This window comes from Paenisporosarcina sp. OV554 (assembly GCF_003058165.1).
GTDB lineage: Bacteria > Bacillota > Bacilli > Bacillales_A > Planococcaceae > Paenisporosarcina.
On the sequence record NZ_QBUC01000029.1, the window covers coordinates 1 to 40,597 of the forward strand.

Below are 40,597 nucleotides of genomic sequence, written 5' to 3' on the forward strand. Positions count from 1 at the left end.
CGACGTGTGCAGCTGACGAATACTAATCGATCGAGGACTTAACCACAATTTTGAATGGCTTTCAATGGCCCGTTTATCCAGTTTTGAGTGAACAAACACTCAATAAGTCTAGTGATAATGGCAAAGAGGTCACACCCGTTCCCATACCGAACACGGAAGTTAAGCTCTTTAGCGCCGATGGTAGTTGGGGGTCTCCCCCTGCAAGAGTAGGACGTCGCTAGGCAACTAGGAAACCGGTACCGAAAGGTACTGGTTTTTTTGTGTTCATTTTTTCTATTGAGTCGAAGGTGTGTGAGAAAGAGGAGGAACAAAGAGTTCGAGGAACCAAGGGGGCGAGTCTCGGAGCGTATTCCATACGCGAGAAACGAGAAGCCCGCAGGTGACGAAGAAATCTGCCGTTCATCGTCTTTCGTAGCCCGAATACGGAAGTTAAGCTCGTGCGCCGATGGTAGTTGGGGGCTCCCCCTGCAAGAGTAACGCTAGGCGTTTATTTCCTTGGTCATCCACTACGTTAATATCAAATAAATCCTTACTCGCAAGCTCAGGTACAATCGTTTGATAGTTAATAATTGTTGTGCTTCTCCACGTATTACTGATTCCATTTTGAACGTATAGGCACCGTCTTTAGAAGATGTAATAGTATTTGACTCGATTTTTTTCACCGGAATTTGTTGGACTGGCACATTAAATTTCCATTCACCATACTTTCCACCAATGTGAGTGAATGTTAACGGTATAGTTAAGTCTTTTGGCAATTTTTTTTTTGACATTCTAATGAAAATGCAGCAATATCGGAGTCCCCCTTTTTGATCTGCCCTTCACTTGTTCCACCCCACTGCTTATTATCAATTCCATCGAACAAATGATAGGAATAGCCAGCTTCTGATCCTATATCTTGATTGGGATTTACTGATACATCTTATCCATTAGCCTTAAAAGTGAAGCGGTAATGTCACTTAGTGTGTTTTTGTATAGTTTATTAAATCACTCATGGGTGTCAATGCTTATCAGTTTTATTATTATTTCTTGGGGCTGAAAATGAATGGAGACTAGTAGCTTTCATACCTATCGTGTTGATTATGACTACGATAATCTTTTGGAGGATGGGAAGGGGCCATCGTTTAAAAACTCGCTGATGTAGAGCTATTTAGAAGGTTTCAGTAAGTGATTTTTCCGTTTTTCGAGCACTATTATCTAACTCCACATTCATAATTAATAGTCGAATTTCATGTTAATGAAAACTTTTAAAACTATTTTGCAAAAAACTATTGTAATTATTTCATACATTGGTATAATAAATCTTGTCGGTAAATATTAAATATTATGGTTCCGTGGTGTAGCGGTTAACATGCCTGCCTGTCACGCAGGAGATCGCGGGTTCGATTCCCGTCGGGACCGCCATTTTATTTTAAAATTATCAATCCACAAAGAAAGTAACCTTTCTATGTGGGTTTTTTTGTTATATTAATAGAATGTACCAACTTCCTTCAATGTGGGAGCAAGTTGTGTTTTTCTGCAATTAAGTGAATAATTGAGTTGGATTCGATACACTAGAGAAAACATGTGTGAGGTAAATAAAAACATGACATATATTAAACAAGTCACATCGCTTGAAGAAACAGAGCAATTTGGTCAACGTTTAGGAGAACTTGTTCAAGCACAGGATGTTATTACGCTTGAAGGCGATCTGGGAGCAGGGAAGACGACCTTTACAAAAAGTTTTGCAAAAGGATTAGGCGTAGAACGTAATGTGAACAGCCCTACTTTTACGATATTGAAGCAATATGAAGGTAGATTACCTTTCAATCATTTGGACGTGTATCGTCTTGCAGATAGTGAAGAGGATTTAGGTTGGGATGAGCTTTTTTACGGTGACGCAGTGTCTGTCATTGAGTGGGCAAAGTTGATTGAATACGATTTACCAAAAGAGCGATTACAGATCGAAGTATTTTACGAAGATGAATTTGCTCGACGTTTTGAAATTACCCCATTGGGTGAGCGTTATGAGCAATTATGCAAGGAGTTATTTTCATGATTTGGTTAGGGATCGATACGTCGAATGTGCCATTATCAATTGCTGTTGTTAAAGATAATCAACTTTTAGTTGAATGGACAAGCTCGATAAAAGTTACACACTCAGTAGGGGCTATGCCTGCTGTTGAAGAAGCGTTAAAACAAGCAAATATTAATCCGGGTGAAATTGATGTAATTGCAGTGGCTGAAGGCCCAGGTTCGTATACGGGTGTCCGTATAGGTGTCACTATAGCCAAAACTCTAGCATGGACATTAAAGATTCCTCTTGTAGGGGTCTCAAGTCTCCAAACCATAGCCGGGAATGGATTACTTTTCAACGGACTAATTTGTCCCATTATGGATGCTCGTAGAGATAATGTATTTTCAGCAATTTATACGAATGACTTAACAGCTGACTTACCAGATGGTCATTATGCAATAGAGACTATTTTAGAAAAGTTAGCATTGAAACAAGAGAATGTTTTATTTGTGGGGAAAGATGTTTCAATCCACTGGCAAGCGATACAACGAGTTTTAGGTGACCGTGCTATTCGGGCGCCATTTTACCTTGATTTACCCAAAGCTTCTGTGGTGATTGAGCAAGCTATGAAGAAACCACTTCCTTCTATTGAAGAAACACATCATTTTGTACCTGAGTATAAGCGTATTACTGAAGCTGAAACGAATTGGCTTGCAGAACAACAAAAGGTTGGCGAATCGAATGATTGATACAGTCTTTTACCGCAAAATGACGGTTGCTGATGTAGATGGAGTCTTGAAGGTTGAGGAAGAAGCATTTAGTTTACCTTGGACCCGAGATGCATTTGTTCAAGAAATGACAACTAACTTACATGCTTATTATATTGTTGCAGAAAATGACCAAGGGCAGATTGTTGGTTTCTGTGGAATGTGGATGATAATAGATGAAAGCCATATCACGAATGTAGCAGTGGCTGAACAAGTTAAAGGGCAAGGGATTGGTGAAGGTCTTATGCGCGAAGCAATTCGAGTTGCTCGGGAACATGAAGTTGTTCTTATGTCTTTAGAGGTCCGAGTTAGTAATACGATTGCTCAAAATTTATATCGTAAACTAGATTTTAAAAATGGTGGAATTCGAAAAGGTTATTATACAGATAACCAAGAGAATGCACTGGTAATGTGGGTGGAATTTAAATGAGTAAAGATCAAATCATATTAGGTATTGAAACAAGTTGTGATGAGACCGCTGCATCGATTGTTCGGAATGGTTGTGAAATCGTCTCTAACGTTGTAGCATCACAAATTGAAAGTCATAAACGCTTCGGCGGAGTCGTTCCTGAAATTGCTTCTCGTCATCATGTAGAGCAAATGACGATTGTAATTGAAGAAGCAATGAAGCAAGCAAACATGCAACCAAGTGACTTGGACGCAGTTGCTGTTACAGAAGGGCCAGGACTGGTCGGTGCTCTTCTAATTGGTATTAATGCTGCAAAAGCATTTGCTTTCGCCAATCAATTACCTCTTGTTGGGGTACATCATATTGCAGGACATATTTATGCCAATCAGTTAACAGAGCCTATGCAATTTCCATTGCTAGCACTCGTTGTTTCAGGAGGGCATACAGAGATTGTTTTAATGCCAGATCACGGTACGTTTAAGTTAATAGGTGAAACACGTGATGATGCTGCTGGGGAAGCGTATGACAAAGTAGCAAGAGTGTTAAAACTTCCATATCCAGGTGGTCCACACATAGACAGACTTGCACATGAAGGTGTCGAACCCATTGCGTTTCCGCGTATATGGTTAGAGGAAGACTCATATGACTTCAGTTTTAGTGGGTTGAAGTCGTCAGTAATAAATTATATGCACAATGCTGAGCAACGAGGGGAAGAGATTAAGCCTCAAGCTGTTGCAGCAGGTTTCCAAGCAAGTGTGGTAGAAGTGCTAACTGCTAAAACCTTGCGAGCTGCTAAAGAATACAAAGTTAAACAAGTAATTGCTGCTGGTGGTGTCTCTGCTAACAAAGGTTTACGTAAATCATTAGAAGATACCTTTGCAAAAGAAGGAATTCCATTTAACGTTCCGCCCCTGTTTTTATGCACAGATAATGCTGCTATGATTGCGGCAGCTGGTTCAGTAATGTTCGAAAAAGGAATTATTAGTTCGATGTCAATGAACGGAAAACCTGGAATGACATTATTCGACTGGAATTAAGAAGAATCAATTCTCTCATTGAAGAGAATCGATTCTTTTTTAGCAAAAATGAATTGAGATGTCAATAGAGAACATCTGTACTTATGCACAATTTGTGGATAAGATGTGCATAAGTCAGTGGAATTCAATATATAGTGGTAGGTTTCCCATTGAATAATGTGTATAAAAACTTTTTATCCTGTGGATAGTGTGGGTAAGTCTGTTGATAGATTGATATATCAACCTTTTGATTGTGAATAACCTTGTGGAGAGAAAAATGTCGAAAAAAGTACTTGACCCATATATATACTCATTAAATTGTAAGAAAATACCGCATATTTCGACATGCGGTAACTTTTACAATAGTTCTAATTCTTCTTCTAATTCCATCCATTCAGTCATGAGCACTTCTTGATTCTCTTTAAAAGATTCAAGCTCTTTTTGAAGGACCACCAATTGTTCATGGTCTTGAAAGATAGCAGGATCACACAATTTTTCTTCAACAGCATTAATGTGTTCTTCTATCCCGCCTAGTTGACCTTCCAATTCTTCTAAGCGCCGTGTAATTTGACGCTCTCTTTTCTTAGCCTCTTTATCTATGGTTGAAGTGGATTGCTTTGTAGTAGTAGTTCCTACTTCAATAGGTCCCGCTTGTTCAGCTCGAATTTCTTCAAGTTCTTTTTTCTTTTCAACATAGTAATCGTAATCGCCTAAATATTCGAAAGCTCCATCACTTGATAATTCAATGACTTTTGTGGCAATTCTATTGATAAAATAGCGGTCATGCGAAACAAAAAGTATCGTTCCAGGGTAATCAATCAATGCATTTTCAAGTACTTCTTTACTATCTAAATCCAAGTGATTGGTCGGCTCATCTAAAATCAAGGTGTTAGCTTTTAACATCATGAGTTTGGCTAATGCGACCCTAGCTTTTTCACCACCTGATAAGGAAGAAATCGATTTGGTTACATCATCACCACTGAATAAGAAACGGCCAAGCACATTCCGTACATCTTTTTCATTCATTAATGGCCATTCATCCCATAATTCTTTCAGGACAGATCGGTTGCCTGTGAGTTTTGCTTGTTCTTGATCGTAGTAACCGAATTGAACATTTGTCCCGTAATGAATCGATCCGGCAATTGGAGGAATATCTTTTACTACGGTTTTTAGTAAAGTGGATTTTCCCACACCATTTGGACCAACTAAAGCGATTCGATCTTCTCGAAAGACTCGAAGATCAACATCTTGAGAAACAGGCTTTTCGGAGTATCCTACCGTAACTTGTTCTAATTTTAGTACGTCATTACCACTTTGACGTTCAATCGAGAAACCAAAGTTCGCTGATTTTTCATCCCCATTTGGGGAATCCATCCAATCGGTTTTCTCCAACACTTTACGACGAGACTGAGCCATTTTAGTAGTAGAAGCACGAGCTAAGTTACGTTGAACAAAGTCTTCAAGTTTTGCTTTTTCTTCTTGTTGCTTGTCAAATGTCTTCAAGTCGCGTTCATATGTTTTTGCCTTTTCATCCAAGTAAGAACTATAATTTCCGACAAAACGTTTTACTTTATGACGAGACACTTCATAAACAAAATTCACTACTTGATCTAAGAAATACCGGTCGTGAGAAACGATTAAAATCGCACCAGGATAACCTTGAAGATAACGCTCTAACCAGCTTAGTGTGTCGATGTCTAAGTGGTTGGTCGGTTCATCCAAAATGAGTAAATCCGGTTTTGTTAATAATAATTTGGCTAATGCCAAACGCGTTTTTTGACCGCCTGATAAAGATTGAATGGGCTTATCGTATTCTTCTGGGAAGAATTGCATCCCATGTAAGACTGAACGTGTATCGGATTCATATTGGTAGCCACCGGAATCTTTAAACGCAACTTGCTTGGTATCGTAGTCTGACATGATACGCCCATAAGCCTCGGCATCTTCATATACGGTAGGGTCAGCCATTTGCTTTTCCAGTGAACGTAATTCTTTTTCAGCCGATAGATGATGAGCAAAAATGGTCATCATTTCATCCCAAATCGATAAATCGGAATCGATGCCAGCATGTTGCTCCATATAGCCAACTTTTGTACCTTTTGGAATGATGATTTCTCCAGAATCGTACGACATTTCACCAGCAATTATTTTAAGGAGAGTCGATTTCCCAGCACCGTTCCGACCGACTAAAGCTACACGGTCTCTATGGTTTATTTCAAGTTTGACGCCGCTTAATATTTCATCGACGACAAATGTTTTATGTAATTGATTCACTTGTAAGACAATCATTAATTCCACCTCAGTTCTCACTTAGTTTAATGGAAGCGTGTAGCTGGCGCAACGGCAGAACTTTACTTCTTTTATGTACTCATGTAAGATGAAAGCGATTTCGCTTGAATGCAGGAGGAACAAAATGAAACAAGAACCGCTTAAAATTCCACAAGCTACAACCAAAAGATTACCTCTCTATTACCGATTTATCCAAAATTTTTCGAATGCGGGTAAGAAACGTATCTCTTCACAGGAACTAAGTGAAGCCATGAAAATTGATTCAGCTACGATTCGCCGTGATTTTTCGAATTTTGGAGCATTAGGTAAAAAAGGCTATGGCTATGATGTACAACACTTGCTTTCGTTTTTTCGTCAAACACTCGATCAAGATGAAGCAACTAATGTCGCATTAATCGGTGTAGGTAGCTTAGGGACAGCTTTTTTAAAATACAATTTTCACAAAAATCACAACACACGTATTGTAGTAGCATTTGATACGAGTGCTACTGAAGACGGAATGTTGATGAGTGACATCCCGGTTTTTGAACCTAGTAAGTTAGAAGGAAAAATTAAAGAATATGGTATTGAGCTGGTGATTTTAACAGTACCTTCACGAGCTGCTCAAGAAGTGACAGACCGCCAAACAAAAACGGCGGTTAAGGGCATTCTCAATTTTACAACAGTGCGATTAACGGTACCTGATTCAATTCGTGTCCATACAATTGATTTGTCTGTTGAATTACAAACACTGATTTACTTCATAAAACAAGATGAAGAAAGTTCACACATCGTTCATAGTAACAAATAGCAAACGTAGCGTAAGTAAGTTAAAATAAGAATAGACAAGAGGAGGTGCCTACATGCCAACAGGTCCATTAAGTATATTATTGATTGTGGTAGTAGCTTTGCTTGTATTCGGTCCGAAAAAGCTCCCTGAATTAGGACGAGCATTCGGCAGTTCGCTTCGCGAATTCAAAAATGCAACTCGTGGTCTAATCGATGAAGATGAAGATGACGAGAAAAAAAAGACAAAAAAGCTAGACGATGAAGTTAAGTAAGTACGTTAGGGTGTTTTTCTGATGGAAGAAAGAGACATGACTACAGTTGATCATATTATTGAATTAAGAAAACGGCTGATGATAATCGTCGTTTTCTTTGTTGTAGCAGTGGGAATCAGTTTTTTCTTAGCTGGACCCCTGATTGAATTTTTGCAAGTGAGCGAAGAAGCACGGGACTTAACATTAAATGCGTTTAAAATAACCGATCCATTTAAGATATTAATTTCCGTGATGATGGTTCTAGCAATTGTTATGACATCTCCACTAATACTCTACCAAGTATGGGCTTTTATCTCTCCAGGACTTTACAAGAAAGAGAGAACAGCAACACTCAGTTACATCCCGTTCATCTTTTTTCTATTTATTGCTGGAGTTGCATTTTCCTATTATGTCGTATTCCCATTCGTCATACATTTTATGGCGGACTTAGCGACTGATTTGAACATTGAGCAAACGATTGGAATTAATGAATACTTTAGTTTTCTTTTCCAATTAACCATTCCATTTGGTTTTGTTTTTCAAATGCCTGTGGTATTACTTTTCCTAACACGATTAGGAATCATAACACCAATGTTATTAACGAAGTATCGTAAATATATTTACCTTGTGTTAGTAGTGGTAGCCGATATCTTAACACCACCAGATATCATGTCACATGTGCTAGTTACGATTCCGCTTATCTTGCTTTTCGAATTCAGTATCATCGTAGCCAAAATAGGATACCGCAAATATTTAAAAGCAGAAGCTCTTCGACAAATAGAAGAAGCGAAGAGTCAAAACGAAAGCCTTCCACCGGAATAATCGGTAGAAGGCTTTTTTTGTACCTATTGATATTGGAAGTAACTGGCCTGTTGCGAGCGGGAATAAAGCATCCCCGGATGGGAATAAACCAACCACGAAAAGGAATAAATGAATTCCAGTGGGAATAAATCTGAAACCCACAAAAAAACTCCCAATAATTATTTCATCGGGAGAAAATCATATAAATTTATTGTGAATTTGATAAGGTTTCTAAATACTTTTGATAACGTTCTATATTTTCCTTATTTAATTGGACCAATACGACAAATCCGTTCAATAACATATGTGAAATGATTGAAGTCCAAATTCGTTTTGTTTTGTAATATAAAAAGGCGAATATAAATCCTGACACCGCATAGAGTAGTATGTGTGTAAAATCAAAATGGATGATAGCAAAAACTATCGCACTTACTGCCCCTGCAATAAAGAAGTTCGACTTTTGTACAAGCGATCCAAAAATCACACGTCGGAAAATGAGTTCTTCTAAAATGGGAGCAAAAATGGCAATCGATAATATAGCAACTGGAGCAGCGGCCGCTATTCTTACAAAAGTAGCTGTATTATCGGATCCTGGATCAATTCCAAGAGCACTTTCAATAAGTGCTGCAATAGATTGACCTATCAACACCATAAAGAATCCAAGAATTCCCCATCCAATCGATGCTGGGATGGAACTCTTTTTGCCTTTTAAGTTATTTAAGAACGATTTGTCTTTACGAATAATCGCAACACTTATAAGGGTTGCGACGGACATGCTAATGAAAATCCACCAACCACTGGCTAAAAGTTTAGCTTGCGCCTCTCCCATTCCTTCTTGGCTATTTAAAAAGCGGAAGATTAATGGGGCGAACAGAGCACCAGACAGTTGCATGATGACGTATGCGGTAATTAAATAAAATGCAGTTTTATTATTTTTCATAGGTAAATATCCTTTCATCAAAAGAAGTTCTTTCTATATTGTATGGGTTTTCTGGCAACGTCGCAAAGAATACAAAAATATCAGTGTTCTTACTTGCAAAAGTTCAGTCAATTCATTATGATAAGAGTTGTGTTAGCACTCAAGAACAGAGAGTGCTAATAAAATAATTACTACCATTCAAGGAGGTTGTTTTCACTTGTTAAAACCATTAGGCGATCGTATCGTAATTGAATTAGTCGAGTCAGAAGAAAAATCAGCATTTGGTATTGTACTACCAGACTCTGCTAAAGAAAAGCCACAAGAAGGTAAAGTACTTGCTGTTGGAACTGGTCGTGTACTTGAAAACGGCACGCGTGTAGAGTTAGATGTGAAAGAAGGAGACAAAATCATTTTCTCTAAATACGCTGGTACTGAAGTGAAATATGAAGGTAATGAATTCTTAATTTTACGTGAAAACGATATTTTAGCAATTATAGGATAAAAACTTAACTATATTTAAGGAGGATTTACTAAATGGCAAAAGAAATTAAATTTAGCGAAGACGCACGTAGCTCAATGCTTCGTGGTGTAGATAAATTAGCAGATGCTGTAAAAGTAACGCTTGGACCTAAAGGACGTAACGTTGTTCTTGAGAAAAAATTTGGTTCACCACTAATTACAAATGATGGTGTAACGATTGCAAAAGAAATCGAACTAGAAGATGCATTTGAAAACATGGGTGCTAAGCTTGTAGCTGAAGTAGCATCTAAAACAAATGATATCGCTGGTGACGGTACTACAACTGCAACGGTTCTTGCTCAAGCAATGATTCGTGAAGGCTTGAAAAACGTAACAGCTGGTGCGAACCCTGTTGGCATTCGTAAAGGAATCGAAAAAGCGGTTGCAGCAGCAATTACTGGCCTAAAAGAAATCTCTCAAGATATCGAAGGCAAAGAATCTATCGCCCAAGTAGCAAGTATCTCTTCAGGTGATGAAGAAGTAGGACAATTGATTGCTGAAGCAATGGAACGCGTTGGTAACGACGGCGTAATCACAATCGAAGAGTCTAAAGGTTTCACTACTGAACTTGATGTAGTTGAAGGAATGCAGTTCGACCGTGGATATGCATCACCATACATGGTTACTGATTCTGAAAAAATGGAAGCTGTTTTAGAAAATCCATATATCTTAATTACAGATAAAAAAATCACTAGCATTCAAGAAATTCTTCCAGTATTAGAGCAAGTGGTACAACAAGGTAAACCACTTATCCTAATCGCTGAAGACGTTGAAGGCGAAGCTTTAGCTACACTAGTTGTAAATAAATTACGCGGAACATTTAATGCAGTAGCTGTTAAAGCTCCTGGATTTGGCGATCGTCGTAAAGCGATGTTACAAGATATCGCAATTCTTACAGGTGCTGAAGTGATTACTGAAGAGCTTGGTTTAGAATTAAAAACAACAAACATTACACAATTAGGCCGTGCTGCTAAAGTGGTTGTTACAAAAGACAACACAACAATCGTTGAAGGCGCTGGTCAAACAGAAGCAATTACTGGCCGTGTAAGCCAAATTCGCTCTCAATTAGAAGATACAACTTCTGAATTTGATAAAGAAAAATTACAAGAACGTTTAGCAAAACTTTCAGGTGGTGTTGCCGTAATTAAAGTCGGTGCAGCAACTGAAACTGAACTAAAAGAACGTAAACTTCGTATTGAAGATGCTTTGAACTCAACTCGTGCAGCTGTTGAAGAAGGTATCGTTTCTGGTGGTGGTACTGCACTAGTGAACGTTTACAAAAAAGTGGCTGAATTAGCTGACACTGAACAAGGCGACGTTGCAACTGGCGTGAAAATCGTTCTTCGTGCACTTGAAGAGCCAGTTCGTCAAATCGCAAACAACGCAGGTCTTGAAGGTTCAATCATTGTTGACCGCTTGAAACGCGAAGAAATCGGAATCGGTTTCAACGCATCAAACGGCGAATGGGTGAACATGATGGAAGCGGGTATCGTGGATCCAACTAAAGTTACTCGTTCTGCACTTCAAAACGCAGCATCTGTTGCAGCAATGTTCTTAACTACTGAAGCAGTAGTAGCAGAAATTCCAGACAAAAATGCAGGCGGCGGTATGCCTGACATGGGCGGAATGGGCGGCATGATGTAATCAGAACTTCTCTTATCTGAGAAGCTTTGCAGTTCTTTAATAAATTGTAATCCAAAAGACTACTTCTCATGAAAATGGGAGGTAGTCTTTTTTTCTTCTTATAAATTTCGGATTTAAATGATACTGACATGCATTTTCTACTTCTTACTGCGATAGGTTAAGTATTAGGTGAAAACCGAACGTAGTGACAATAGTAATCTTTCTTTTTCTTACAGTAAAAAATTGATATTGGAGGTTAAAGATGCGACTTTTTTACACAGTCCGTTCCGGGGATACGCTGTATCAGATTGCGAGGCGATGGGAGCTGCCGGTTGAGTCTCTAATAGCGGCAAACAATTTGGTAACACCTTTCACGATTTACGTAGGTCAGCAGCTTTCCATTCCTCCTGGTGTAGATGTCATCCGAGTAAAGCCAGGAGCTACAGTTTTTACAATTGCTCAATATTTCGGTGTCCCACAATCCGTTATTATCGATGCAAATAACCTTAATCCCCCATATATCATACAAGCTGGTCAACTATTGAAAGTTCCTCCAGGTATACCTTATTATGTTGTTCAACCCGGGGACACACTATTTCAAATCGCTAAACGATTTAATGTAATCACAAGTGGACTCAGTAATCCTGAGCTAATTCGGGAGGTGAACCAGCTTCCATCGAATACGATATTCCCTGGTTTAAAGTTAATTATTCCTTATGCTTCTCCCGGGGATCGAGGTTTAATTGCCTATACATCTAGCGCAGGGGGAGTTTATGATATCTGGTTATATAATCCTAGGAATGGTGAGAATGTACAATTAACAAACGGTTTAGGAGAATCCTTTTCGATTCCTTTTTGGTCACCGGACAGTAAAAGAATCGCCTTTGTAGGAAAAAATGAAATTCTTTATGTCATCCAACTAACTGAAGGCACAATTACACGTATTGACCAATTTAGTGAAGGATTAGGCGTCTATTTAGATTGGTCACCGGACAGTCAAAAACTGGTGTATGCAAAACAGAATGATATCACTTTGTACAATGTAAACACATATCAAGTCCAGAAAATAAACCAAGCGAGTGCGACTGATGTCCAGTGGTTTCCGAGTGGCATAGAATTACTTTTCCAAGCTGCCGATGCGTCAGGGATGAGCCAGCTTTATCGTATTCAAACTGATGGAACTAATAAACAACAGATTACTCAAAACACTGGAAGTCGTTTTAATGATGTTCGTCTTTCCCCAAATGGATCCCACGTGCTCTATACAACTCCTGGTGCTAGCATCTCCATTATTTACACCTTAGAAATTTCCACGGGTAACCTATTTGAAGTGAAGGGTGGACCGCTTGCTAAAAACTATTTTCCGGTATGGTCTCCTGACTCATCGACAATTGCATACAGTGCCACTGCTTTTGAAGATGTTGGATATTTCAATCAGATAAGAACCACGGGAAGGCGAGGAGAGAACGATGTGACTAGAGCGATTTCAAATTGCTTTGCCACTCCAGTTACATGGTCTCCAGATGGCAGGAAAGTTGCCTATCTTTCGGACTGTAACAATGGAATAGCTAGTGAGATTTGGATGGTGGACTTATTTCATCCTGTTCCGATTCGATTAATAGAAGGAACACTCGTTACGTCTTTGCAATGGTCACCTAGTCCAAGTGTTCCAATGAAAAAAAATTACTCCAGCACTGTCTACAAAGTCCAATTTCAATACCCTTCTGATTGGGTAAGAGTTTCAGACGAAAGATATGAAGGACCAGATGGCTTCTTTCAACTTTCAGCGATTTCCACTGCTGAACCAATTAACGAAATTTGCCACAACGAAGCGTTCCATCAACTATTACCATACGGTGCTGAACCTCGTATCGTTCATGAGCAAATCCAACAACAAGAAGCATGTTCTATTTTGCCTTCAGAGGATCAACCCCCAGAAATGAGAGGTCAAGCCGCTCTAATCGTTAAATATCCAAAACCAATTCAAATTGAGGGAAGTACCTATAATTACTTTATCTTGTGGGTAGACAAGGAACATCTCAAGGAAATAAGTTCTACTCTTGTTTTCTTGTAATGCCCATACAGTTTAAGATTCGAGAAGGTCTGTGCCAGTGTATCGAACTGATGACAGACCTTCCTATTTTTTTCATTATATCTATAGGAGAGGAATGAATTCTATCAAGTGTTAGCTACTAAGTCTCAAGTCTTAGATGGAAACACTTCCTAGGTCCATTTGAATGAATAACAAATAGTCTATACTTTAAGTAACGTGGAAATGATTGTGTGTACAGAAAGGGTAGGACATATGGATGATTATACAAAGAAAGTAGAACAAGAACTGCTAATTTGGAAGAAGAAAATGACAAAACAATCCAATCTTATAAGTCGAGTATCTAAGTCCGCACAGACGAAAATAAATGGTCTACTTCCAGAAAAGTTTCATAATGTAATGACAGAAAGCATCAAAAACATGGTGAAAGCTACGTTAGTAGGCTCAAACATTACGACGAAAAAACGAACTCCAACAGAATTGAGCCTTTCTGAGCGAGACGAACTATTTAGAGAAAAGCTTTCTCTCTTCAGAAAAACGGCAACAATTGAAGGAGCGGGAACAGGAGCTGGTGGTATCCTTTTAGGAATTGCTGATTTTCCTTTGCTATTATCCATTAAAATGAAGTTTCTATTTGAAGCCGCTGCTGTATATGGATTCGATACAAACGATCCCGAAGAACGACGCTTTATTCTGCATATTTTTCTGTTGGCCTTTTCAAGTGAGGAAAAACGAAAAGAAACATTGTTTACTATAGAAAACTGGGAGCAACAAAAAGTATTGATTGCTGATATGGACTGGCGGGAATTTCAACAAGAATATCGGGATTACATTGATTTAGTGAAGATGTTCCAAATGCTGCCCGGTATTGGAGCAGTAGTTGGAGCATTTGCCAATTACAATCTTCTCGACCAATTAGGAGAAAGTGCAATGAATTCATACAGGTTACGTTTAATGCAAGATAAAGAAAAGGGAGCGGACACACGATGATTTTGAAAAACAAACTCTTCATTTCATTAATCCTATTGATAGTGGTGGTAGGTGGCATGACATTCATGTTTAAAACAATGAATGTGATTGCCGAGAGCGACAATAAGACAGTTCAAGAAGATTCCTCATTTAAAAACATTGAAATTACAACAAACAATGCTGATGTGGTCATTGTACCAACCAAAAGCTCAGAAGCAACTGTTGAATATACAGGTGCTAATAAAAAGAAGAAATACATTTTTAATGTAGATGTAAAAGGAGATACACTTTCCGTTCAACTGAAGCAGAAACGTCGATTTTTCTTTTCGTTTGGATTTCATTCGGGAGACTTGAAACTGGCAGTAAGTGTGCCAGAAAAACAATATAAAAACCTCCAAGTAAAGAGTGACAATGGACGTATCAGTGTAGAAAATTTACAGTCCGAAAGAGTTTTGCTTGAGACGGACAATGGCCAGATACATGTAAAGAAAGTGGAAGCCAAAACGGTTAATGTTGAAACCGATAATGGCATGGTTGTTTTGGAGCATGTCAAAGGGGAAATTAAAGGGATTACCGATAATGGGCAAATCTCATTAATAACAAATAGTATTGACTGGCCAATTGATTTATCAACAGATAACGGCAGCATCGAGGTTAAAACTGAATCTGAACCAGAAAATGCAAGGATTGACGCCAAAACGGATAATGGAAAAGTGGCCATCTTTGGTGATAGAGACAAAGATGTGACGTACGGAAAAGGGAAATATCTGATAAAGCTAAGAACAGATAATGGCCCAATAACTGTAACTAAATAAGAAGGGTCATTTAATACCCAAGATTGCCGAGAACACGAAAATCCGCAGGGGTTTTCGTGTTTTTTGTGTCAAATATGTATTCTGTAACGTTTCCTTCAGGATATTCCATAAACTTCCCTTGACTTATCATTGATAATGATTATCATTATTAAAGTAGATAAACAACAAGAAAGAAGGATTAACATGAAAAAAATCGCGACATTCGTATCATTCGTGCTACTTAGCACTTCATTAGTAGGCTGTTCAGAAAAAGAAGAAGCTACAACGACTCAAGCTATAACAGAAACGGTCGATTTACAAAAAGAAGTCGATACATATAAAGAATTTGCGATTGATCAAATGGATCAATTTGTAATAGAGACAGAAAAATTTGTAGAAGCAGTGAAAGCTGGAAATATAGAAGAAGCGAAAGCTATCTATCCGTTAGCTCGCATGTATTTTGAGCGTTCAGAACCAATCGCAGAAAGCTTTGGTGATTTAGATCCACGCATTGATGCACGTCTTGCAGACCTTGAAGAAGAAGGAAAAGGCAAGGAAGATTGGTCTGGATACCATAAAATTGAATACGGCCTTTGGGTGGAAAACACAACAGAAGGTTACGCAGAAACTGCTGACCAACTATTAGCAGATGCAAAAGAATTACGTGCTCGTGTTGAGACAGTGGAAGTAACTCCTGACTTAATGATGACTGGAGCAGTCGATTTGTTGAATGAAGTTTCTACTTCGAAAATCACTGGTGAGGAAGAAATTTATTCACACACAGATTTATATGATTTCAAAGCAAACATTGAAGGTGCGGAAGAGATTTTCCATATCCTAGAGTCGAAAATAAAAGCAAAAGATGAAACTCTTGCGACGAACCTGCAAGCTAAATTCGATGCAGTAAATGAACTATTGGTGAAATACGAAACTGGTGACAATGGTTTTGTTTCATATGAAGAGTTGACTTCGGAGGATACGAAATTGTTATCAGACGCTGTTAACCAGCTAGGCGAACCACTTAGTCAAATGGGCATAATAATGGAGTGAGTAAAATGACATCAAAAGATGAAAAGTGGTTGGAGAAGAAGATTTCAAGACGAGAAATGTTGAAAATTACAGGGGCAAGTGCAGCCGGAGTTGCTGTTCTTGCTTCAGGTATGGGTGGCGTGGCCAAAGCTATAGGCTTTGATATTTTTGAGGATGACACAACAGCTACAAATAAGATCTCATTTTATGGAAAGCATCAGTCAGGTATTATGACGGATGCTCCTTCACATGTATACTTTGCATCGTTGAATGTGCTCGTCCAATCACAACAAGAGTTACAAGAATTGTTTGAAATGTGGACACCACTTGCTGTACGTTTGATGAACGGGGAGCAGTTCGAAGAACTTTCTAAAGGTGGATTTACACCACCTAAAGATACCGGAGAGTCCAAAGGATTGGATGCATCTAATCTAACGTTAACGTTCGGAGTAGGGCCATCTTTATTCGATAACAAGAAGTTAGGTCTCGGTTCGAAACGACCTGCTGAGCTGAAAGCGTTACCACATTTCCCTAAAGATCAAATTGATGAAAAATACGCAGGTGGAGATATATGTATTCAGGCCTGTGCTGATGACCCACAAGTCGCTTTTCATGCAGTTCGAAATTTAGTCCGTGCAGCATCAGGGAAAGTATCATTGAAATGGACGCAAACCGGATTCACTTCGACACCAAAGCATAAAAACAAAAAAGAAACGCCACGAAACTTATTTGCATTTAAAGACGGTACAGTCAACCCAAGCCCCCAAAGTGCTTCTGACATGAAGGAAGTTGTGTGGGTTCAGCCGAATGAATCGAAAAGTTGGATGTCAAATGGAACCTATTTAGTCGTACGGAAAATCCAAATGCATTTAGAGACATGGGATCGAACCTCTCTTCAAGGACAAGAAGCAACTTTTGGCAGACATCGCGATAGTGGTGCACCACTAGGGAGCAAGAAGGAATTTGATGAAGTGGATTTAAATGCAAAAGATGAAAAAGGAAATCCTCACATTCCGGCTGATTCACATATGGCGCTCGCACGAAAAGTGAAGGATCGGATTATGAGAAGAGGATTCTCCTATTCAAGTGGCTTGATTGATGAAACAGGTGCGTATGACGCGGGCTTGTTATTCATTTCATTCCAAAAACATCCTAAACAGTTTATTAACATTCAAAGCGCATTGGGACGTGCTGATATGCTAAACGAATATATTACCCATCGAGGTAGCGGCGTCTTCGCTTGCTTCCCAGGTATACAAAAAGGGAGCTATATCGGTGAGCAACTTTTTAACATACTTTAAGATACTTAGTCTCGTGACTATGTTGCTCGTTGTTCCTTCTCAAAACAACGTCTCTGCTGCACAGTCTTTTGGAACTTTATATATTGCGATTACAGATGCCATTATGAGCACAAAAAATGACGATGATGCAAAAGCTGCTGAAGCAATCGAGGCTTTCCAAACTGCATGGGAGCAATTGAACGTAACCAAGGGGAAAGAAGTAACTAATGTGAATCTTACATTAGAACAAGCGTCAAGTGCTACAACTGACGAGCAACGTTTAGAGGCTCTAACAAAATTGTCAAAAGCGCTTACTGCCTATGAGAAATCAGAAAATCCGGTAGATGAAGAAACAAATCGAGCAGAATTTATGACTGCAATTGAGCCTTCACTAATCGATTTAACAACTGCGATTGAATCTGGTAATAAAGATAACATTGAAGAGGCCTATTCAATATTTCTAAAGAAATGGACGAAAAATGAGCGAGTTGTTCGAGAACAGAATATGGCTGCGTATGGACAAATTGAAACGCAAATGTCATTCATGCGCATTTCATTAGCTGGCGACGAGTTAGAACTCAAGGTTTTAAATGAGCAAACTGAGTCTCTGAATAAAACAATTCGAAACTTTGTCGCAGGGAAAGTGGAGAATAAGGAAGTATCGGGAAACTACTCGCTAACGACGTTGACTGATTTATTAGATGATAGTAAAGCATCTATTGGTAATGAGAAATATGATGAAGCAGCGGATACCTTGAAAGAGTTCATCACGATTTGGCCAGCTGTGGAAGGGGAAGTCCGTACAAAAAATGCAAGCTTGTATACCGATATTGAGTCTGGAATTCCACTGCTAGTTAGTGATTTGTCACGTGATGAAGTGGATGCATCGGTGATCTCCAAGGAAATTGATTCCTTCAAACAGCAAATAAACTTCATTCAACAAGACACGACGTATAGTTTTTGGGATTCAGCTCTGATTTTGTTGCGAGAAGGATTAGAAGCATTACTAATCATCTCAGCACTCATCGCTTTCTTGAAAAAAGCTGGTCAGCAACATATGCAGCGATATATTTATGTTGGGGCGGCATCTGGAATTGGTGTCAGTGTTGTAGCGGCTATTTTAATGACAACGCTATTTCAATCTGGGACAATTGGAACTAGTCGAGAAGTGATAGAGGGATATGTTGGAATTGCTGCAGCAGCTATGATGCTTGGCGTAGGAACCTGGCTACATAGCAAGTCGACAGTGGCTTCTTGGAACCGATATATTTCGAAACAAATGAATCATGCATTGTCGATGCAAAGTGTATGGGCGATGACGTTTTTAAGTTTCCTAACTGTATTCAGAGAAGGAGCAGAAACGATTGTTTTTTATGTCGGGATTGCACCGAAAATGTCTTTCTTCGAATTTGGTTTAGGTATTGCTATAGCACTAGCTATTTTAGTAATTGTTGCGTTGGTGTTTACTAAGACTAGTAAGAAAATCCCGTTACACTTGTTCTTCGCAGTTGCAACGGGACTAATTTATATACTAGCTTTTAAAATCATAGGTGCGAGTTTGCACACTTTGCAATTGACTAATATTATTCCAACTCATATTGTATATGATTTACCGGTGATCAGTTTGATTGGTTTTTATCCTTCTATAGAAACGATGATAGGGCAAGTTGTTTTGTTAGTAATAATTATTGGAACTGTTATGTATAAAAAATTCTCAGGATCTTTTAAAGAAGCTGAGATTTGATAAGAGTGATATGAAAAGAGTCAAACCTGAGAAGCACATAAGGTTTGACTCTTTTTATTCTAGGGTAAAAAGTAGATGTTCTTTGGAAAAAGATTGATGAATGAATATAGGATTGATTGAAATACTATGAGAAATCGCTTATGGTGACTGTATATACTTTTTAAAAAGATTTGAAAGGGGAATGTGAAATGGAAAAAGTAGAAGTGGGTAATATATTTGTATTGTTGGATGAGAATGGCGAGGAACAAGAAATTGAGGTTCTGGGGACGTTAACTATCGATGAAGTTGAATACGCTGCAGTAGGATTTGCTGAAGAAACTCAAGATGAATCGAAAGATGATATCGATGTTTTCTTTTTAAGAGTGGAAGACGGCGAGGAATTATCTATGATCGAAACTGATGAAGAATTTGATAAGATTTCTGCAGCGTTTAGAGAAGCTCAAGAAGCTCAAGAGCATGAAGAAGAATAAATAGACGATAGGTAAAAGAATAAGAACTTCATCAAGAATTTTGTTTCCTTTTTAACAAAATGACCATCAATTTGATGGTCATTTTTATTTGATCTAGATGGATCTCCATCCTATTACTTGCATTCATCAATGAAGTTTTGTATTGATTTAAGTCCTCTTCTTCCCCGTGTAAACAGCAAATGTCATCCCAACTAACACAACAATAATGGCTAAAGCAATAATCCTCAATTATCACTAAAATCCCATATTTCTAAGCATTTTCCACGTTGTTTAGAATAGAATTCACCATATGAAGGGGTGAATTTTCGAATCCAGATAGGATTTGCATGGCGTGAATCTTAGGAAATAGTTCTTTCTGAATTTCTTTTGCATTCATTCCTTTCTGGTGAAGTTTCTTTACTTGTCCTTGAATATCTTCTAGGTATTGAAGCTTTGATGCTAAGTGTTCTTTCCCGTTAACTAAAACACCTGCATGTGAACAGTATAAAGTAGAAAAATCATAGTCAAAGACTTTTCGAATTGATTTCACCATTACTGGAACAGATTCAAAAGAAAACATACTTTTGGGCCGAGAGACTACAAATAAGTCACCTCCGAACAACCATCCTTTTTCTTTGTTGAAGAGAACGATATGATCATGTGCATGTCCTGGAGTATGTATCACTTCAAAATTATGATTTTCAGTTTCGATAATTTGTGGAATAGGTTCTGGCTGAAACGGTGTATTATTCCCCCAAAAAACTCTGCGATAAAAGGGGATATTTGATGGTTGTTGGCAATCCGAAACTCCTGTTTCATGAATATAAATGGGTTTGTTCAGATGATCAGCTATCCATGAGCTCATGCCAGTATGGTCTTCATGATGATGTGTAAGTACAATTTGTGAAATGGGTAGGCTTTGAAAAATCGGAATCAGGTTTTTTTTTGCACGACTAGGTCCCGTGTCAATAAGTAACCCATCTACGAAGTATAGGTGAACATTTATGTTTATCCCCGAAAATGAAACTGTTACCTTTACGCAATGGATATCTTCATGTTGAAACTCTTGTATCATGATTATCACAACCTTCTTGCTCTATTCGTTCTCCTATAGATTACCATCATTCGCAAGTGATATAATCTGTATTTTTAAAATATAACATATAACATGGAGTGAACCGAAACGTATGAGTGTTCCATTATTAGGGTATGCAAAGTGTATACTCAAAATAATTATGGAAGGAAGTGAATCGAGCATGATGTGTTCTTAAAAATTGGTCTACTTGTTGTAGGTGCTGTTGTAATAGGAAAAGTGCTGTTCAAAAAAGTTCATCACTTGATTACCCGTTTTCGTTTTTCTTATGCCATTAGAAAGTATATGTTTTTAAAGCAAAACTTCGAACTTGGAGATTTGTTTTCATCCATTCAACTTGGGTTTCTATCCATTCATTGTTGGTTTCCATCCATTCGTGTCACTTATTCATCCATTCGCTTGGAGAAGGACACCATTCCTCCTGAGAAAGACACTCCAATAGCTAGAGTCGAAGGTTCCTCTAGAAGAAGCTGCTCGTTTATCTTTTGCCTTCGTAGGTAGAATGATTTTTCGTACATGTCTCTATGTATCACACCTAATAAATTTCGTTATCTTGCTTTTATATATCTATAATCTATCTACAGCTTATGTGAAGCGGTTATACTTATTGTTGAGATGAGGTGATTCCATGATAAGTGAAGATCAATCATTTACCAAAATATCAGACGAACAATGGCAAGCAATTACGCATAATGACTCGTCATACGATACCTTATTTATTTATGCAGTTAAGTCTACGGGCATCTTTTGTAGACCTTCTTGTAAATCGAGACATCCTAATAAAGTGAATGTCTTAATTTTCAAGAATGCCGAGCAAGCATTAACACAGGGATTCAGGCCATGTAAGCGATGCAAACCTGAGGGATTACATCTTCCTGATCTAGACTGGGTTGTGCAAATTGCCGACTATATAGACGACCATTATTCACAACCGTTGACGCTCGAAGTACTTGCGGATATGTGTCATGGAAGTCCCTATCATTTACAACGTACATTTAAGCGAATAAAGAACATGACACCTGTTGAATATATTCAGATGGTGAGAATTGCACATGCGAAAGTCCAATTGAATACGTCTGATAAAACTATTGGTGAAGTAGGTATACTAGTAGGGCTGCCGAATACACCTTACTTCATTACACTTTTTAAGAAAAAAACAGGTTATACACCCTTACAATACAGAAAAGAATATACATATAAATCACTCGTGGAGGTATCAGACGATGGAACAAAGTAACGATAGTTTCATTTATTGGACACGACTTATACATGAGCAATGGAATATGTATATCGCTGCTACAGCTCAAGGCCTTTGTTATGTAGGATCGCAAAATAAGGGAATGGAGGAACTTCAAAACTGGGCGACAAAGCGTCTTCCGAGTCACGAATTGATTGAAAACGCTATGAAAGTGCAATCTTATACGAATGGGATAATCGATTATCTGACGGGTAAAAGTAAGAATTTTTCTGAACCGGTCGACCTCCATGGTACACCATTCCAAAAGGACGTATGGAAAGCATTACAAGAAATACCTTACGGACAAACCGTATCGTACACAGATATCGCAGTACGTTTACAAAAACCTGGATCCGTCCGTGCTGTTGGCACTGCAATCGGAGCAAATCCAGTGTTAATTACAGTACCCTGTCATCGTGTCCTTGCGAAGAGTGGTGCATTGGCGGGCTATCGTGGGGGATTAGAGATGAAAGAACAACTCCTAGCTTTGGAAATCGGTAATTTTAACAAATAGAGTGAAAATCAAAATTTTTTCCATAAAAAAACCAGCCTTAAATGGGCTGGTTAATCAATTCAAATGGTATCAATATACTTTTTATATACATATGGGGAAGTCATTAATGATAGAAGGGCACCGTAGTTTAGGTTGAATGTAACTTCATCCCCAACTTTTAAATTATTTTCTTTTGCATCAATTACTGTGTGGTCGCTACTCGAACCAATAATCTCAATATCCAATGTTGGCTGTAGACCTGCTACTAGGACATCTTGATTTCCTACTCCAAGAATAGCTCGAGTCATTTGTCCACGATCTTCAAAATGAGGAAAAATGCCGAAAGCATTTTGACCTATTTCACCATAAGGTACAGATGGTTTTACTTTTAATTCAATTACTTCAGTAACAAAAGTGAAGGCATCCGTATATAATTCCGGAATTGCTACACGGTCTAAGGTTTCACGTCCTAAATAAATGGATTCACCCAACCGTAAGTTGTTCACTCTACCAACATCATTCGTGGTCATAAACCAATTATAATTGGCAGAGTTTCCTCCAGATATATAACAAAGAGCAAGAGAAAACTTCGTTTCAATTTCGCTTGCCAGTATAGATAAATCCTTCATTTTTTGTTCGTTTGGTTTAACTCCCCCAAAACATGCAAAGTTTACACCAATGCCCACAATATTTATTCCACCGAGGTTTAAAACTTTTTGAATAAAAGCATCAAGGTTTTCAGGAAGTATGCCTTCTCTTAAATCGCCCATTTCAATCATCAGAATAACTTTATGCACAGTGTTCTTTCTTAAAGCTACTTCAGATAATTTTTGAATGACAGCAAGCTCGGTATTAATACTAATATCCGCATGTGTAATAACTGCTTCTACTTCACTTAAAGCAGGGGATCTTAATAAAACAAAGTTCGCTTTAATCCCTGCATCTCGCATTTTCTGTAGGTTTAACAATTTGGAATCTGCGAGCATTTGAATACCGTGATCTAGTAAAACCGTTGCAATTTGAGGTGCACCGCAAACAGTTTTGGTCACGCCCATAAGACTAATGTGTTTTGAACCATATAGTTCGACTAACTTTGCCGTATTATGGGCGATTTTTGCCAGATTGATTTCAATCCTTGGTGTTACTAGATGAATCAATTGGCAACTACTATTTTCTCTTTACTTTTCAAGGCTGGGTAAGCTTCAAAAATACTATCAATCAACTTGTCGCACCCAAATTTAAGTGCATCTGTCGTTGGAAGTTGAAGATCTTTTTCATATTCTGAAATGGTTTTAACAAGTTCTGCATCCGTCATGTTTTCATGATTGATTGTAATCGCAATCACTTTAGATTTCGAGAAGTTTTCAATGAGTTCAATTTCACTTTGTACGGTAGGCATTTTCATATAACTAAAATCACCTAAATGTTCGCGTTTAGGAGCATGTTGAATAATCACTGCACTAGGCCTTGACCCTCTTATAATTCCACAAGAACTTATATACGCAGGATGGCTTAAAGCTCCTTGACCTTCAACGATAATGATATCGGGATTGTCATTTTCATAAGCCTTCATAACTTGGTTTTCAATTTCACCCGTCATAAACTGAGATGGAATAGCATCAATGGCAACGCCATATTTGGCACCTTGAATTAACCCTGTTTGTCCAGTTGCGATAAAAGCGACATTTAATCCGCGTTCAAGTAAAGCGTCTTCGAGTAGAACTGCCGTTGTTCTCTTACCTATGGCACCATCCGTGCCAAGTACGGCTATCACGGGTGTAGTGATGTTTAATATACGTCCAGAAAAAAGATGCATATCCTTTTTCAGAGCAGGCTTTCTCACATCATGAATTGTGACATTATTCTTTAATGCATGCTGTACAAATTCTGTGTCATTCGTAAAGAATTCATGAAGAGGGTTCACGATATTCATCCCATGTTCCATTGCTTTAAAAAGAAGTCTTCTTTCATCTTCTTTCAAGAAAGCCTCAGAAGGTGCTATTCCATAGATGAATTGATTCGGAACAATCTTTAGTTTTTCCAGTGCTTGATCAAGGTCTTTGAAGATAGGGATGCCATTTTTCTCTCCCACTAAATGCTCACCCGCGTCTAGTCCAACCTTCGTGCTATCTATAACTCCGAGAATTTCAAACTTCCGTGAACTTCTAACCAGTCCATTAGCTGTCTTTCCATCCATCGTTCCAAAATTACTTTCACAATATACGATTGCCGTTTCTTTTATCATGTGTTTTCCTCCCAAAATCTATTTAAACTACCGTATCTTTGAGTAAAAGAGATTTTACATTTTGGTCAAGGAAAAAAACTTGTCCCATATAGAAAACAACTATAAGTCTAGCAAATGTAAATTATTTTCAGAATATCCAAAAAATTATTACGTATTACAAGTATAACATAGTTACCATATAAGACTTCATGCAGAGGGATTGGTATGAAAATGAGAGTTAATAAAAAGATACATTCAATTAATCTATTATCTGACTTCCTTGATTATGCATGTAAATGAAAGGTCTCTTGAATTTTGAAACATCTGCTCTAGACTTTGTACGAAAAATTATATAAAGTGTCCGTACATACTAAAAAATGAGAGTAAGTTGAGGAGTTATTACATATGAAGTTAGTTTCGTGGAATGTGAATGGCATAAGAGCGTGTGTACAAAAAGGCTTTTTAGATTATTTTCAACAAGTGGATGCAGATATTTTTTGTCTGCAAGAGACAAAGTTACAAGCGGGGCAAATTGAATTGCTTTTAGAAGGTTACGAACAGTATTGGAATTATGCGGAAAAGAAAGGCTACTCTGGAACGGCAGTTTTTACAAAACAAAAACCGATTTCCATAAAGTATGGAGTAGGGGATGCGAATGAAGAGGCGGAGGGGAGAATTCTGACACTAGAATTCGAACAATTCTATTTAGTCAATGTCTATACCCCAAACGCGAAACGAGATTTAACTAGACTTCCATATCGATTGGAATGGGAAGATGAATTACGTAACTATTTGAAAAAACTAGATGAAGTAAAGCCCGTTATTATGTGTGGTGATTTAAATGTGGCTCATGAAGAAATTGATTTGAAAAATGCTAAGTCTAATAAGGGTAACTCTGGATTTACAGCAGAGGAGCGGAGCAAGATGACCACATTACTTGATGAAGGATTTATTGATACGTTTCGCTATTTTTATCCGCAGCAAGAGGGCGCATATACATGGTGGTCCTACATGAGTAAGGTCAGAGAACGTAATATCGGATGGAGAATCGACTATTTCATCGCATCTAATCAGTTAGAAAAATGTTTGAAAGATGCTTATATACATCCACAAATACTTGGAAGTGACCATTGCCCAATCATTTTAGAACTAGAAGCTAATTAATAAATATCTTTGATTTAGTTATTTAAAAGATTAATTCTCATTTTTAGCATACAGTCTAGTGAAAACGACAGAAAAGTACATAAATTGGAATAAGCCCATTGTTAATTTACAGTGGGCTTATTTTCGTTTGGAAAATAGTCGGACATATCATTTTTGTTAGTGAAGTAGTTATGTTAAACTGGAAGTAAGGAAGTAAGGAAGTAAGGAAGTAAGGAATAATCGGATGGGAGGAAATGAAAATTGGAATTAGCCAAGTTGACCTCAAAAGGACAAATTACCATTCCGAAACATATACGTCAGGTTTTAGATGTGCAAGAAGGAGATCGGATAGCATTTATCGAAGAAGATGGTCTAGTCATTATGACAAAAGCAAATTTACAACAGCTGCATGATTTACAAAATATTTTAAGCGACGACAAATTTAAATCAATAATCCATAATGCAAAATTGCATTCGGAAATTAAGGAATAAGAGGGGGAGAAGAGATGAATATTCGTGAAAGAGACCTTCCAGGTATCGGACGAAAATTTGAAACGATTACGAACAATAAGGACAAGGTGGTAATTATTATTCATGATGATGGACGTCGCGAAATGTATCATTATGATGACGATGATTACGAGGAAAGTATTTCAAATGTGACCTTTAATGATTCAGAAGCAAGACAAATTGCAGGTATTCTAGGTGGAATGGTCTATAAACCGAAAGAACTTGAAACAATTGAGCTAGCATTTGATGACCTTATGATTGAATGGTATAAAGTTGAATCGGGTGCATCCATTTTAGGAAAATCAATTGGGGAAATAGATATCCGTAGCAATTACAGCATAAATGTCATTGCAATTATGAAAAAAAATAAGGAAAAACTATTAAATCCTGGCCCAGAGGCGTTCCTTGAAGCAGGGGATATGGTGATTATCTCTGGTGAACGAAAAAATGTGAAAAAAGCCATTAAAGATCTTTTTTCAACTGGAGGTGGGTAATGAATGGATCACTTGATATTTGAGGTTGGTACTGCACTAATTCTTGTTGCGCTTGCAGCAATACTAGCAAATAAACTGAACTTTTCTATCATTCCCTTTCTAATAATATTGGGAATGGTAGTTGGTCCCCACGCACCGACAATCGGAATAATTGATTTGAAATTTATCGAAAGTACTCCTTTTATTGAATTTTTAGGTCGCATCGGAGTTTTATTTCTTTTGTTTTACTTGGGTCTTGAATTTTCAATCGGTAAGCTGATTCGATCTGGTAAATCCATTGTCACCGGAGGCTCCATTTACATTTTAATTAACTTCACCCTCGGACTCCTCTTTGCATTTATTATGGGATTTCCACTAAAAGAAATTTTGATTATCGCTGGAATTATTACCATTTCCTCTAGTGCCATCGTGGCAAAAGTATTAGTTGACCTGCGAAGAACAGGTAATGCTGAAACCGAGTTGATTCTAGGTATTATTATGTTTGAAGACATCTTTTTAGCGGTCTACTTATCGGTAATATCAGGATTGATTTTAGGAGATTCAACATCACTTATTGGATCAGTTACCTCAGTATTAATTGCATTTGGCTATATGCTTCTCTTCTTTATCATCGCTAGAAAGGCAACGCCGTTCTTAAATAAAATACTCAATATCGCCTCTAATGAAATTTTCATCATTGTTATTTTTTCATCATTATTTTTTATAGCTGGTTTTTCAGAAACCATTCATGTAGCCGAAGCAATAGGTGCTTTATTATTAGGACTGGTTTTCTCAGAGACGAATCAGGGTGAAAGAATCGAACATTTAGTTGTCCCATTTAGAGATTTTTTCGGTGCAATCTTCTTCTTTAGTTTCGGATTAAGTATTGACCCACTTGCCTTAGGAGGCGCAGTCTGGCTTGCATTAGGTGCAGTAGCAATCACGATAATCGGGAATTTTGTTGCAGGTATGATTGCTGGACGAAAAGCAGGTTTGTCACATAAAGCTTCTTCAAATATAGGATTAACAATTGTATCCCGTGGTGAATTTTCCATTATTATGGCCAATTTAGGAATGGCCGGCGGACTAATGACAATCCTTCAACCATTTTCGGCTCTCTATGTACTAATACTTGCGATTTTAGGACCAATACTAACTAAAGAGTCAGGGAAAATTTATAAGCAGCTCAATAAAGTATTTAAATGGAAAATCCCGGAAAAAGTTGAAAGCTTAAAATAAATAAAAAGAACCTGCCACCAAAAGGGAGCAGACGTACTAAACTATTAATAAATGCATACGCGTATTCTACTCAAATATAAATGTTTACTCAATCCGAGTTATGACAATTTTATTCGTGTATAAAGTGGAACCGATATAGCCAGCTAAGTAGGCAATAAGCAAAACGAAGATCGATGCAAAATCTACGGTGAAATTCATACTATATAATTCACTGAGGGCAATGAAAAGAGCGCCACAGACACCACCTATGTGGCGAGAGGAATTAATGGAATAGCGAATGGCAACTAGACCGCCAATAATTGCGATAATGAAGAAATTGATTTTTATTAATAAATCAAAAGACATTGTAGGAAGTAACTTCACTTCAATAAAAAGTAAGAACTGCAGAATGATAAATTGAGCAAGTAATGAGATTAATATTACTGGTAGCCATTTAAATCTTTTTCCTTTCAATGTGAACCCTCCTTGTTAGCGGATTATATGCTTAGAGAGTGGGCAATAGAATAACGAATAGTCTTATACAATGGATGTATGTCGCGCCAGGTTGACGGAGTGACGTGCCAGGTTGACGAAGTGTCGCTCCAGGTTGTACAAAATGTCTAGCCAGCCTGTCTTTCACTTATTATTAGAAGTAAATCATAGTGGTTATGGAATCCATCGCAATACTAGCGATTTATTGTTTGATAAGCTAAGGAGTTGGTGTTTGATGCTCCAGGTAGACGAAGTGACTCGGCAGGTTGTACAAAATGATACATTTTCCTATATAAATCATCAGACTGATGAATTGCTGCTGCATGTTGACGCAAGAGCACTGAATATATAATTAGTAGTCGCCGCATGTGTTTTTTTCATTAAAAGGACAGAAATTTCCCAGTAGTCGTCGAGTTTCGAGTATAATAGAGAAAAGCAAAACTAATCAACACTTGGTTTAAAGGAGGATTTAAAATGACTGAACACAATGAAACTAACGAACAAGAAGCTCCAAAGAAAAAAATGACTTTAAAAGAAGCCATGCAAAAACAGTTAGAAGCGAAGAAGAACCTATCGTCTGATAACAACGTAAAAGGAAACTCAGGACAATCTGGGAAAAAAATGCAAAGCCAACAAACAAAAAAAGTGAGCAATTTACGCAGAAAAATGGGAACATAAATATCATAGCGCAAACCAATTTCTAAATTGGTTTGCGTTTTTGTTAGGAATGATAACAAAACGGGTAAATGGTGTATACTAATGACAATTATGAACGTGGAAGAAGGGTTTTTGATGACGTCTAAATATGCAGATGATGGACTGGCATTACATACAGATCTATATCAAATTAATATGGCTGAAACCTATTGGGCTGATGGGATACATAATCGTAAAGCGGTATTTGAATTGTTTTTCCGCAAATTACCTTTCGGCAACGGCTACGCGATTTTTGCAGGTCTTGAGCGTGTACTAGATTTCCTTCGTGATTTCCGTTTTTCTGAAAGTGATTTAGCTTATTTACAAGAGGAGCTTGATTATAAGGAAGATTTCATCAGTTATTTGCGTGAGCTCCGCTTTACAGGGGATGTCTATTCAATGGTTGAAGGGGAACTAGTTTTCGCCAACGAGCCGATTATTCGCATTGAAGCTCCACTTGTAGAAGCACAGCTTATTGAAACAGCACTTTTAAATATCGTTAATTATCAAACGTTAATTGCAACAAAAGCCAGTCGTATTAAACAAATCGTGAAAACAGATACCGTTATGGAATTTGGCTCGCGTCGTGCGCAAGAAATGGACGCGGCAATCTGGGGATCACGTGCTTCTATTATAGGTGGGATTGAAGCAACTAGTAATGTACGAGCAGGCAAGAAATTCGGTATTCCTGTTGCTGGCACACATGCCCATTCACTCGTTCAAGCATATAAAAGTGAATACGAAGCTTTTCATGCATATGCACAACGTCATAAAAACTGTGTATTCCTTGTCGATACATACAATACCTTAAAAATTGGTGTTCCTACGGCTATTCAAGTGGCAAAAGAACTTGGAGATAAAATCAATTTCGTCGGAATTCGTTTAGACAGTGGAGACATTGCGTTCCTTTCAAAAGAGGCACGACGTATGTTAGATGAAGCTGGTTTTCTAGATGCGAAAATTGTGGTGTCAAATGATTTAGATGAATATACAATTTTAAACTTAAAAGCCCAAGGTGCAAAAGTGGACATGTGGGGAATTGGTACAAAACTGATTACTGCATACGACCAGCCAGCTCTTGGTGCTGTCTATAAAATAGTTTCGATAGAAGACGAAAAAGGTGTAATGGAAGATACCATTAAAATCTCTTCTACATCTGAAAAAGTAACAACACCAGGTCAGAAAAAATTATATCGTATTATAGACCTTGAAAACGGCAAAGCAGAAGGCGATTATATTACCATGTCCGATGAAAATCCGACTAATGAAAAACGTTTAAAAATGTTCCACCCAGTGCACACATTTGTATCTAAATTTGTGACGAATTTTGAAGCAAAAGAGCTGCATACGAAAGTAATTGAAAATGGACAAGTTATTTATGAGAATCCAACATTGTTCGAAATGCGAGATTATGCAACTTCTAACTTGGAGTTATTATGGGATGAATACAAACGTTCCTTAAACCCGGAAGAATATCCTGTGGATTTAAGTCAAAAATGTTGGGATAACAAAATGCGTAATATCCAAGAAGTACAAGAAATGGTGGATCGCATGCATTACGCTTAAGGAGGCACTATGATGACAAACTTACAACAGACCATAATAGAAGAATTGAAAGTTAAACCATCGATTGACCCTCAAGAAGAAATTCGCATATCGATTGATTTTATAAAGCACTATATACTCAAACATCCTTTCTTAAAAGGGTTGGTTCTTGGAATATCAGGCGGACAAGATTCCACACTCACTGGTAAGCTCGCACAAATGGCAGTGGATGAATTGAATGATGAAGCGGGTAAACAAACTTATTCTTTCTTTGCTGTCCGATTACCATATGGAATACAGTTTGATGAAGATGATTGCCAAGACGCATTGGATTTTATTCAACCTACTAAAATTTATACGGTGAATATTAAAGGTGCTGTCGATGCAAGCAAAAGAGCTCTTGATGAATCTGGTATCATTCTTTCTGATTTTGCTAAAGGTAACGAGAAAGCAAGAGAAAGAATGAAAGTCCAATATTCAATTGCGTCTATGCATAATGCTGTTGTTCTTGGAACAGATCATGCAGCTGAAGCCATTACTGGTTTTTATACGAAGTATGGTGACGGTGGAGCTGACTTGGTTCCTATTTTTCGATTAAATAAGCGACAAGGAAAACAACTATTAAAAGTTCTTGGAAGCCCGAAACATTTATATACTAAGATTCCTACTGCAGATTTAGAAGAAGATCGTCCTGCGCTACCGGATGAAATTGCGCTTGGTGTTAAATATGATCATATTGATGATTATTTAGAAGGCAAAGATATTCCAAGCGAGCCTCGAGAAAAAATTGAGAATCATTATTTACGCTCACAACATAAGCGACACTTACCGATTACAGTCTTTGACCAATTCTGGAAATAAAATCAAACACACGTAGCTTCTGCTATGTGTGTTTTTTGTATCCTAATAAGTTGTGGAAACGGGATATTTTAGGTAGACTAGTGCTATAATGTGTTAATTTTCTAATAAATATAATAACTTAGCGGGACTAATGGGGGAGTAGAGAGATGAACAACCAGAAGAAGATACATGCCATCATAGATAATATTGAAAAAGTTATGATAGGGAAACGAAATATAGCAGAGTTAAGTGTAGTTGCGTTGATAGCCCAGGGGCATGTCTTACTCGAAGATGTTCCAGGAGTTGGGAAAACGATGATGGTACGTGCATTAGCAAAATCAGTTAGTGCTCAATTCAAACGAATTCAATTCACCCCTGATTTACTACCGTCAGATGTAATCGGTGTATCCATCTATAATCCAAAAGATATGGAATTTCATTTCAGACCGGGTCCGATTATGGGGAATATTGTATTGGCAGATGAAATCAATCGTACTTCCCCTAAAACACAATCGGCACTACTTGAAGGAATGGAAGAGGCGACGGTCACAATCGATGGAGAGACAATGAAAATTCCAAAGCCGTTTTTTGTTATGGCTACGCAAAACCCGATTGAGTATGAAGGTACCTATCCACTGCCTGAAGCCCAATTAGATCGTTTTTTACTTAAACTTCGAATGGGATATCCAACACATACAGAAGAAATTGAAGTATTAAAACGTGCTGAAAAATCGGCACCAATTGAAGAATTAACTTCTGTTATCACCCTCGACGACTTGATTCTATTGCAGAACGAAGTGAAGGACATTTTAGTCGATGATACCATTAAAAACTATATTGTTGATTTGGCGAACCGCACTAGAAAAGATTCTTATGTTTACCTTGGTGTGAGTCCTCGTGGATCTCTCGCATTAATGAAAGCTTCACAAGCTTATGCGATGTTAAAGGGACGCGACTTTGTAACGCCGGATGATATTCAATATTTAGCACCGTTTGTATTTAGTCATCGCATGATTTTACGTTCAGAAGCTCGATATGATGGCATTACACCAGAAGAAGTTGTTGAACGGATTTTAGCAAAAACAAATGTCCCGATTAAGAGGCTTATTAAACAATGAAGGGAATAAAATTATCGTGGGGACTAGGATGGCGTCTTCTGTTCGTCATCTTTCTATTAATCTTTTCGTTTTCCTTTGCTATGTTTCAAGGGGGCTTTGTAAGCTGGTTTATTTTTTATACATTATTGCCTTTTGCGGTATATTCCTTCGTGTTTTTCTTTATTCCTATATCAAAAATACAAGCCGAACGTTATATTCAAGCCGCACAAATACGAAAAGGCGGAAAGCTTATTGTCACAGTAAAATTAAAAAGAACTTCTCGTTTTCCTATGCTCTATTTAGTGATTAAAGAACTGACTCAAAGTCCTCAACTTATTCGTCATGCAGAAAGCCAATTGAAAACGGTTAAAATATTCGGGATACGACAAACGATCGAATGGACGTATGAAATCGATCATATGCCCCGTGGTGAACATACGTTTGATGGAGTAGAAATTACTGTAAGTGACTTTTTTGGGTGGGTTAAAAAATCGGTTGTCCTTCCACTAAAACAGACAGTCATTGTGTATCCGAACGTGACAGACATGATTTATATGCCGATTGAAACTCGTTACGATCAAGGAGCGGCTGCCTCTCCATTCGCGATAGTAAAAGATACGACTATGGCGACAGGTATTCGAGACTACCAACCGGGAGACCGAGTATCGTGGATTCATTGGAAGTCATTTGCCCGTACACAAACGTTACGAACAAAAGAGTTTGAAGATAGACAGTCTCAAGATTTATTTATCTTAATAGATCGGAAAGCTTCAGATAATTTTGAAGAACAAATTGAATTGACGGCATCGGTGTTGCATGCTGTTGTTCGAAATCAAGCAAGTGCTGCATTTTTGTCTTTAGGAGCTACCCGATTTTATTTCCCGGCAATTCAAGGTGAAGATCAATTGCAACGAACCATGTTTCACTTGGCCAAAGTGGAAGCTGATTTGAAGAAGCCAATCGAGCAAATACTTCCTAAAGACCAGGCAATGTCAAAAGCTACATCGGTGTTACTCATCACTGGAGATTTGACTGCAGGACTAATTGAGGCAATTCCGAGAGCTGCTAAAAACTTACGTCAATGTACAGTCTTTATCGTTGTTAAGAAAGGCAAGAAATTATCGAGACAGGAACTAACTATGCATCAGTTAGCTCGATCTAGAGGAATGATTCTTCACGTGCTTTCTCAAGATCATTTCGCAAACGCCTTTACAGAGGTGGGACGCTCATGAAAAATAACTTTCAAAACAAATGGGTAAAAGCCGTATTCTATATTCTCGTGTTCTTCCTGCTACGTGAATGGTTATTACCGGTCTTGGAATTAACCGATACTAACTATCTATCTATTTTCTTAGCTTTTATCGTGCTATGTCTTGTGTTTAGTTTTTTCTCCGTCCCATGGTGGTTATCAGGACCAGGTAAACTTTTATATATTGGTTGGATCCTCGTATATATTTACACGAATGAAGTATTCTTTACAGGAGAAGCCATTTCGTTTCTGTACAATGATTTCATTACCAATACAAGTGCACTAATCAACCGAGATTGGCCAGCCGTTACGGATAGTTTTAGGACCGTACTATTTTTCTCGCTATTATGGATGACAGCTTATTTAATTCATCATTGGATAAATGTCCGTAAGAATATTTTCTTGTTTTTCTTTATGACCGTAGTATTTATTGCAGCTCTTGATACATTTAGTCCGTATGCAGGCGATGGATCGATTCTTCGCGTTATGATTTTAGGATTATTATTATCTGGCTTATTAAAAGTAATAAAAATCCTCGATCAAAATCGTCTATCTGTGTCTAGTGAAAAATATGGGTCTCTTGTTATTCCCCTCATTATTATAGTGGCAATTAGTGGCTCAATCGGATATTTCCTTCCAAAAGCAAATCCTGTATGGGATGATCCAGTTCCTTTTATTCAATCATTTGCTGAAGGAGCGGGTTCAGGATTAAGTGGAGCTGGAGGTATCCGAAAGATTGGTTACGGTGAAGATGATTCAGTATTAGGGGGAGGATTCCAATCGGATTCTACCTTAGTATTTGAAGCTGTTGTGAAAACAGGTCAGTACTGGAAAATCGAAACGAAAGATACTTACACGTCAAAAGGTTGGGAACAATCTGTTGCTTCAAATGAAATTCGAAACTATACCGCAGGTGACATTATTGATACGGGTATTCCAACAGGCCCTGTGGAAGATCAAGATATGGCACAGTATACATTTGAATTACCATATCCATTCTTGATGTATCCTTATGGTTCAGTTGTAGCGAATGCTCAAGAAGGAACAAGTTTCTCTGTTTCTACTAATACGCAAAAAATTGAAACATACCAGCAAAACGGCAATGCGGTGGAATTAAATGAATATGAAATCGGTTTTAGTGAACCCACATACAGCTTAACTGCTTTGCGTGAAACATCTGAAGACTCATTAGGTGAATTAGGAGCAGAGTTTGATCGGTACTTACAGCTTCCAGAGACATTACCTGAGCGTGTACGAGAATTAGCACAATCGATTACAGAGAAAGAAACCAATTTGTACGATAAAGCTAAAGCCATTGAACGTTATTTTCCTAGAAATGGTTTCGTGTACGATCAAACTAATGTGAGTGTTCCAACAGAAGACCAAGATTATGTAGATCAATTCTTATTTGATACAAAACGTGGTTATTGCGATAACTTCTCAACATCCATGGTAGTCATGCTTCGTTCTTTAGATATCCCAGCTCGTTGGGTAAAAGGATTTGCTGAAGGAGAACAAATGCAAAATGACAATGGTGATCGAGTGTACCAAGTAACAAACAATAATGCACATTCATGGGTTGAAGCCTACTTACCTGGCATCGGTTGGATGCCATTTGAACCAACTATTGGATTTAGTGGTGCTGGAAATATTGATTATGATATTGAACAAGATTCTACAGAACCTCCTGAAGAGCAAGTCGTACCAAAGCAACCGTCTAAACCAGTGAAACCGAATGCTGCAGATAACAAATCTATTTCAGAACGCTTAACAGAAACCATGGAAAGTTTTATGGACTGGATTTCTGATAATCGAGGACGCATTATTCTATGGAGTTTAATCGCAATAGCATTCGGAATTGTAATGTTCCGTATAAGAAATAAATGGATGCCCAAACTATTAGTGCCATATTATCGCTTACGTAAAGACAATTGGCATTCTTTTGAATCAAGCTACCACCGTTTATTAAAACAACTTTCTTTGTATGGTATTTCACGCAATGAAGGACAGACGCTTCAATCGTATGCAAACTATGTAGATGGATTCTTTGGTTCAAAGGATATGAAGACGTTAACCAATGCATATGAAAAAGGCTTTTACGGCAAAAAAATCGAGTCACAAGAATGGTTGAAACTGAGAGAAAGTTGGGAAAATTTAATCAATCGTACAAGCGGTTGATTTTACAGCAAACTACATGTAGAATTGAGAAAAATTACACAGACCGGTTTGCCCTTATATATGTCCGATAATACGGTTCGGATGTCTCTACCAAGTTGCCGAAAATGACTTGACTATAAAGGCGGATGCAATCACGTCTATTAAGTGGACGTTTGTTTGTATTCGCCTTTTAAAAAAGAAATTTTTGTCTTACTCCAAGCGTCAGTCACACCTTAACTTTAGAAACTCGGTTTCCGATTCATTTCTTGCAGCAAGGGTACAGACTTTAACGGCGCTTTGGCTTTTCAGTGGTAGAGCTAAAGAACGCGTAGAAAGGTTTTCTTTCGTACGCGTTTTTTCTATATAATAGGGTCCGGAAATCCAAGTGAAGAGGTGTACGAATTGTCAGTAACTCCTATGTTAAAAGAACAAGAAAAAATTGTCGTGCTTGATTTTGGTAGTCAGTACAATCAGTTAATTACTCGTCGTATCCGTGAGTTTGGTGTTTACAGCGAATTACACCCGCACACAATAACTGCAGAAGATATAAAAGCGATGAATGCTACCGGTATTATTTTCTCTGGTGGACCAAATTCGGTATACGATGAAAATGCATTTCACGTCGATCCTGCTATTTTTGATTTAAACGTACCTATACTAGGAATTTGCTACGGTATGCAATTGATGTCACTTCACTTTGGCGGTAAGGTTGAAAAAGCTTCTCGTCGTGAGTACGGGAAATCAGATATTTCTGTAGTGAAAGAAAACCCTCTATTTAAAGACCTTCCTAACGAACAAGTTGTATGGATGAGTCATGGTGATCATGTAACAGTAGCACCTGAAGGTTTTGATGTAATCGCAACTAGCCCATCTTGTTCAGTAGCTGCAATTGCTGATGAATCACGTGGCTTATATGCTGTTCAATTCCATCCAGAAGTTCGTCACTCCATTTATGGTATCGACTTACTACGCCAATTTGTATTTGGTATTTGTAAAGCAACAGGTGATTGGTCAATGGAAAGCTTCATTGAACTTGAAATCGAAAAGATTCGTCATGAAGTAGGCGATAAAAAAGTATTATGTGCTTTAAGTGGTGGAGTAGATTCATCCGTAGTAGCTGTATTGCTTCATAAAGCAATTGGTGATCAATTAACATGTATGTTTGTTGACCACGGTTTACTACGTAAAGGTGAAGCTGAGAGTGTAATGAAGACTTTCGCTGACGGATTTAACATGAATGTTATTAAAATAGATGCACAAGAACGTTTTATGAGCAAACTTGCGGGTGTTTCAGATCCTGAAACAAAACGTAAAATTATCGGCAATGAATTCATTTATGTATTTGACGATGAAGCAGCAAAACTTGAAGGTATGGACTTCCTTGCACAAGGGACGCTTTATACGGATATTATCGAGAGCGGAACAGCTACTGCCCAAACCATCAAATCTCACCATAATGTAGGCGGTTTGCCTGAAGATATGCAGTTTAAGTTAATTGAGCCATTAAACACGCTATTTAAAGACGAAGTTCGTGCACTTGGAACAGAACTTGGCATGCCAGATGAAATCGTTTGGCGTCAACCATTCCCAGGCCCGGGTCTTGGAATTCGTGTATTAGGAGCTATTACAGAAGAAAAACTTACGATTGTCCGTGAGTCAGACGCGATTTTACGAGATGAAGTAGCTAAAGCAGGACTAGAACGAGACATTTGGCAGTATTTCACTGTTTTACCCGACATTCGCAGTGTAGGTGTTATGGGGGATGCGCGTACGTATGATTACGCCATTGGAATTCGTGCAGTTACATCTATCGATGGGATGACTTCAGATTGGGCTCGTGTACCATGGGATGTTTTGGAGAAAATCAGTGTTCGTATTGTCAATGAAGTACCGCATATTAACCGAGTTCTGTATGATATTACGAGCAAGCCACCAGCAACAATCGAATGGGAATAGGAATTAAATAAACGATTAAAAGCTTGGAGAGCCTATTTAAATAGGTTTTCCAAGCTTTTTTGTTTTCGAGTGATACCAGGTTTGATACAAATGAAATATTTAGGATATTTCCTTGATATTTGGTTTTCTTTAAATTAGAAGTTTGATATTTAATGGTCCCACTCGCCTAGTTATTATAAGTATTCTTTACAACGTAATATTAGATTTTTATCGGATGGGAATAAAAAGTTTAACTGGAAATGAATGTGATTTCCGAACTTTATCGACGTTTTATTGAATAATGTTCGGAAAAATCATTGATACGAATCATGATAAATGCTATAGTACTATTGTAATTAAATACTGTCGTCGTATAATGTCGGGAATATGGCCCGAAAGTTTCTACCGAGTTACCGTAAATGACTCGACTACGATTTTAGGAAGACGGACCGTTCAGTCTTTCTTACTACCTATTAACTTTGGTTAGTAGGAAAATCGGAGGCATGCGACTATTTGTTGCATGCCTTTTTGTTTTTATAATAAAAGACTTTGCAATTGAATCGAAAACTTAGTTTCTAATGAGAGATTGAGAGATTGGTCCATGTTGGCTTTTATTATAGAAGAAACAAACGTGTACACGACAACGCGGAGGAAAAAATCATGAAGAAGTATTTTCAATTTGAAGAACTCGGAACGAATTATCGCCAAGAGATTATTGGTGGATTAACCACGTTCTTAGCAATGGCTTACATTCTTGTAGTCAATCCTTTGACCTTATCACTTAATTCAGTTGCGGATTTTCCAGATGAATTAAGAATGAATTACGGTTCGATATTTATGGCAACGGCATTGGCTGCGGCAATTGGTTGTTTTTTAATGGGGATTCTAGCGAAGTATCCGATTGCTCTTGCTCCAGGAATGGGACTTAATGCATTTTTTGCTTATACAGTTATTTTGACATATGGCATTCCATGGCAAACAGCTTTAACAGGTGTATTAGTTTCAGGTATTATTTTTATTCTTCTTTCATTATCGGGTATTCGTGAAACTATTATTAACGCCATTCCAACTGAACTGAAATATGCAATTGGAGCTGGGATTGGTTTATATATTACCTTTATCGGTTTTCAAAATGCCGGTATTATTGTAAGTAATCCAGCTACGATGGTTGGTCTAGGAGATTTAGGGAAAAGTTCGACACTCCTTGCGATTTTCGGTTTGGTAGTTACAGTTATTTTGATGGTTCGCGGAATTAATGGCGGAATTTTTATTGGGATGATGACAGCGGCCGTAGTAGGAATGATTTTTAGTGTAGTAGAGCTACCGAGTGCGATTATTGGGAATGTCCCAAGTATAGCCCCTACATTCGGTGTAGCGTTGGAACCGATTTTTAACAATCCTGGATCTTTAATGACTGTTGATTTCCTTGTTGTTGTATTAACTTTCTTATTTGTAGCATTCTTTGACACTGCGGGTACATTAGTAGCTGTGGCTAATCAGGCTGGATTAATTAAAGATGATAAACTTCCTCGCGCAGGAAAAGCACTTTTTGCTGATGCAATGGCAACAGTAGTTGGAGCAGTATTAGGTACATCAACAACAACGTCTTATATTGAATCTAGTTCAGGTGTTGCAGCTGGAGCTCGTTCGGGCTTTGCGGCTGTCGTCACTGGAGTATTATTTTTAGTCTCTATTTTATTTTTCCCTCTATTAGAAGTAATTACGAGTGCTGTTACTGCACCTGCATTAATAATAGTAGGAGTCTTGATGGTTTCGGCATTAGGCAAAATTGATTGGACGAAGTTTGAAATAGCCGTTCCTGCTTTCTTAACTATGATTGCTATGCCTTTAGGTTATAGCATTGCTACTGGGATTGCTTTTGGATTCATTTTCTACCCTATCACGATGGTAGTATCAGGAAAAGGGAAGCAAGTTCATCCAATTATGTATGGATTGTTTGTAATCTTCATCCTATACTTTGTATTCTTAACTTAAGTCTAAGAAGAGTTTCTTGTAAGTAGAGAAACTCTTCTTTTTCATTACACTACTTGCAAGAGTATATGTCTCTATTTTATTATGATAATATCACTTGAATTATTAGAACTTTCTGATATAATAAAGATTATAAACTTTAACTTTTGGTGTTGACTTTTATAATGCAGGCTGATATATTTATTAAGTTGCTGATTTGAGCGCAACGAAGTAAATAAAAAAGCAAAACTTTTTGTTGACATGACATCAAGAATTTGCTAAGATATAAGAGTTGCTGTTGAAACAGTGACCAACACATGAACCTTGAAAACTGAACAGCAAAACGTCAACTAACAAGCGGAACGCACTTCGGTGTCGGAAGCATAAACGTTTTCTTCCGGCGACACCTGTCGGTATCGAAAACAAACTTGAACTTAATTGTTCATTATAAACGTCAAATTTTTGACGCCAGCAACAAAGTCGAGCTAATCGACTCGCCATTATGGAGAGTTTGATCCTGGCTCAGGACGAACGCTGGCGGCGTGCCTAATACA

At 37.9% G+C, this 40,597-nt stretch carries 37 protein-coding genes, 1 tRNA gene, 1 rRNA gene and 2 riboswitches; of the genes, 32 read left to right on the top strand and 7 right to left on the bottom strand.

The annotated features are described in order from the left end of the window. Positions 1-107 precede the first annotated feature (107 nt). Positions 108-223: ribosomal RNA gene (gene rrf, locus C8K15_RS17540) — 5S ribosomal RNA — on the top strand. A gap of 283 nt (positions 224-506) precedes the next feature. Here rrf and C8K15_RS17545 read toward each other — a convergent pair. After that, positions 507-770 (bottom strand): hypothetical protein, encoded by a 264-nt coding sequence (locus C8K15_RS17545; protein ID WP_108587719.1) that lies wholly within the window; start codon positions 768-770, stop codon positions 507-509. 555 nt (positions 771-1,325) lie between these two features. On the opposite strand from C8K15_RS17545, the gene C8K15_RS17550 reads away from it, so the two are divergent. The 5 genes from C8K15_RS17550 (at position 1,326) to tsaD (ending at position 4,206) form a co-directional block, all read left to right on the top strand. After that, a tRNA-Asp gene (locus C8K15_RS17550) sits at positions 1,326-1,401 on the top strand. A 181-nt stretch (positions 1,402-1,582) separates the two neighbouring features. Next, positions 1,583-2,035 carry a tRNA (adenosine(37)-N6)-threonylcarbamoyltransferase complex ATPase subunit type 1 TsaE gene (gene tsaE / locus C8K15_RS17555; RefSeq protein WP_108587720.1) on the top strand — a complete coding sequence of 151 codons (453 nt, stop codon included), beginning with the start codon at positions 1,583-1,585 and terminating at the stop codon, positions 2,033-2,035. Continuing rightward, entirely contained in the window at positions 2,032-2,742 is a 711-nt protein-coding gene (gene tsaB / locus C8K15_RS17560; RefSeq protein ID WP_108587721.1) for a tRNA (adenosine(37)-N6)-threonylcarbamoyltransferase complex dimerization subunit type 1 TsaB, read from the top strand. The genes tsaE and tsaB overlap by 4 nt, the downstream gene beginning before the upstream one ends. Continuing rightward, a complete protein-coding gene (gene rimI / locus C8K15_RS17565; protein WP_108587722.1) occupies positions 2,735-3,190 on the top strand; it encodes a ribosomal protein S18-alanine N-acetyltransferase in 456 nt (151 codons plus the stop codon). The genes tsaB and rimI overlap by 8 nt, the downstream gene beginning before the upstream one ends. After that, positions 3,187-4,206 carry a tRNA (adenosine(37)-N6)-threonylcarbamoyltransferase complex transferase subunit TsaD gene (tsaD, locus tag C8K15_RS17570; RefSeq protein WP_108587723.1) on the top strand — a complete coding sequence of 340 codons (1,020 nt, stop codon included), beginning with the start codon at positions 3,187-3,189 and terminating at the stop codon, positions 4,204-4,206. Before rimI ends, tsaD begins: the two co-directional genes overlap by 4 nt. A gap of 336 nt (positions 4,207-4,542) precedes the next feature. Here the strand turns inward: tsaD and C8K15_RS17575 are convergent, their stop codons facing one another. After that, on the bottom strand, positions 4,543-6,474 hold the full coding sequence (locus tag C8K15_RS17575) for an ABC-F family ATP-binding cassette domain-containing protein (protein WP_108587724.1): 1,932 nt from the start codon (positions 6,472-6,474) through the stop codon (positions 4,543-4,545). Between the two features lie 124 nt (positions 6,475-6,598). Between C8K15_RS17575 and C8K15_RS17580 the strand changes: the two genes are divergently transcribed. From C8K15_RS17580 to tatC, 3 genes are read left to right on the top strand one after another with little or no spacing between them, the layout of a single operon-like run. Next, the gene (locus C8K15_RS17580; RefSeq protein WP_108587725.1) at positions 6,599-7,264 is read left to right on the top strand and encodes a redox-sensing transcriptional repressor Rex; all 666 of its coding nucleotides are present in this window, start codon (positions 6,599-6,601) and stop codon (positions 7,262-7,264) included. 52 nt (positions 7,265-7,316) lie between these two features. Beyond that, the gene (gene tatA, locus C8K15_RS17585) at positions 7,317-7,514 is read left to right on the top strand and encodes a twin-arginine translocase TatA/TatE family subunit (RefSeq protein ID WP_108587726.1); all 198 of its coding nucleotides are present in this window, start codon (positions 7,317-7,319) and stop codon (positions 7,512-7,514) included. Between the two features lie 21 nt (positions 7,515-7,535). After that, the gene (gene tatC, locus C8K15_RS17590) at positions 7,536-8,315 is read left to right on the top strand and encodes a twin-arginine translocase subunit TatC (RefSeq protein ID WP_108587727.1); all 780 of its coding nucleotides are present in this window, start codon (positions 7,536-7,538) and stop codon (positions 8,313-8,315) included. A 187-nt stretch (positions 8,316-8,502) separates the two neighbouring features. On the opposite strand, the gene C8K15_RS17595 is transcribed toward tatC, so the two are convergent. Further along, on the bottom strand, positions 8,503-9,234 hold the full coding sequence (locus C8K15_RS17595) for a CPBP family intramembrane glutamic endopeptidase (protein WP_108587728.1): 732 nt from the start codon (positions 9,232-9,234) through the stop codon (positions 8,503-8,505). Positions 9,235-9,430: 196 nt separating this feature from the next. Between C8K15_RS17595 and groES the strand changes: the two genes are divergently transcribed. The 9 genes from groES to C8K15_RS17640 all read left to right on the top strand — a co-directional run bounded on the left by groES (position 9,431) and on the right by C8K15_RS17640 (position 19,691). Beyond that, the gene (gene groES, locus C8K15_RS17600) at positions 9,431-9,715 is read left to right on the top strand and encodes a co-chaperone GroES (protein WP_108587729.1); all 285 of its coding nucleotides are present in this window, start codon (positions 9,431-9,433) and stop codon (positions 9,713-9,715) included. 32 nt (positions 9,716-9,747) lie between these two features. Next, on the top strand, positions 9,748-11,376 hold the full coding sequence (gene groL, locus C8K15_RS17605; RefSeq protein ID WP_108587730.1) for a chaperonin GroEL: 1,629 nt from the start codon (positions 9,748-9,750) through the stop codon (positions 11,374-11,376). A 241-nt stretch (positions 11,377-11,617) separates the two neighbouring features. Next, on the top strand, positions 11,618-13,429 hold the full coding sequence (locus tag C8K15_RS17610) for a LysM peptidoglycan-binding domain-containing protein (RefSeq protein ID WP_108587731.1): 1,812 nt from the start codon (positions 11,618-11,620) through the stop codon (positions 13,427-13,429). A gap of 231 nt (positions 13,430-13,660) precedes the next feature. Then, complete coding sequence (locus C8K15_RS17615) at positions 13,661-14,395, top strand: EcsC family protein (RefSeq protein WP_108587732.1); 735 nt, start codon at positions 13,661-13,663, stop codon at positions 14,393-14,395. A gap of 65 nt (positions 14,396-14,460) precedes the next feature. Next, a complete protein-coding gene (locus C8K15_RS17620) occupies positions 14,461-15,189 on the top strand; it encodes a DUF4097 family beta strand repeat-containing protein (RefSeq protein ID WP_233260555.1) in 729 nt (242 codons plus the stop codon). Positions 15,190-15,372: 183 nt separating this feature from the next. Then, positions 15,373-16,218, top strand: coding sequence for an iron uptake system protein EfeO (gene efeO / locus C8K15_RS17625; protein ID WP_108587734.1), 846 nt, complete (start codon positions 15,373-15,375; stop codon positions 16,216-16,218). A gap of 5 nt (positions 16,219-16,223) precedes the next feature. After that, a complete protein-coding gene (gene efeB / locus C8K15_RS17630; protein WP_108587735.1) occupies positions 16,224-17,498 on the top strand; it encodes an iron uptake transporter deferrochelatase/peroxidase subunit in 1,275 nt (424 codons plus the stop codon). Next, on the top strand, positions 17,473-19,221 hold the full coding sequence (locus C8K15_RS17635) for an FTR1 family protein (RefSeq protein WP_108587736.1): 1,749 nt from the start codon (positions 17,473-17,475) through the stop codon (positions 19,219-19,221). Before efeB ends, C8K15_RS17635 begins: the two co-directional genes overlap by 26 nt. A gap of 188 nt (positions 19,222-19,409) precedes the next feature. Further along, positions 19,410-19,691: a DUF1292 domain-containing protein gene (locus C8K15_RS17640; protein ID WP_108587737.1), complete on the top strand. Its 282-nt coding sequence runs from the start codon at positions 19,410-19,412 to the stop codon at positions 19,689-19,691. 250 nt (positions 19,692-19,941) lie between these two features. On the opposite strand, the gene C8K15_RS17645 is transcribed toward C8K15_RS17640, so the two are convergent. Then, the gene (locus C8K15_RS17645; RefSeq protein ID WP_108587738.1) at positions 19,942-20,745 is read right to left on the bottom strand and encodes an MBL fold metallo-hydrolase; all 804 of its coding nucleotides are present in this window, start codon (positions 20,743-20,745) and stop codon (positions 19,942-19,944) included. Positions 20,746-21,391: 646 nt separating this feature from the next. Between C8K15_RS17645 and C8K15_RS17650 the strand changes: the two genes are divergently transcribed. Then, entirely contained in the window at positions 21,392-22,000 is a 609-nt protein-coding gene (locus tag C8K15_RS17650; protein ID WP_108587739.1) for a bifunctional transcriptional activator/DNA repair enzyme AdaA, read from the top strand. Continuing rightward, positions 21,987-22,514 (top strand): methylated-DNA--[protein]-cysteine S-methyltransferase, encoded by a 528-nt coding sequence (locus C8K15_RS17655; RefSeq protein ID WP_108587740.1) that lies wholly within the window; start codon positions 21,987-21,989, stop codon positions 22,512-22,514. Before C8K15_RS17650 ends, C8K15_RS17655 begins: the two co-directional genes overlap by 14 nt. Positions 22,515-22,573: 59 nt before the next feature. On the opposite strand, the gene C8K15_RS17660 is transcribed toward C8K15_RS17655, so the two are convergent. Together C8K15_RS17660 and C8K15_RS17665 are read right to left on the bottom strand one after the other, a co-directional pair. Next, on the bottom strand, positions 22,574-23,650 hold the full coding sequence (locus C8K15_RS17660) for an alanine/ornithine racemase family PLP-dependent enzyme (RefSeq protein ID WP_199224136.1): 1,077 nt from the start codon (positions 23,648-23,650) through the stop codon (positions 22,574-22,576). Beyond that, positions 23,647-24,735: an N-acetyltransferase DgcN family protein gene (locus C8K15_RS17665; RefSeq protein ID WP_108587753.1), complete on the bottom strand. Its 1,089-nt coding sequence runs from the start codon at positions 24,733-24,735 to the stop codon at positions 23,647-23,649. The genes C8K15_RS17660 and C8K15_RS17665 overlap by 4 nt, the downstream gene beginning before the upstream one ends. 387 nt (positions 24,736-25,122) lie before the next feature. Here C8K15_RS17665 and C8K15_RS17670 point away from each other — a divergent pair, with 387 nt between their 5' ends. The 4 genes from C8K15_RS17670 to C8K15_RS17685 all read left to right on the top strand — a co-directional run bounded on the left by C8K15_RS17670 (position 25,123) and on the right by C8K15_RS17685 (position 28,082). After that, positions 25,123-25,881, top strand: a complete 759-nt coding sequence (locus tag C8K15_RS17670; protein ID WP_108587741.1) for an exodeoxyribonuclease III — start codon at positions 25,123-25,125, stop codon at positions 25,879-25,881. Positions 25,882-26,121: 240 nt separating this feature from the next. Next, entirely contained in the window at positions 26,122-26,352 is a 231-nt protein-coding gene (locus tag C8K15_RS17675; RefSeq protein ID WP_108587742.1) for an AbrB/MazE/SpoVT family DNA-binding domain-containing protein, read from the top strand. A gap of 14 nt (positions 26,353-26,366) precedes the next feature. Then, positions 26,367-26,864, top strand: a complete 498-nt coding sequence (locus C8K15_RS17680; protein WP_108587743.1) for a cation:proton antiporter regulatory subunit — start codon at positions 26,367-26,369, stop codon at positions 26,862-26,864. 3 nt (positions 26,865-26,867) lie between these two features. Then, positions 26,868-28,082: a cation:proton antiporter gene (locus C8K15_RS17685; RefSeq protein ID WP_108587744.1), complete on the top strand. Its 1,215-nt coding sequence runs from the start codon at positions 26,868-26,870 to the stop codon at positions 28,080-28,082. A gap of 84 nt (positions 28,083-28,166) precedes the next feature. Here C8K15_RS17685 and C8K15_RS17690 read toward each other — a convergent pair whose 3' ends face one another. Then, on the bottom strand, positions 28,167-28,535 hold the full coding sequence (locus C8K15_RS17690; RefSeq protein ID WP_108587745.1) for a hypothetical protein: 369 nt from the start codon (positions 28,533-28,535) through the stop codon (positions 28,167-28,169). A 492-nt stretch (positions 28,536-29,027) separates the two neighbouring features. On the opposite strand from C8K15_RS17690, the gene C8K15_RS17695 reads away from it, so the two are divergent. From C8K15_RS17695 to C8K15_RS17730, 8 genes are all read left to right on the top strand, one after another. After that, entirely contained in the window at positions 29,028-29,231 is a 204-nt protein-coding gene (locus tag C8K15_RS17695) for a hypothetical protein (RefSeq protein WP_108587746.1), read from the top strand. A 114-nt stretch (positions 29,232-29,345) separates the two neighbouring features. Beyond that, positions 29,346-30,815: a nicotinate phosphoribosyltransferase gene (locus C8K15_RS17700; RefSeq protein ID WP_108587754.1), complete on the top strand. Its 1,470-nt coding sequence runs from the start codon at positions 29,346-29,348 to the stop codon at positions 30,813-30,815. A 12-nt stretch (positions 30,816-30,827) separates the two neighbouring features. Further along, a complete protein-coding gene (gene nadE / locus C8K15_RS17705) occupies positions 30,828-31,655 on the top strand; it encodes an ammonia-dependent NAD(+) synthetase (RefSeq protein WP_108587747.1) in 828 nt (275 codons plus the stop codon). A gap of 146 nt (positions 31,656-31,801) precedes the next feature. Next, a complete protein-coding gene (locus C8K15_RS17710; RefSeq protein ID WP_108587748.1) occupies positions 31,802-32,752 on the top strand; it encodes an AAA family ATPase in 951 nt (316 codons plus the stop codon). After that, the gene (locus C8K15_RS17715; protein WP_108587749.1) at positions 32,749-33,963 is read left to right on the top strand and encodes a DUF58 domain-containing protein; all 1,215 of its coding nucleotides are present in this window, start codon (positions 32,749-32,751) and stop codon (positions 33,961-33,963) included. The genes C8K15_RS17710 and C8K15_RS17715 overlap by 4 nt, the downstream gene beginning before the upstream one ends. Then, on the top strand, positions 33,960-36,158 hold the full coding sequence (locus tag C8K15_RS17720; RefSeq protein WP_108587750.1) for a transglutaminase-like domain-containing protein: 2,199 nt from the start codon (positions 33,960-33,962) through the stop codon (positions 36,156-36,158). The genes C8K15_RS17715 and C8K15_RS17720 overlap by 4 nt, the downstream gene beginning before the upstream one ends. A gap of 34 nt (positions 36,159-36,192) precedes the next feature. Then, a riboswitch (purine riboswitch) is annotated at positions 36,193-36,294 on the top strand. A gap of 260 nt (positions 36,295-36,554) precedes the next feature. Next, entirely contained in the window at positions 36,555-38,093 is a 1,539-nt protein-coding gene (gene guaA / locus C8K15_RS17725; RefSeq protein WP_146173674.1) for a glutamine-hydrolyzing GMP synthase, read from the top strand. Between the two features lie 328 nt (positions 38,094-38,421). Next, positions 38,422-38,523, top strand: a riboswitch (purine riboswitch). A 209-nt stretch (positions 38,524-38,732) separates the two neighbouring features. Next, positions 38,733-40,067 (top strand): NCS2 family permease, encoded by a 1,335-nt coding sequence (locus C8K15_RS17730; protein WP_158268353.1) that lies wholly within the window; start codon positions 38,733-38,735, stop codon positions 40,065-40,067. Positions 40,068-40,597: the final 530 nt, after the last annotated feature.

Coding starts and splice junctions, on each gene's coding strand:
- C8K15_RS17545 (WP_108587719.1), bottom strand. CDS start 770: ATGTCAAAAAAAAAATTGCCAAAAGACTTAACTATACCGTTAACATTC.
- C8K15_RS17620 (WP_233260555.1), top strand. CDS start 14,461: ATGTTTAAAACAATGAATGTGATTGCCGAGAGCGACAATAAGACAGTT.
- C8K15_RS17730 (WP_158268353.1), top strand. CDS start 38,733: ATGAAGAAGTATTTTCAATTTGAAGAACTCGGAACGAATTATCGCCAA.
- tatC (WP_108587727.1), top strand. CDS start 7,536: ATGGAAGAAAGAGACATGACTACAGTTGATCATATTATTGAATTAAGA.
- C8K15_RS17580 (WP_108587725.1), top strand. CDS start 6,599: ATGAAACAAGAACCGCTTAAAATTCCACAAGCTACAACCAAAAGATTA.
- groL (WP_108587730.1), top strand. CDS start 9,748: ATGGCAAAAGAAATTAAATTTAGCGAAGACGCACGTAGCTCAATGCTT.
- C8K15_RS17645 (WP_108587738.1), bottom strand. CDS start 20,745: ATGATACAAGAGTTTCAACATGAAGATATCCATTGCGTAAAGGTAACA.
- efeB (WP_108587735.1), top strand. CDS start 16,224: ATGACATCAAAAGATGAAAAGTGGTTGGAGAAGAAGATTTCAAGACGA.
- C8K15_RS17710 (WP_108587748.1), top strand. CDS start 31,802: ATGAACAACCAGAAGAAGATACATGCCATCATAGATAATATTGAAAAA.
- C8K15_RS17640 (WP_108587737.1), top strand. CDS start 19,410: ATGGAAAAAGTAGAAGTGGGTAATATATTTGTATTGTTGGATGAGAAT.
- C8K15_RS17685 (WP_108587744.1), top strand. CDS start 26,868: ATGGATCACTTGATATTTGAGGTTGGTACTGCACTAATTCTTGTTGCG.
- tsaB (WP_108587721.1), top strand. CDS start 2,032: ATGATTTGGTTAGGGATCGATACGTCGAATGTGCCATTATCAATTGCT.
- rimI (WP_108587722.1), top strand. CDS start 2,735: ATGATTGATACAGTCTTTTACCGCAAAATGACGGTTGCTGATGTAGAT.
- C8K15_RS17700 (WP_108587754.1), top strand. CDS start 29,346: ATGACGTCTAAATATGCAGATGATGGACTGGCATTACATACAGATCTA.
- C8K15_RS17680 (WP_108587743.1), top strand. CDS start 26,367: ATGAATATTCGTGAAAGAGACCTTCCAGGTATCGGACGAAAATTTGAA.
- efeO (WP_108587734.1), top strand. CDS start 15,373: ATGAAAAAAATCGCGACATTCGTATCATTCGTGCTACTTAGCACTTCA.
- C8K15_RS17610 (WP_108587731.1), top strand. CDS start 11,618: ATGCGACTTTTTTACACAGTCCGTTCCGGGGATACGCTGTATCAGATT.
- guaA (WP_146173674.1), top strand. CDS start 36,555: ATGTTAAAAGAACAAGAAAAAATTGTCGTGCTTGATTTTGGTAGTCAG.
- C8K15_RS17595 (WP_108587728.1), bottom strand. CDS start 9,234: ATGAAAAATAATAAAACTGCATTTTATTTAATTACCGCATACGTCATC.
- C8K15_RS17575 (WP_108587724.1), bottom strand. CDS start 6,474: ATGATTGTCTTACAAGTGAATCAATTACATAAAACATTTGTCGTCGAT.
- C8K15_RS17715 (WP_108587749.1), top strand. CDS start 32,749: ATGAAGGGAATAAAATTATCGTGGGGACTAGGATGGCGTCTTCTGTTC.
- C8K15_RS17695 (WP_108587746.1), top strand. CDS start 29,028: ATGACTGAACACAATGAAACTAACGAACAAGAAGCTCCAAAGAAAAAA.
- nadE (WP_108587747.1), top strand. CDS start 30,828: ATGACAAACTTACAACAGACCATAATAGAAGAATTGAAAGTTAAACCA.
- C8K15_RS17670 (WP_108587741.1), top strand. CDS start 25,123: ATGAAGTTAGTTTCGTGGAATGTGAATGGCATAAGAGCGTGTGTACAA.
- C8K15_RS17650 (WP_108587739.1), top strand. CDS start 21,392: ATGATAAGTGAAGATCAATCATTTACCAAAATATCAGACGAACAATGG.
- C8K15_RS17615 (WP_108587732.1), top strand. CDS start 13,661: ATGGATGATTATACAAAGAAAGTAGAACAAGAACTGCTAATTTGGAAG.
- tsaE (WP_108587720.1), top strand. CDS start 1,583: ATGACATATATTAAACAAGTCACATCGCTTGAAGAAACAGAGCAATTT.
- tsaD (WP_108587723.1), top strand. CDS start 3,187: ATGAGTAAAGATCAAATCATATTAGGTATTGAAACAAGTTGTGATGAG.
- tatA (WP_108587726.1), top strand. CDS start 7,317: ATGCCAACAGGTCCATTAAGTATATTATTGATTGTGGTAGTAGCTTTG.
- C8K15_RS17720 (WP_108587750.1), top strand. CDS start 33,960: ATGAAAAATAACTTTCAAAACAAATGGGTAAAAGCCGTATTCTATATT.
- C8K15_RS17655 (WP_108587740.1), top strand. CDS start 21,987: ATGGAACAAAGTAACGATAGTTTCATTTATTGGACACGACTTATACAT.